Source organism: Microvirga aerilata (genome assembly GCF_016743775.1).
Lineage (GTDB): Bacteria > Pseudomonadota > Alphaproteobacteria > Rhizobiales > Beijerinckiaceae > Microvirga > Microvirga aerilata.
In genome coordinates this window covers 1-42,172 of the sequence record NZ_JAEQMY010000042.1, presented here as the reverse complement: position 1 = coordinate 42,172, position 42,172 = coordinate 1, and the positions used below count along the sequence as shown (strand labels likewise).

Annotated in this window: 34 protein-coding genes; 20 read left to right on the top strand and 14 right to left on the bottom strand. The window is 63.2% G+C overall.

The window, feature by feature from the left end:
* Nucleotides 1-18 precede the first annotated feature (18 nt).
* Together JKG68_RS21305 and JKG68_RS21300 are read right to left on the bottom strand one after the other, a co-directional pair.
* Nucleotides 19-2,661, bottom strand: coding sequence for a cellulose binding domain-containing protein (locus JKG68_RS21305; protein ID WP_202063369.1), 2,643 nt, complete (start codon nucleotides 2,659-2,661; stop codon nucleotides 19-21).
* A gap of 219 nt (nucleotides 2,662-2,880) precedes the next feature.
* Nucleotides 2,881-3,222 carry a hypothetical protein gene (locus tag JKG68_RS21300; RefSeq protein WP_202063368.1) on the bottom strand — a complete coding sequence of 114 codons (342 nt, stop codon included), beginning with the start codon at nucleotides 3,220-3,222 and terminating at the stop codon, nucleotides 2,881-2,883.
* A 413-nt stretch (nucleotides 3,223-3,635) separates the two neighbouring features.
* Here JKG68_RS21300 and JKG68_RS21295 point away from each other — a divergent pair, with 413 nt between their 5' ends.
* Complete coding sequence (locus JKG68_RS21295) at nucleotides 3,636-5,279, top strand: Na/Pi cotransporter family protein (protein ID WP_202063367.1); 1,644 nt, start codon at nucleotides 3,636-3,638, stop codon at nucleotides 5,277-5,279.
* Between the two features lie 3 nt (nucleotides 5,280-5,282).
* Here JKG68_RS21295 and JKG68_RS21290 read toward each other — a convergent pair whose 3' ends face one another.
* Nucleotides 5,283-5,489, bottom strand: coding sequence for a hypothetical protein (locus JKG68_RS21290; protein WP_202063366.1), 207 nt, complete (start codon nucleotides 5,487-5,489; stop codon nucleotides 5,283-5,285).
* Nucleotides 5,490-5,621: 132 nt separating this feature from the next.
* Here JKG68_RS21290 and gcvA point away from each other — a divergent pair, with 132 nt between their 5' ends.
* Nucleotides 5,622-6,560 (top strand): transcriptional regulator GcvA, encoded by a 939-nt coding sequence (gene gcvA / locus JKG68_RS21285; RefSeq protein ID WP_202063365.1) that lies wholly within the window; start codon nucleotides 5,622-5,624, stop codon nucleotides 6,558-6,560.
* 21 nt (nucleotides 6,561-6,581) lie between these two features.
* Here the strand turns inward: gcvA and mdoH are convergent, their stop codons facing one another.
* Nucleotides 6,582-8,723 (bottom strand): glucans biosynthesis glucosyltransferase MdoH, encoded by a 2,142-nt coding sequence (mdoH, locus tag JKG68_RS21280; protein ID WP_202063371.1) that lies wholly within the window; start codon nucleotides 8,721-8,723, stop codon nucleotides 6,582-6,584.
* Between the two features lie 29 nt (nucleotides 8,724-8,752).
* Complete coding sequence (locus JKG68_RS21275; protein WP_312890900.1) at nucleotides 8,753-10,324, bottom strand: OpgD/OpgG family glucan biosynthesis protein; 1,572 nt, start codon at nucleotides 10,322-10,324, stop codon at nucleotides 8,753-8,755.
* A 183-nt stretch (nucleotides 10,325-10,507) separates the two neighbouring features.
* Between JKG68_RS21275 and glmU the strand changes: the two genes are divergently transcribed.
* From glmU to JKG68_RS21260, 3 genes are all read left to right on the top strand, one after another.
* Nucleotides 10,508-11,884 (top strand): bifunctional UDP-N-acetylglucosamine diphosphorylase/glucosamine-1-phosphate N-acetyltransferase GlmU, encoded by a 1,377-nt coding sequence (glmU, locus tag JKG68_RS21270; protein WP_202063364.1) that lies wholly within the window; start codon nucleotides 10,508-10,510, stop codon nucleotides 11,882-11,884.
* Nucleotides 11,885-11,992: 108 nt separating this feature from the next.
* Complete coding sequence (gene glmS / locus JKG68_RS21265; protein WP_202063363.1) at nucleotides 11,993-13,819, top strand: glutamine--fructose-6-phosphate transaminase (isomerizing); 1,827 nt, start codon at nucleotides 11,993-11,995, stop codon at nucleotides 13,817-13,819.
* 19 nt (nucleotides 13,820-13,838) lie between these two features.
* Complete coding sequence (locus tag JKG68_RS21260) at nucleotides 13,839-14,414, top strand: GNAT family N-acetyltransferase (protein ID WP_202063362.1); 576 nt, start codon at nucleotides 13,839-13,841, stop codon at nucleotides 14,412-14,414.
* Here JKG68_RS21260 and recG read toward each other — a convergent pair.
* Nucleotides 14,366-16,483 (bottom strand): ATP-dependent DNA helicase RecG, encoded by a 2,118-nt coding sequence (gene recG / locus JKG68_RS21255; RefSeq protein WP_202063361.1) that lies wholly within the window; start codon nucleotides 16,481-16,483, stop codon nucleotides 14,366-14,368. The two genes, JKG68_RS21260 and recG, sit on opposite strands and share 49 nt — an antisense overlap.
* Before the next feature lie 191 nt (nucleotides 16,484-16,674).
* Here recG and JKG68_RS21250 point away from each other — a divergent pair, with 191 nt between their 5' ends.
* From JKG68_RS21250 to JKG68_RS21240, 3 genes are all read left to right on the top strand, one after another.
* Entirely contained in the window at nucleotides 16,675-16,971 is a 297-nt protein-coding gene (locus tag JKG68_RS21250) for a succinate dehydrogenase assembly factor 2 (RefSeq protein WP_202063360.1), read from the top strand.
* Between the two features lie 444 nt (nucleotides 16,972-17,415).
* Entirely contained in the window at nucleotides 17,416-20,955 is a 3,540-nt protein-coding gene (mfd, locus tag JKG68_RS21245; RefSeq protein ID WP_246515688.1) for a transcription-repair coupling factor, read from the top strand.
* Nucleotides 20,955-21,830, top strand: coding sequence for a serine hydrolase domain-containing protein (locus tag JKG68_RS21240; protein WP_202063359.1), 876 nt, complete (start codon nucleotides 20,955-20,957; stop codon nucleotides 21,828-21,830). Before mfd ends, JKG68_RS21240 begins: the two co-directional genes overlap by 1 nt.
* Here JKG68_RS21240 and JKG68_RS21235 read toward each other — a convergent pair.
* Both JKG68_RS21235 and JKG68_RS21230 read right to left on the bottom strand, forming a co-directional pair.
* A complete protein-coding gene (locus tag JKG68_RS21235) occupies nucleotides 21,827-22,171 on the bottom strand; it encodes a response regulator (RefSeq protein WP_202063358.1) in 345 nt (114 codons plus the stop codon). The two genes, JKG68_RS21240 and JKG68_RS21235, sit on opposite strands and share 4 nt — an antisense overlap.
* 128 nt (nucleotides 22,172-22,299) lie before the next feature.
* Complete coding sequence (locus JKG68_RS21230) at nucleotides 22,300-24,114, bottom strand: extracellular solute-binding protein (RefSeq protein ID WP_202063357.1); 1,815 nt, start codon at nucleotides 24,112-24,114, stop codon at nucleotides 22,300-22,302.
* Nucleotides 24,115-24,331: 217 nt separating this feature from the next.
* On the opposite strand from JKG68_RS21230, the gene JKG68_RS21225 reads away from it, so the two are divergent.
* Nucleotides 24,332-25,162: an invasion associated locus B family protein gene (locus JKG68_RS21225; RefSeq protein ID WP_202063356.1), complete on the top strand. Its 831-nt coding sequence runs from the start codon at nucleotides 24,332-24,334 to the stop codon at nucleotides 25,160-25,162.
* A gap of 79 nt (nucleotides 25,163-25,241) precedes the next feature.
* Here the strand turns inward: JKG68_RS21225 and hspQ are convergent, their stop codons facing one another.
* On the bottom strand, nucleotides 25,242-25,571 hold the full coding sequence (hspQ, locus tag JKG68_RS21220; RefSeq protein ID WP_202063355.1) for a heat shock protein HspQ: 330 nt from the start codon (nucleotides 25,569-25,571) through the stop codon (nucleotides 25,242-25,244).
* Nucleotides 25,572-25,781: 210 nt separating this feature from the next.
* Here hspQ and JKG68_RS21215 point away from each other — a divergent pair, with 210 nt between their 5' ends.
* The gene (locus JKG68_RS21215; protein ID WP_202063354.1) at nucleotides 25,782-26,753 is read left to right on the top strand and encodes an AEC family transporter; all 972 of its coding nucleotides are present in this window, start codon (nucleotides 25,782-25,784) and stop codon (nucleotides 26,751-26,753) included.
* A gap of 136 nt (nucleotides 26,754-26,889) precedes the next feature.
* On the opposite strand, the gene JKG68_RS21210 is transcribed toward JKG68_RS21215, so the two are convergent.
* Nucleotides 26,890-28,098, bottom strand: a complete 1,209-nt coding sequence (locus JKG68_RS21210) for a UbiH/UbiF family hydroxylase (protein ID WP_202063353.1) — start codon at nucleotides 28,096-28,098, stop codon at nucleotides 26,890-26,892.
* A gap of 220 nt (nucleotides 28,099-28,318) precedes the next feature.
* Between JKG68_RS21210 and JKG68_RS21205 the strand changes: the two genes are divergently transcribed.
* The 5 genes from JKG68_RS21205 (at nucleotide 28,319) to pncA (ending at nucleotide 33,771) form a co-directional block, all read left to right on the top strand.
* Nucleotides 28,319-29,866, top strand: a complete 1,548-nt coding sequence (locus JKG68_RS21205; protein ID WP_202063352.1) for an ABC transporter ATP-binding protein — start codon at nucleotides 28,319-28,321, stop codon at nucleotides 29,864-29,866.
* On the top strand, nucleotides 29,856-30,932 hold the full coding sequence (locus JKG68_RS21200; protein ID WP_202063351.1) for an ABC transporter permease: 1,077 nt from the start codon (nucleotides 29,856-29,858) through the stop codon (nucleotides 30,930-30,932). The genes JKG68_RS21205 and JKG68_RS21200 overlap by 11 nt, the downstream gene beginning before the upstream one ends.
* Nucleotides 30,929-31,846, top strand: a complete 918-nt coding sequence (locus tag JKG68_RS21195; RefSeq protein ID WP_202063350.1) for an ABC transporter permease — start codon at nucleotides 30,929-30,931, stop codon at nucleotides 31,844-31,846. The genes JKG68_RS21200 and JKG68_RS21195 overlap by 4 nt, the downstream gene beginning before the upstream one ends.
* Nucleotides 31,847-31,948: 102 nt before the next feature.
* On the top strand, nucleotides 31,949-33,031 hold the full coding sequence (locus tag JKG68_RS21190) for a BMP family ABC transporter substrate-binding protein (protein WP_202063349.1): 1,083 nt from the start codon (nucleotides 31,949-31,951) through the stop codon (nucleotides 33,029-33,031).
* 104 nt (nucleotides 33,032-33,135) lie between these two features.
* Complete coding sequence (gene pncA, locus JKG68_RS21185) at nucleotides 33,136-33,771, top strand: bifunctional nicotinamidase/pyrazinamidase (protein ID WP_376773181.1); 636 nt, start codon at nucleotides 33,136-33,138, stop codon at nucleotides 33,769-33,771.
* 181 nt (nucleotides 33,772-33,952) lie between these two features.
* On the opposite strand, the gene rimO is transcribed toward pncA, so the two are convergent.
* The 3 genes from rimO to JKG68_RS21170 form a co-directional block, all read right to left on the bottom strand.
* The gene (gene rimO / locus JKG68_RS21180; protein ID WP_202063347.1) at nucleotides 33,953-35,269 is read right to left on the bottom strand and encodes a 30S ribosomal protein S12 methylthiotransferase RimO; all 1,317 of its coding nucleotides are present in this window, start codon (nucleotides 35,267-35,269) and stop codon (nucleotides 33,953-33,955) included.
* A 280-nt stretch (nucleotides 35,270-35,549) separates the two neighbouring features.
* Nucleotides 35,550-36,047 carry a GAF domain-containing protein gene (locus JKG68_RS21175; RefSeq protein ID WP_202063346.1) on the bottom strand — a complete coding sequence of 166 codons (498 nt, stop codon included), beginning with the start codon at nucleotides 36,045-36,047 and terminating at the stop codon, nucleotides 35,550-35,552.
* Between the two features lie 150 nt (nucleotides 36,048-36,197).
* Nucleotides 36,198-37,244 (bottom strand): endo-1,4-beta-xylanase, encoded by a 1,047-nt coding sequence (locus JKG68_RS21170; protein WP_202063345.1) that lies wholly within the window; start codon nucleotides 37,242-37,244, stop codon nucleotides 36,198-36,200.
* 76 nt (nucleotides 37,245-37,320) lie between these two features.
* Here JKG68_RS21170 and JKG68_RS21165 point away from each other — a divergent pair, with 76 nt between their 5' ends.
* The 3 genes from JKG68_RS21165 to JKG68_RS21155 are packed head-to-tail and all read left to right on the top strand — an operon-like array spanning nucleotide 37,321 to nucleotide 40,113.
* Nucleotides 37,321-39,315, top strand: a complete 1,995-nt coding sequence (locus tag JKG68_RS21165; RefSeq protein WP_202063344.1) for a PP2C family protein-serine/threonine phosphatase — start codon at nucleotides 37,321-37,323, stop codon at nucleotides 39,313-39,315.
* Complete coding sequence (locus JKG68_RS21160) at nucleotides 39,302-39,637, top strand: STAS domain-containing protein (protein ID WP_202063343.1); 336 nt, start codon at nucleotides 39,302-39,304, stop codon at nucleotides 39,635-39,637. The genes JKG68_RS21165 and JKG68_RS21160 overlap by 14 nt, the downstream gene beginning before the upstream one ends.
* A 32-nt stretch (nucleotides 39,638-39,669) precedes the next feature.
* Nucleotides 39,670-40,113: an ATP-binding protein gene (locus tag JKG68_RS21155; RefSeq protein ID WP_202063342.1), complete on the top strand. Its 444-nt coding sequence runs from the start codon at nucleotides 39,670-39,672 to the stop codon at nucleotides 40,111-40,113.
* A 12-nt stretch (nucleotides 40,114-40,125) separates the two neighbouring features.
* On the opposite strand, the gene JKG68_RS21150 is transcribed toward JKG68_RS21155, so the two are convergent.
* Nucleotides 40,126-40,590: a hypothetical protein gene (locus JKG68_RS21150; RefSeq protein ID WP_202063341.1), complete on the bottom strand. Its 465-nt coding sequence runs from the start codon at nucleotides 40,588-40,590 to the stop codon at nucleotides 40,126-40,128.
* Between the two features lie 334 nt (nucleotides 40,591-40,924).
* Between JKG68_RS21150 and JKG68_RS21145 the strand changes: the two genes are divergently transcribed.
* Both JKG68_RS21145 and JKG68_RS21140 read left to right on the top strand, forming a co-directional pair.
* Complete coding sequence (locus JKG68_RS21145) at nucleotides 40,925-41,722, top strand: PIG-L deacetylase family protein (RefSeq protein ID WP_202063340.1); 798 nt, start codon at nucleotides 40,925-40,927, stop codon at nucleotides 41,720-41,722.
* Nucleotides 41,719-42,048 carry an STAS domain-containing protein gene (locus tag JKG68_RS21140; protein WP_202063339.1) on the top strand — a complete coding sequence of 110 codons (330 nt, stop codon included), beginning with the start codon at nucleotides 41,719-41,721 and terminating at the stop codon, nucleotides 42,046-42,048. The genes JKG68_RS21145 and JKG68_RS21140 overlap by 4 nt, the downstream gene beginning before the upstream one ends.
* Nucleotides 42,049-42,172: the final 124 nt, after the last annotated feature.

Sequence of the window (42,172 nt, the reverse complement as noted above, 5' to 3'; positions counted from 1 at the left end):
AACTCGCCATGATCCGGCTCATGACCCGCAGGATCGCAAGGCTTTGTCAAAGCTCATGAATCGCTCGGACCGACTCTTAGAAATTGTCGCAAACACGACGGCATTGCCGTCGCCGGAGCCGTCCGCGTCGTAGGAGAGATCACCCGTCTGCTTGTTGTAGATGATATAATCGTTTTCATCCTTAGCGCCGTCGCCGATGGTGAAGAACGCCTTCTTGAGCTTGCCGGGCTTTGCATCCGAGCCCTTGCCCACTTTCGTGAAGAGGGCGTTTTCCAGCAGGAAGCTATCGTCTGCCACCTTGAAGTCCGTGATTTTGTCCACGTTTGCTTTTGATAGCTTGCTGTCGAAGACAAAGGAATCTTTGCCCTTTTTGCCAGTCAGAACATCTTTGCCTGCTCGGCCAGCAATCTCGTTTGTTCCGTCGTTGCCAATGATGACATTGCCGAGTTTGTTGCCGACCAGATCGATCGCCTTGTTTCCGCTGACTGCAACCAGCTTCGCTGTAGTTCCCGTGAGCGTATAATCGTCGGACGCCGTGATCTGTGGCATCTTGCTCAGCTTCTCATTGATAAAGCTGAGAGCGCCCGCGACTTCCGCATCCAGAGTAGCTTCGCGGCCGATCTTGAGGCCTTTCAGAAGCAGGCTCGCGTCATCGATAACTGCGTTGAATGGGGTGCGCACCGTAAAGCCAACGGTGGTCGTCTGCCCCATTGCAAGGCTGCCGTTCCAGGGAGCGTTCTTCAACTGATATAGAGCGCTGGTGTTGCCACCCTGAAGTTTGGACATTTCGGCGCCCCAGACCGAGGTAATCTCATAAGCGCTGTTGAGGAACAGGCTCCAACCCGCAAGGCTTGCGTCGGCAGTGATCGTCAGAGTGATCTCAAAGCCTCCCCACCAGTTCTTGCCCTGTCCGATGGCGAGGGGGCTGGCGGATACTTCGATGCCATTGACTGGCTCTGCCGATTTGAAAAGATCGCGATACTTACTTCCCAGGTCCAAGCCGAACTTGAAATTGTATTTCCCATGCGAGATATCACGGCCGTCCTCGGCGCCATCGGTGTCGCCGTAGATGATATCCGCGCCGCCCGCGCCATAGAGCTTATCGGAGCCGACACCTCCGATGACGGTGTCTGCGCCCCCATTCCCGTAGCCGAGATCGTCGCCCTTGCCGCCTATCATGACGTCGCTGACATTGCCGCCGTAAAGCTCATCGTAGCCATCATTGCCGTTGAGCTGATTGAAGCCTTCGTTTCCATAAAGGCGATCGTCACCCGCCCGCCCGAGCAGGGTGTCGGCATCATTGCTGCCGAACAGGTCGACCGAGTTGACGGCCCGACCGGCCGGCCTCTTCGCGCTGCCAGCCACTCCCGTCCATGTTGCGGGAAGCGCCGTTGCCACTGGTGCCGTCTCCGTCAGAGCAAGAAGCTCTCGCATGGACAGCGTTACGCCGTCAGCAAAGACGAACGCCTTGCGGTCGCTCTCCCTGAGACCCCCGAAGTCGTTGATGACGATCGCATCGTGTACTTTATCGCCCTTGCCCAGGATCAGCGCGATCTTATCATGACTTTGGGTTTCGATGCGGTTCGTGACCCCACGTACATACGTAGCGCCTATGATTTCCTTCGAGCTGTAGCCGAGCACGACTGTGTCATCGTCAGGCCTAAAGTCCCAGATCAGATCAACACCGTCGCCCTTCTCATAGAAGTACGTATCGTTACCGTCGTTACCATAGAGGTTGTCGCCGATGGTGACCTTCGTAAGCTTTGCTCCGGTCCAAGCGAGGCGTCCATCGTCAGTGCCGCCGATAATGGTGTCATTCCCGGCCTCGCCCTGCATCTCGTCGTTGCCGCGACCGCCATGGATGATGTCGTCACCGTCGCCAGCTTCGATCAGGTCGTCATATTGACCCTGGGACGGTTCGTTGCCGCCGGGAGGAGTTGTCTGGTCGCCTCCACCGGGAGTGGTATCCTCTCTGCCTCCCGGAGGGACCGTCTGACCTCCATCGGCTGCTTTCGGCATAGTGCCGAACAGCTTCAGGCTGTCGTTTCTTTTGCCTTCGGGGCCGACTGCCATCAGTCGAACAGCGAAGAACTCCTCATCGATCAGGTCGAGGGTGAGATCTTTCTCGTGGGAGAGGATGAAGGTGCCGATCCGAACGTCATCCTTGCCGTCCCCAGGGGTACCGAACTCGATGCCGAAATCTGCGGTATGGCTTTCACCTTCGCCATTGATGTTGGCGCTGCCGGTATCGCCAACCTTGACGACTGTGCCGTCCCCTTTTGCTACCTTTACGTCTTTGATGTCGCTGACGATGACCTTGTCGGATCCCTTGTCTCTCACCGTTATGGCATGGTTAGCGACAGTCAGACCGGAGAGCAGGGAACTGTCCGAGACGTTGAAGAACAGGGCGCGAAGATCAGCGAGATTGCTCGGCCCCTTTGTCAGTTCGACAATGAAGAGGAGATCGCCGTTCTTCTCCTCGACCGTAATCAGGACATCGGGGTCTTTGTAATTGAGAGCGAGCTGCACTCTTCTTGAGCCCGCCTGATCCGGGGAACTTGTCGTGCTGCCGCTTGCTTGAGAACTGACCGTGTCAGCAGGTGTCGTATCGCTTGGCTGACTACCTGTATTCTTATAGCTCGTATTCGACGCATCCGACATGACAGCCCCCAAGCACCATTTTTATGTGCCCTTGGGGTATGTCATAGCTGACCTTGGGGATATTAAAATCCTGCGGAGATGAATATTTTGAAATTTAGGTCTTCGGACCCGGATTCCCCAATGGTATTTCGGTAAGTTAGCCCGCAAGCAGTAAGCGGTCACATTTTTGCTACGATACATCGTAAACGATATCTGCAGCCCAGAGCTGCACGTCTGTCTCTATTCCTCGATGCGCCTTCTGCGAGAGGGAGCCGACAGCCTTGATCGGATCTCCCCGACGATGATGTTCAGCTCTCGCTGAAGGCGGTTGAGCCGCGACACCAATTCTCCATCCGGCATCCCTGTTGCGCCGGGATGGCTCCCTCCGTCGGGGTCGGATTGCGCCATGCTGCGCAGCTCTTCGAGGGTTGTCGGCCCAATGTTGGGAACCGTAAGCCACTGAGCATCGGAGATGCTGGCGACCTCGCGGATGGTTGGGCAGCGACCCTGAAACTCGGTCAGGATCGCTCCTCGAACACGTCCGGAACATTTCTCGATTGGAAATGGATCGTCCAAACCCATCTCGCGTCCTCGCACAATTACCTGTGAGATAGTGTCATTCAACGGGACACCCGCCTTAGAACTTAGCCATGTAGGAGACTCCATGGGTAGCGGCTAGACGGTGAAAAGAGCAGACGTCCTTAAGGGGGGTGATAACATGCGTAAGGAGTAGCTAAATCGGCTCAGGATAAGGGTTTGCGGCTTTTAAGCGGCTTTTGAGCGTCTTCCTTGGGTATAGCGGCTTTGAGGCCTTGATTTGGCCCAAACGGAGGAGCGGCGGATGCCTTTCTGGCGTGGATTTGCCAGAGCCAGAAATAGCCTTTTTCGGTGATTTGGCCAGCCGCCCACCATTATTAGCCGGCAACCTTATTGCCGTCGTGCTCATTGGTGAATAATCAAGAGAGCCGCGCCGCATCCGCAACATTGAGGAATGAATGTCCGCAACCTCCGTCCTGATCCACCTTTTCGGTGAGATCGCCCTGCTGCTGTGGGGGATCAACATGGTCAATAGCGGGGTGCAACGCGCTTTCGGCAGCGATCTGCGCTGGATGCTTGGAATTGCCTTGAGAACGCGCCTTCAGGCTTTCCTGGCGGGAGTCGGCGTGACGACGGTGCTTCAGAGCAGCACGGCGACCGCCCTGATGGTGGCCTCCTTCACGGCCGGCGGCGCGGTGGACATCATCCCAGCTCTCGCGGTGATGCTCGGCGCCAATGTGGGCACGACCCTTATCGTGCAGGTTCTGTCCTTCGATGTGTCCCTGATCTTCCCTGGCCTGATCTTTGCCGGCTTCATGGCTTACCGCCGGGGCCGCTCCAGCCGGATCAAGGATCTCGGGCGGGTCACCATCGGTCTCGGCCTGATGCTGCTGTCGCTCCATCTCCTGGGCGAAACCATCCGGCACATCGAATCCTCCGTTGTCCTGAAAGAGCTCCTTGCCGTCGTCTCATCGGATCCGCTGATCCTGGTGATGATATCCGCAGCCTTTGCGTGGCTTGCTCATTCCAGCGTCGCCGCGATGCTCTTCATCATGTCCTTGGCGGGCGCCGGGGTCGTCGACGTTCACGCCGCCATGGTGATGGTGCTGGGTGCCAATCTCGGGAGTTCCCTCAATCCACTGCTGGAAGGAACAGCTGGCGATCCGGTCAAGCTCCGGGTTCCGTTCGGCAATTTTGCCATGCGGGTCGTCGGCGGTCTGGTGGCTTTGCCGCTGATCGACCTGATCTTGCCCGCCATGACCGCGTTCGACCCGAATCCCGCTCGTCTGGCGGCGAATTTCCATACGCTTTTCAACATTGCCGTAGCCGCCGTCTTCATCCTGCCGCTGCCGTGGATCGCAAGGCTTCTGCTCAGGATCTTCCCGGAAAAGCTTCGGGTGTCCGATCCTGGAACGCCGCAATATCTCGACAAGGACGCGCTCGATACGCCCTCCGTCGCCCTGTCGAACGCCGCCCGCGAGGTCCTGCGCATGGTGGACACGGTGGACTCCATGCTCCGCAGCTCCCAGGATCTGTTCCGGCAGGACGATATCAGCCGGGTCGATCAGGTCAGCCGCACGGACGACGTGCTCGACCGGCTCTTCAGCGCGATCCGCCGCTATCTGAGCTCCGTCAACCATGAAGCCCTGAGCGAGGAGGAGGCCAAGCGCCTGTCCGACATTCTCGCCTTCGCCATCAATCTGGAGCATGTGGGCGACATCATCGACAAGAACCTGATGGAGCTTGCGGCCAAGCGCATCAAAAATCACTTGCGCCTTCCGAAGGACAGCCTCGACGACATCACCAGCATGCATGGAAAGCTGCTGGAGCACCTGCAACTCGCAGCGTCCGTCCTGATGTTCCAGGATCTCGGCTCCGCCAGGAGGCTTGTGGCCGAGAAGGAGCGTTTCCGCGATCTGGAGCGTGCCGTCACCCAGAAGCACCTGGAACAGCTCCGATCCGGCCGATCGGCAGGCGATACCGGCACCCTTCAGCTCGATATCGTACGTGACCTGAAGCGCATCGAAGCTCACATCGCATCGACAGGACACTCGCTCCTCGAGAAGAGCGGGGAGCTCAAGCCGAGCCGCCTGACGTCCTGACGATCATGAGCGGTCGTTGTCCGTCAACTGCCGCCAATCCATGTACCGCACGGGATCATCAAGGCCGATGTCGCGCCGCTCGTGCTCCGACAGATGGTTCAGATCTCCGACGATCGGCCTGCGTCGCACCGGGGCCGGCCGGAGCCAGAGCTTGAGACGAAGCCAAGCGCTCTCGACGCCGCGCAGGCGGCGGGGTTCTTCGTATCTCATGACAGCCTACCAGTTTTGTTTCGCCCGCCGGCCTCCACGCCGGCGATCAAGCCCGTACAGGGTGCGCCTGCCGCAGGAGCTTGACAAAGAGAAACCCAATGGGCTGGCATAAGGCAGCCTTATGGATCAGCCATGCCGAAACTCTCCACGAAACTTCCTCCCATGAGCGCCGTCAGGGTCTTCGAGGCCGCGGCCCGGCACCAGAGTTTCACCCGAGCGGCGGAGGAACTCGGAATGACCCAGGCTGCCGTGAGCTACCAGATCAAGATGCTGGAGGATCGCATCGGCGCGCCTTTGTTCGTTCGCTTGCCCCGACAGGTCACGCTGACCGCGAAGGGTCGACAGTTGGCTCCTGCCGTCACGGAGGCGTTCGAGGCGTTGCGAGCGGCCTTCGCAGGTGTGGAGGAGACGGCCCAATCTGTGCTCTCGCTTTCGACCCTCACAACCTTTGCGGCCAATTGGCTGGTGCCCCGCCTGGGCCGCTTTCAGCAGCTACATCCGAACATTGCGGTTCAGATCGATGTATCAGGGCAGGTCGTGGATTTCGGCCAGAGTGAATTCGATCTGGCGATCAGAAGCGGAGAGGGTAATTGGCCCGGTCTGGAGGCGCATCTTCTCTTCCCAAACCTGTTCACGCCGGTTTGCAGTCCCGAGATCATCCGCGGCATCACCCTGAAGGAGCCGTCCGATATCCTGAAATTCCCGATCATCTCGCCGAACGACCCCTGGTGGCGGGATTGGTTCGCTGCGGCAGGCGTGCAGAACTTCGATCCCTCGCAGCGGCCGGACACTTATCTCGGGGCCCAGCAGCAACTAGAAGGCATGGCCGCGATGGCAGGGCAGGGGTTTGCGCTGATAAACCCGTATTTCTTCCCGGGAGACCTCGCCGCAGGCCGTCTCGTCCAACCCTTCGATCTGCTGGCCACCTCCGGGCGGGGCTATTGGCTCGTTTATCCAAAGGCACGCCGGCGCTCCGCCAAGATAGAGGCTTTCCGTGATTGGATCTTAAGCGAAGTGGCGGGAGATGCCGAAAGAACCCCGGTCCTTGCTCAGGCGGAAACCGGGAGCTGAGCCCCGGCCTTCCTCCAAGGGTTACTCGGCCGCCTGAGCCTCGGCGGGTTGGGCCTTGAGATGCACGAGCAGGTCGAGGAGCGCCCTGTCGTGGAGAACCACCATGCGTTCCTTGTTGTGCAGCCAGCTCATGGCATCGTCGATGGTCTCGGCATCGACGAGCTTTGCTTCCGCCAAGGCCCGCTCCGTTTCGATGGTGCCGCGCTTCCGGGGCGCGGCAGGGGGGAGCATCTCGATGTGCCGCTCCCTCAGGTTGGCATCCGCGTAGATCGCCCGCAGGCTGTCCTCTTCGTCGAAGCCGAAGGTGGCGTTACGAGCCTGCAACTCGTTGGCGCGGGTGGCAATGGCCGGCGGCTGGTACTCCTCCGGGGTCCTGAGAAGCCCGAGCCTCTTCAGGGCAAGCCCGGCGCCGAGCTGGCCGCTGAGCCACGACAGGGGTATCGCCAGAAGTAGGCCGATGATCGTGGGCGACATCCAGAGGAACAGGGATGTGGCGATGGTGAAGGCGGAAATACCGGCCAGCGCTCCCAGAACCGTATGGGCCCTATGGCGGCGGACGATATCCTTGAACGGAATCGACCCATCGTCGCGGCGCTGCGGCTGCCAGCCCGTATCGCGCCCCAGCAGGATCTGGAAGACGGAACCCGATTGGATGAGCATCAGGATCGGCGCCAGAAGCGCCGAGAGGATCATCTCGATCGTCGAGGAGATGATCAGGCGTATGCCTCCGCCCGAGGCCCGGCGGTCGCTGCCGCGAATGAGCATCAGCAGGAGGCCGAAGATCTTCGGCGCGAGCAGGATGCTCATGGTCACGGCGAACAGCGTCAGGGCTCGCTCCGGGTCGAACCGGGGCCAGATCGGGTAGAGCCTGAAGTCGCGGGCAAAATATTCAGGCCGGATATAGGTCGTCTGCAGGACGAGGGCGATACCGACGATCAGCTGGAACAGCCAGAACGGCGAGGCCAGATACGACATGATGCCGGTGGCGAAGTGCTGCCGGGTCGGCAGCTTCAGGCCCTTGGCGGTGATCACGCGCATATGCTGCAGGTTGCCCTGGCACCAGCGCCTGTCGCGGGCGGACAGATCGATCAGGGACGGCGGGCTCTCCTCGTAAGAGCCCTGGAGATCCGCCAGCATGTAAACCGACCAGCCCGCGCGGCGCAGCAGCGCCGCCTCGACGAAGTCGTGGCTGAGGATGTGACCGCCGAAGGGGGGCTTGCCCTTCAGATCCGGCAGTCCGCCATGGTCCGCAAAAGCCTTTGTGCGGATGATCGCGTTATGGCCCCAATAATTGCCGTCGCGCCCCATCCAGACCGCAAGCCCCATGGCGATGACCGGGCCGGTCACGCGGGCGGCATATTGCTGGAGGCGGGCGAAGAGCGTGTTGCGGTTGATGATGAGCGGCAGCGACTGGATGATGCCCGCATCGGGATCGGCCTCCATGGCCGCTGCCAGGCGCACGATGCACTCGCCGGTCATGAGGCTGTCGGCATCGAGCACGAGCATGTGCTCGTAATGCCCGCCCCAGCGGGATACGAAATCGGCGATGTTGCCAGCTTTGCGGTGGTGGTTCTTCTGCCGGTGGCGGTAATAGAACCGGGCGTCTGGCCCCAGACGTTCCCGAAGGGCAAGGAAGGCCCGCTCCTCGGCGATCCAGGCATCCGGGTTCGTGGTGTCGGAGAGGATGAAATAATCGAAATGCTCGCCGAGGCCCGTTGCCTGAACCGACTCGTAAATCGCCTCAAGGGCGGCAAACGTGCGGTCCGTCTGCTCGTTGTAGACGGGCATGACGACTGCAGTGCGCTGCTGCAGGGAACCAGGCAGAGGACCCCTGTGGCCAGGCTGCCTGAGCAGGGCCAGGAAGCCCAGAAGGGCACTGGTGAACGCCACTGCGATCCAGGAGAAATTGACGGTGAAGAGCGCAACGAGCACCCACTGCAGCGCCGTGGTGCGGCTGACCGACACCACCTGATACATCTCATAGGTGCCGTAGGCCGTCAGCAGAAGGCCGCCGCCGAACACGAATAGACGAGCAAGCCAAGTTCCCATCCGGGGATGGCGCATGAGCGGCCTGCGCTCCTGGGACTCCGACCAGCGCCTGAGCGACTGGGTTGGCATCTCCAGATGCTTCTCAGGCGGCATAGCGGCTGCCTGCCGCTCCATGGCGGCGACGTTCGGGTTTGTGTCGGGACTTACGGTGTCCAACGATAAAGCCATGTCTCGCTAATCGGTTTCCCGCCTGCCTCTAGGATCAGGCGCATCTCACACGCGTTTTCGTTGCCCGGGTCAAGCTCGAATGCGACGCGTACTGTCTTTCGCTCAGGATATGGCAAAAGTTTGAGGTTCTGGAACGTTCCAGGACCGACGGTCAGGACGGATCTAAGGTCCGCCGGCAGTTTGTCACCCAGCATCTCGCCGGAAAAGTCCACCGTGAACCGCCGCCGCCGCCCTCCGCTGCCCTTGCCCGAGCGCGTTGTCACGACGGTTGCGAGGGGCGGGCGCTCAGGGGAGCTCCATCCCCAATATTGCCGGTAGGCGAGGGTGACCTCGGAGCCTGCCGCCATGGGAGCCCTGGGGCGCCAATAGGTGAGGATGTTGTCGTTGATCTCCGCGTCGGTCGGAATCTCCAGGAGCTGGACGCTGCCCTGGCCCCAATCGCCCAACGGCTCGATCCACAGGCTCGGGCGGCGCTCGAAGCGCTGGTCGTCGTCCTGGAACGCCTCATAGGAGCGCTCCCGCTGGAGCAGGCCGAAACCGCGCGGCGAGTTGTCCACGAAGGCCGAGATCTGAAGGGTCTCGGGGTTGTGCAGCGGACGCCAGAGCCATTCCCCTGAGCCGTTCAGCATCTGAAGCCCGGAGGATTCGTAGACCGCCGGACGAATGTCGTCCGAGTTGAGCAGGTCGTTCGGCCCGTAAAGGTAGGTCGAAGCGATGCCGCCCAAGCCCACATGTTCCAGGTTGACGCGGGGGAAGAGGGTGGTCTCCACATCGACGATGGTCATGTCGCCGGGGCGGAAGGTCATGCGCACCGCGCCCGTGGTCGATTCCGAATCGAGCACGCCGTGAACCGTGATGCTGTTGCTGCCCACCCCAGGACGCTCGAGCCAGAAGGCGCGGAAAACCGGGAACTCCTCGCCGCGGGCTTCGGCCGGCCTCAGCGTCAGCGCCCGCGCGATGGCACCATAGGTCTGCCCGCGGGCAATCGCACGGAAGAAGGTGCCGCCTTGAACGAAGGAAAAATCGAACGGCTTGCCGTCCCCGAGCTGCGCGATCAGCTTGAAGCCGGAATATCCGATATCCGGTATATTGTTGGGCAGGTTGATGCGCCCGTAATCGAATTGGGAGGGAGCATAGGCGATCCGACGGACGGCCCCATCCTCCACGACGAAGAGATCTACCGCATTGCTGAATACGAAGCCGCGATGGAGCGGCTCGACGGAGATCCCGCGCGCTTCCGTGCTCCAGATGGCAGGCTGCGTGTAGCGGATGCCGGCGTATTGGTCCTGGTTCAGGTTGGAGAACACGTCCGGCAGGTCGGAAGGCGGTGCGGCGAAGGGCTTCTTGGAGAGCTGCCGCGCCACATCGACCACGACCGCCGGATCGAACCGCTGATTCTCCCCCATCCTGGCTGAAATGGTGGCCTGGGGCGTTTGAGCCCGGACGACTGGCGCATATGCGAGCCCGGCGACCGAAACGCCGATATAGGCCAGCATATCGCGCCGGCGGGGGTGAGAAGGGGACGAGCCCCTTGGCGAAACCGGCACAGCGATACTCTTGTGTGAACGAGGCTCTTCAGCCAGACAATTGGAATGCCTTATACATATCGTCAATCGTGAGCGTTAAGTAAACGAGGCCGTTGAGGAAAGCGCCTCATTGCTCATGAAATGATTGCCGAATTAACTCTTCTGATCTAGCACCGCCGCAAATCGCCACCGGATTGAAACCTTATGACCTCGACCGACACCTTGATGACGTCCTCAGCCCGAAGCTGCTTGGCCATCGTGCTTGCCGCGGGCGAGGGGACGCGAATGAAATCCGGTAAGCCGAAGGTCCTGCATCAGGTCGCCAACTGTTCCATGCTGGGCCATGTGCTCGCCACCGTTACGGCTGCCGGCGCCACGGGCGCTGCGGTGGTGATCGGGCCGGAACGTGACGATGTAGCCAAGGAGACCCAGAAAAGTCTTCCCCACGCGCGAATCTTCGTTCAGCAGGACCGGCTCGGCACGGCACACGCTGTGCTCAGCGCCCGGGAGGCCCTGGAGGGGAAGCCGGACGACGTGATCATCGCTTTTGCCGACACGCCTCTTGTCTTGCCTGAGACCTTTGCCAAGCTGCGTGCTCCCCTCGCCGAGGGAGCGGCCGTAGTCGCCATGGGATTCGAGGCGAAGGATCCGACCGGCTATGGGCGCCTCGTCATGGCTGGCGATCAGCTTCTCGCCATCCGCGAGCACAAGGATGCCACCGAGGCTGAGCGGGCCATCACCCTGTGCAACGGGGGGCTCATGGCAATCCGCGGGGACGTGGCGCTGGATCTTTTGAGCCGGGTGGATAACGCGAACGCCAAGGGCGAGTACTATCTGACCGATATCGTCGCGATTGCCCGGAAGTTGGGCCATAGGACCGCCGTTGCCGTCGTGCCGGAAGAAGAGGTGCACGGCGTCAACGACCGGGCTCAGCTCGCGGCCGCCGAACGCATGATCCAGGAGCGCCTGCGCCAGGCCGCCATGGCCTCCGGCGTGACCCTCGTGGCGCCCGAGACGGTCTTCTTCAGCCACGACACCCGGCTGGGCCGGGACGTGGTGGTGGAGCCGCACGTGGTGTTCGGTCCCGGCGTTGTCGTTGAGGACGGCGCGGTCATTCACAGCTTCAGCCATCTGGAAGGGACGCGCCTCTCCCCGGGTGCGGGCGTCGGCCCCTTCGCGCGGCTGCGTCCGGGCGCGCTCATCGGCCCAAAGGCCAAGGTCGGGAACTTCGTCGAGATCAAGAACACGGAACTGGGAGCGGGAGCAAAGGTCAGCCACCTGACCTATCTTGGCGATGCCAGCATCGGGGCCGAGGTCAATATCGGCGCGGGCACCATCACCTGCAATTACGACGGCTTCGGCAAATACCGGACAGAGATCGGTGAAGGTGCCTTCATCGGCTCGAACTCCTCCCTGGTCGCGCCGATAACAATCGGGAAGGGGGCTTTCGTCGGCTCCGGTTCGGTGATTACGGAGAACATCCCGGACGACGCCCTGGGTCTCGGCCGTGGTCGCCAGACCATTAAGGAGGGGTGGGCCACGGAATTCAGGGCGAAAGCCCAGGCGGCGAAAAGAAAATAAGCTATTGTCACAATAGGTTACGCAAGTTGATTCCCCTGCGGGGGAGCGCCTCTGTATGAATGGCGTCAAGCGTAGCGATACTCAGGTTGCAAAAGGAAGTCTTTCAGGATGTGCGGAATTGTTGGAATCGTCGGCAAAACACCTGTTGCGACGCAGATCGTGGAAGCGCTGAAGCGGCTCGAGTATCGGGGATACGACTCTGCCGGCGTCGCCACGCTCGAAGAGGGCCGGCTCGACCGCCGTCGTGCCGAGGGGAAGCTGCGCAACCTCGAGACCAAGCTGTCCCAGTCTCCTTTGTCCGGCGTGATCGGCATCGGCCACACCCGCTGGGCCACCCATGGCAAACCCAACGAGATCAATGCCCATCCGCACGCGACGGACAGGCTGGCCGTCGTTCACAACGGCATCATCGAGAACTTCCGGGAATTGAAGACCGGCCTCGAAGCCAAGGGCATCCGGTTCGAGACCGAGACCGATACCGAGGTGGTTGCCCAACTCGTCACCTATGAGATCCGCCAGGGCCGCCTCCCGATCGAAGCCGTTGCCGTGACCCTGCCGCGCCTGCGCGGGGCGTTCGCCCTCGGCTTCCTGTTCTCGGGCGAAGAGGATCTTCTGATCGGGGCGCGTCATGGCGCACCGCTCGCCATCGGCTATGGCGACGGCGAGATGTATCTTGGCTCCGATGCCCTGGCGTTGGCCCCGTTCACGGACGAGATCGCCTATCTCGACGACGGCGATTGGGCGATCCTGACCCACAAGGGTGCCGATATCAGGAATGAGACGGGCCAGCCCGTGCGCCGGACCCGTCACAAGATCCCGGTCGGCTCCTTCATGGCCGACAAGGGCAACTACCGCCATTTCATGGCGAAGGAAATTCACGAGCAGGCGGAGGTCGTGGGGCGCACGCTCGCCCATTACGTGAATTTCTCCTCCGAACGGGTTGAACTTCCAATCGAACTGCCCTTCGACTTCAAGGATCTCAAGCGTCTCTCGATCTCCGCCTGCGGTACGGCCTATCTGGCCGGGCTGATCGCAAAGTACTGGTTCGAGCGTCTTGCCCGCATTCCGGTCGAGATCGATGTAGCGTCCGAGTTCCGCTATCGCGAGGCTCCCCTGGAGCCCGGAAGCCTTGCGCTTTTCGTGTCTCAGTCGGGCGAAACGGCGGACACGCTGGCGTCGCTGCGCTACGCCACCTCCGAGAAGCAGCACACCCTGTCGGTTGTGAACGTGCCCACCTCCACCATGGCGCGGGAAAGCTCCGTCGTAGCGCCGACCCTTGCCGGTGTGGAAGTGGGCGTGGCCTCCACCAAGGCCTTCACCTGCCAGCTCACGGTGCTCCTGTCGCTCGCCATCGCGGCCGGCCGGGCTCGCGGGACCCTCAGCGCCGATGACGAGAAGGAGCTCGTGAACGCCCTGATCGCCGTTCCGGGCCAGATGACCGAAGCGATGAAGCGGGAGCACCAGATCGAGGTTCTGTCCCGCGAACTCTCCAAAGCCAAGGACGTACTCTATCTTGGTCGCGGCACCTCCTATCCGCTGGCGATGGAAGGGGCCCTGAAGCTCAAGGAAATCTCCTACATCCACGCGGAAGGCTACGCGGCGGGCGAGCTGAAGCACGGTCCCATCGCGCTCATCGACGAGACCATGCCGGTCATCGTGATCGCGCCCTACGACAACATCTTCGAGAAGACCGTGTCCAACATGCAGGAAGTGGCGGCCCGCGGTGGGCGCATTATCCTCATCACGGATGAGCGCGGCGCCCTGGAGGCTAGCCTCGACACGATGGCGACCATCGTCATGCCGTCGGTTCACCCGATCGTGGCCCCGCTCATCAATGCAGTCCCGATCCAGCTTCTCGCCTACCACACCGCCGTCTTCATGGGCAAAGACGTGGATCAGCCGCGCAACCTGGCGAAGTCCGTGACGGTGGAGTGAGGGCTTTCTCTCCCCGTCCATGACCCGGACCCTTCCCGTGTCGTCGATCCGCTTGGCTCGCCCAAGCGAACTTGACGCGCTCGCCCCCATCGAGCGCTCCGCCGCATCCCTGTTCCGGGATGCGGGGCTGAGTTGGCTCGCGGATGGCGACACGATGGACGCGTCGATACTGTCGAAGTTCTGCGAGCAGGGCACACTTTGGGTGGCGGTCGACGAGGGGGACAAGCCGGTTGGCTTTCTCGCCGGGCAAGAGCTCGACGGACAGTTCTACATCGCTGAAGTCTCCGTTGCCCTGTCACATCAACGGCAGGGAATAGGGGCCAAACTGGTAGGCGCTGCCGTAGCGCATGCCAAAGCTCTCGGCCTTGAGGCAGTGACGCTGACGACCTATCGGGATCTGGCCTGGAACGGTCCCTTCTATGCCCGGTTGGGCTTCATCGAGATCGATCCGGCCAAGGCCGCACCAGGGCATCTCGAGAGGCTGCGGCAGGAGGCCGAGGCAGGACACGATCAGGCAAGGCGCTGCCTCATGGCTCTGCGTCTCGATCAGCCGGCCCGCAGCAGCTTGATGGCCGAGTCCCGCTCGAACAGGTAGAGCAGCACCCGCAGGGCTTGTCCTCGCTCGCTGGTGAGATCCGGGTCGCGGTCGACGATCAGGCGGGCGTCGTCCCGGGCGGCCCCGAGCAGATCGCCGTCTACCTCCAGGCGGGCGAGCTTGAAGCCGGGGGTGCCGGACTGGCGGGTGCCGAGAACCTCGCCTTCGCCGCGCAGGCGCAGGTCCTCCTCTGCGATCCGGAAGCCGTCCTCGGTCTGGCGCATCATCTCGAGGCGCGCCTGGGCAACCTGCCCCAGGGGGCCTTTGTAGATCAGGAGGCAGGTCGAGGATTTCGAGCCTCGGCCGATGCGCCCGCGCAGCTGGTGGAGCTGGGCGAGGCCGAAGCGCTCCGCGTGCTCGATCACCATGACGGTGGCATTGGGCACGTCGACGCCCACCTCGATTACCGTGGTGGACACCAGAACCTTGGTCTCGCCGCGGGAAAACCGGTCCATGGCGGCGTCCTTGTCCTTGCCGGCGAGCTTGCCGTGGACGAGGCCGACCTGATCCCCGAAGAAGCTCTTGAGGGTCTCAAAACGCTCCTCGGCGGCGGCGAGGTCGATGGATTCGGACTCGCCCACGAGGGGGCACACCCAATAGACCTGATCGCCGTTGGCGATGGCGCGCCCGATGCCGCCGACGACCTCGTCGAGCCGGTCGATGGAGATGAGCTTGGTCGAAATGGGCTTCCGGCCCGCTGGCTTTTCGCTCAGCACCGAGACGTCCATGTCGCCGAAATAGGTGAGCGCCAGGGTGCGGGGGATCGGCGTTGCGGTCATGACCAGAATGTCGACCGCCTCGCCCTTGGAGCCCAGCGCCAGGCGCTGGTGCACGCCGAAGCGGTGCTGCTCGTCCACCACCGCCACCCCGAGATCGTGGAAGGCGACGCCTTCCTGAAACAGGGCGTGAGTGCCCACCGCGATCTGGATGCTGCCGTCGGCGAGCCCGGCCAGGACCGCCTTGCGGGCTGCACCTTTCTCACGTCCGGTGAGGAGGGCGATCGTCAGGCCCGCCTGCTCGGCCATGGGGGCAAGGCGCTCGTAATGCTGCCGCGCCAGGATTTCGGTTGGCGCCATCATGGATGCCTGGCGGCCTGCCTCGATGGCGCTCGCCATGGCGAGCAGCCCGACCACGGTCTTGCCCGAGCCCACATCGCCCTGGAGCAGCCGCAGCATCTTCTTGTCGGACATGAGATCGCGGCGGATATCCGCGACGGCCTGCGCCTGCGAGCCGGTCAACCCGAAGGGCAGGGCGGCTTTCAGGCGCTCCACCAGCCGACCGTCGCCTGCATTCACCCGGCCGGGCAAGCGGCGCATGCGGCTTCGGACGAGGGCGAGCGCCAACTGCGAGGCCAGCAGCTCGTCATAGGCAAGGCGCCGGCGTGGGGCCGATTTGGCGAGCGCGTCCTCGGAGAGCTGCGCCGCGCTGTCGGGCTTGTGCAGGGCAGAGAGAGCCTGACGAAAATCGGGCAGTGCGTTGCGGTCGAGCCATGCGGCGTCCTGCCATTCGGGCAGACCGGGCACTTTTTCGAGAGCTGCGCCGATGAAGCGGCCCACCATGCGCGACGAGAGGCCCTCGGTGAGGCCATAGACGGCCTCCACGGCCGGCAGGCTCTCGATGCCGCGGTCGTCGAGGATCCGGTCCGGGTGCACCATCTGGCGCCGGCCCTCCCACAGCTCGATCTTGCCTGAGACGTAGCGGCGCTCGCCGAGCGGAAGGAGCTTTTCGAGGCGGGGCCTCTGGCCGTTGAAGAAGATCAGCGTGACGTCGCCGGTCTCGTCCTCCACGATGATCCGGTAGGGCGCACGGCGGCCCGGAGGCGGAGGACGGTGCGCCGCGACAGTAACCGAGAGGGTCACCGGCTCGCCGACGGGCGCGTCCGCAATGGCCCCCTTCATCTCCCGGGAGATGCCGCTGCTCGGCAGATGAAACAGAAGATCCGCCACGCGCGTCGGCCTGCCGGGCTCCCCTAGGAGCCGGTCGATCAGGGGGGCGATTTTCGGACCGACGCCGGGCAGAGTGTTGGCCGGGGCGAACAGCGGATCGAGAATGGAAGGACGCAATGACATTCAAATGGGTGGCAACTGAAGGGGAGATGGTTATATAGCCGCTAGAGCATGGGACCCAAAATTGGATTTGCATTTTTGGGGTTAATCCAGTGCTCATTCCTTGATGAGCGCATCGTTGAAAGCGGATCCGAAGGGCCGCGCCAGCGAAAAACGCCCCGAGGCGACGGTATCTCTTGGATCGGAGCATCTTCATGAGCGGAACCACACGCACCAGCGCCGGCCTCGACGTTCGCTGCAGGCAAATCCTCTACCGCTCCTGGCATCGGGGCATGCGGGAGATGGACCTGATCATGGGCCGTTTCGCGGATGCGGAGATCGGCGACCTCTCCGAGGAGGATCTGACCGAGTTCGAGCGTCTGATCGAGGTGACCGACCGGGATCTCCTGGGCTGGATTACGGGCGAGCTTGAGACGCCTTCGAATTACGATACGCCGCTGTTCGGGCGTCTCAAGGCTTTCCATACGCACACGTCGCCGATCCACAGCTGAGACAGGAACGGCCATTGCTCTTTTCCCCTCACCCTTGCGGGGAGGGTCGCAAAGCCGGAGCGCTGGCTTTTATCGCAAGAGTGCGAGGCGGCTACAACTCCCCCTCTTCCGTGTGGGAGAGGGGCAGGGGTGAGGGTGTGACGCCTGACCAGCAAAGCGCTCTCATCTCCGCTGCAACATGGTTCCCCCAGCACCTTTTTCCGGATACCGGCCTTGCCTCACCCTAGCCCTCTCCCACACGGAAGAGGGAGACCAGCGCCTGACCCGGCTACCGCTCACCCGGTCGGACCACCCCCACCCCGGCCGCTACGCGGCACCCCTCCCCGCAAGGGGAGGGAAGAACATCGTCAAATGGGGTGACAATGAACGTCCCCTCGGACTAAACCACGCTTATCTTTTCTCGCTTTCGTCGAACCCCGCCGGAATGCCCGCGTTTGATACCCTATGGCCCCACAATCCACCATGAAGCCAGCCCTGACCCGCGCCCTCGACGCCCTTAAAAAAGGTCAAAGCTTAACCCTGTCCAGCGTACCGGATGGCTTCGATGCGCTTGCGATTGCCGATCTGGCACGCGGCCTGTCGGGAAAGGTGGAGGGCCCGGCGGTTCTGGTGCATGTGGCCCGCGACGGCCAGCGGCAGCAGAACTTCGCCAACAGCCTCGGCTTCATTGCGCCTGAGATAGAGATTTTGACCTTCCCGGCCTGGGACTGCCAGCCCTATGACCGGGTGTCGCCCAACCCTGCGATCACAGCTCAGCGCATGACGACCCTGGCGCGGCTTGCCCGTTCCAAGACCTCCGAGGACAAGCCGCGCATCCTGTCCACCACCGTGAACGCCCTTGTCCAGCGGGTGCCGCCCAGGGCCCGCATTGCGGCGGAGACGTTCTCGGCTGCGCCCGGCAACGTGGTGAACACGACCCAGCTGATCGCCTGGCTGGAAACCAACGGATTTCTGCGCACCGGCACGGTGCGGGACACGGGCGAATATGCGGTGCGCGGCGGCATCATCGATCTCTATCCGGCGGGCCTGCCGAACCCGGTTCGTCTCGACTTCTTCGGCGATGCGCTGGAATCGATCCGCGCCTTCGACCCGGAGAATCAGCGCACCGTCGGCACCCTGCGCTCCCTCGACCTCGTGCCCATGAGCGAGGTTCAGCTCACCACGGAGAGCATCAAGCGCTTCCGGCAGGCCTATGTGGCAGCCTTCGGCGCGCCGACCCGCGACGACCGGCTCTACGAGGCGATCAGCGAAGGCCGGCGCTATCCCGGGCTCGAGCACTGGATGCCGCTGTTCCACGATCATCTCGACACGCTTCTCGATTACCTGCCCGGCATTCCGGTGGTGTTCGACGCGCTGGCCGACGATGCCGCCGCCGAGCGCCTGTCGCAGGTGAAGGACTATTACGATGCCCGGCGCGAGGGCATGGGGCAGAACCAGCCCGGCGTCGCGCCCTATCGCCCGCTGCCGCCGGACGCTTTGTACTTCAAGCCTGAGGAATGGTCGACGCGCACCGACGCACTGCCGCTTGCGCGGCTCACGCCCTTTGCCGTGCCGGAATCCAGCGGGCGCCTCGTCATCGATTGCGAGGCGCGCCAGGGCCGCAACTTCATCGCGGAACGGGCGGATGAGAACGCCAATGTGTTCGAGGCGGTGATCGCCCATATTCGAGACCTGCAGGCCTCCAAAAAGCGCGTGATGCTGGGTGCATGGTCGGAGGGCTCGCGGGAGCGGCTCTGCCACGTGCTGCACGACCACGACCTGCGCCAGACCAAGCCCATCGCCCGCTTCTCCGATGTGCTGGCTTATCCGCGAAACGAGATCCCGGTAGGCGTATGGACCCTGGAATCGGGCTTCGAGACCGCGGATCTCGCGGTCATCAGCGAGCAGGACATCCTCGGCGACCGTCTCGTGCGCCAGAAACGCAAGTCCAAGCGGCCGCAGGATTTTCTCACCGAGGTGGCGGCTCTCACGCCGGGCGACCTGGTGGTGCACGTGGATCACGGCATCGGGCGCTTCGAGGGGCTGAAGACCATCGAGGCTGCGGGCGCGCCGCACGACTGCCTTGAGCTGCATTATGCGGGCGGCGACCGGCTCTTCCTGCCGGTGGAGAATATCGAGCTTCTGACCCGCTACGGGTCGGAGGAGACCGAGGTTCAGCTCGACAAGCTCGGCGGCGGGGCGTGGCAGGCGCGCAAGGCCCGCATGAAGCAGCGCATCCGCGAGATGGCGGGCGCGCTCATGAAGATAGCGGCTGCGCGCATTCTCAAGGATGCCCCGCGCCTGACGCCGCCGGAAGGGCTCTACGACGAGTTCGCCGCCCGCTTCCCCTATGACGAGACGGAGGACCAGCTCAACGCCATCGAGGCGGTGCTGGACGACATGGGCTCCGGCCGTCCCATGGACCGGCTGGTCTGCGGCGACGTGGGCTTCGGCAAGACGGAAGTGGCGCTGCGGGCCGCGTTTGTCGCGGCCATGGGCGGCAAGCAGGTGGCGGTGGTAGTGCCGACGACGCTTCTGTCCCGCCAGCATTACCGCACCTTCTGCGACCGCTTCCGCGGCCTGCCGCTCAACGTGGCCCAGGCCTCCCGGTTCGTGCCCTCGGCCGAGATGAAGAAGACCAAGGAGGGGCTTGCCGACGGATCGGTCGATATCGTCATCGGCACCCATGCGTTGCTTGGAAAGTCCATCAAGTTCAAGGATCTCGGCCTGATCATCGTGGACGAGGAGCAGCATTTCGGCGTCTCCCACAAGGAGCGCCTCAAGGAGCTGCGCGCCGAGGTCCATGTGCTGACGCTCTCGGCGACGCCGATCCCGCGCACCCTGCAGCTGGCGCTGACCGGCGTGCGCGAATTGTCGCTCATCACCACGCCGCCTGTGGACCGGCTTGCGGTTCGCACCTTCATCACGCCGTTCGATCCGCTGCTCATCCGCGAGGCGCTGCTGCGCGAGCGCTACAGGGGCGGACAGGCCTTCTACGTGGTGCCGCGCCTCGACGACCTGGGCGACGTGAAGGCCTTCCTCGACAAGGAGGTGCCGGAGGCGAAGGTTGCCGTCGCTCACGGGCAGATGGCGGCAGGCCAGCTGGAAGACGTGATGACGGCCTTCTACGAGGGCAAGTACGACATCCTGCTCTCCACCACGATCGTGGAGTCTGGCCTCGATATCCCGACCGCCAACACGCTCATCGTCCACCGGGCCGACATGTTCGGCCTGTCGCAGCTCTACCAGCTTCGTGGGCGCGTGGGGCGCTCCAAGACTCGCGCCTATGCGTTGTTCTCGGTGCCCGCCAACAAGCAGCTGACGGTTCAGGCGGAGCGGCGGCTGAAGGTTCTCCAGACCCTCGATACCCTGGGCGCGGGCTTCCAGCTCGCCTCGCACGATCTCGACATCCGCGGCGCGGGCAACCTGCTCGGCGAGGAGCAGTCCGGCCACATCAAGGAAGTCGGCTACGAGCTCTACCAGCAGATGCTGGAAGAGGCGGTGGCGCAACTCAAGGCCGGTATCGAGGAGCCCACAGAAGATCAGTGGTCGCCCACCATCGCGGTCGGCGCGCCGGTGATGATTCCGGAGAACTACATTGCCGATCTGCAGCTTCGGCTCGGTCTCTACCGCCGCCTCTCGACCTTGGAGACGGACCAGGAGATCGACGCCTTCCGGGCCGAGATGGTCGACCGGTTCGGGCCGGTGCCGTCCGAAGTCGATCAGCTTCTCAAGATCATGGCCATCAAGGTGCTGTGCCGCCGGGCCAATGTGGAGAAGGTGGACGGCGGGCCGAAGGGCATCATCATCTCGTTCCGCGACAATTCCTTCGCCAATCCCACGGGCCTCATTTCCTACGTCACCGAGCAGGCCTCCTTCGCGAAGGTCCGCCCCGACATGAAGATCGTGTTCATCCGCGACATCGAGACCCCGGACGAGCGCATCAAGGCCGCCACCACGATCCTGCGCAGCCTCGCACGGATCGCGGAGAAGAAGGCGGCCTGATGGTCGACGCCTGGGCTTTGGTTGAAGACGGTGCCGTGGCACAAGCCTACGATGCCGAACGGCTCGTGCCTTGGTGGAGCTTCACCAAGACCGTTCTCGCGGCAGCGGCCCTGGTTCTCGTCCGCGACGGCGTCCTGAGCCTCGACGAGCCCCTTGAGGACAAGCCCTACACCCTGCGGCACCTTCTCCAGCACCGGTCCGGGCTGGCGAACTACGGCGGGCTCCGCGCCTACCATGAGGCGGTCGAGCGCGGCGACGATCCTTGGCCCGTGGCCGACCTGCTCAATCGCCTCAATGCGGAACGGCTTCGCTACCCGGCAGGCGAGGGGTGGGACTATTCCAATGTCGGCTATCTGGCGGTGGGGCAGCTGATCGAGGCCCTGACCGGGGAAGACCTGAAAGACGCCCTGCGCCGGCTGGTGCTCGCGCCACTGCATATCCCGAGCGCATATCTCGCCCGGGAGCGGGTGGATCTGGAGCCTGCCGCCCTGGGAGCCGCCAAGGGCTATCATCCGGGCTGGGTCTATCATGGGCTGCTCGTCGGCAGCGTTCAGGATGCCGCCTTGTTGCTCGACCGCCTGCTCACAGGCCGCCTGCTGCCGCCTGCGGTGGCGGCCCATATGCTGATGCCCCTTGCGCTTCCGGGACCGGTTTCAGGCAGACCCTGGACCAGGCCCGGCTATGGGCTCGGCATCATGGCGGGGGAGACCACGGGCGGTTTGCGGGTCTCAGGCCACACCGGAGGCGGGCCAGGCAGCACGATTGCGGTCTATCGCACCATGATTGGTGGATCTGCCCGAACGGCCGCATACTTCGCCACGAGCGAAGATCAGTCCAGAACAGAGGAAGGGGCTTTCAGGCTGCTGTCAGTTTAGAGCTCGGGAGCTGCGACGGCTTTCACGCTGAGCTGGTTCTGAAGCATCGTGGCGGCCCCGTTCACGCCACCGGTGATGATGACCGGGGTGCCGCTGCTGGCAAGGTTCTTCCGCAGGCGGGTGGCCAATTCCAGGAAGCGCTTGCGCTCGGCCCAATTCGCGCGTTGCGGCATGTGCAGCACAACGGCGGCGGGGCTCGGGATCAGGGCCAATACGTCGTCCGCGGCCTCGAACGGGGTGGTCACGCTTGCGTATCCCATGCCGGCCAGCTCCGCCGAGAGTGCACTCTCGGGAGCACGCTCGCCGTTATCGACGACGAGAACCTTCGGCATTCCATTCATGGCGATACCCTGCAATTAGACGCGACAGATGAGACAGGAGGTACTCACCTAACGTCGAAGCACGGCATTAGTTTCATCTTCTACATGAATGGAAGCTCAACGGTAAGCTTGTCCCAGGGCCGATTTGGCTAATTCGGCTGCCGCCACCATGTGTCGATATTCGTCCCCATGAGCGGCATCGTGGCAGGCTTCTTCAAGTCGCTGCTGTAGGCAAGCCATTGATCCTTCACATAAAACAACGGAACCACATAGAAGCCTGAGAGAAGGAGTCGATCCAGGACACGCACGGCGGAGACGAAATCCTCCCGGCCTTTCGCCTCCAGGAGCGCGTCGATGGACCGGTCTATCGCCGGGGAGGTAGCTCCGGAATGATTATGGGAACCACCCCTTTTTGCCGCCTCGGAACTCCAGCGATTGCGCTGCTCGTTCCCAGGGGAGGCGGAGGCGGGCCAGATCCATTGCACCATGTCGAAATCGAACCTGGCCAGACGGCGCCAATATTGAACGTCGTCTACAAGGCGCACCCGCGCCCGGATGCCGATGCGGCTCAAGGATTGCGAATAGTTCAGGGCCAGTCGCTCCTGCTGGCGGGAATTGACCAGCAGCTCGAACCCGAAGGGCTCCCTGGTGGCTTTCTTGACCAGAACGTCGTCCTTGAGAACCCAGCCGGCTTGCGAGAGAAGGGCCAATGCGCGGCGCGCCATCTCCCGATCCCGCCCTGACCCATCGCCTGCGGGAGGCACCCACCGACCCTCAAGGATGTCCTCGCGGACGGCACCCGGGAATTCGGCGAGCAGCATCCGCTCCCGCTCGTTCGCCGGGCGGCCGGTGGACGCGAGTTCGGAGCCGGAGAAGTAGCTGTCGGATCGCGTGAGCTGTTCGAAGAAGAGGTTGCGGTTGACCCATTCGAAGTCGAACAGATAGCCCAGCGCCTCCCGAACCCTAGGGTCGCCGAAAAGCGGTTTGCGGGTGTTGAACACGAAGCCGTTCATGCCTTTGGGCAGGCGGCTCGTCACCGTTTCCCGAACGATGCGACCGCTCTTGACCGCAGGAATGTCGTAGCCCGTCGCCCACTGGCCCGGATCGCCCTCGATTCTGAAATCGTAAAGCCCTGCCTTAAAGGCTTCGAACAAGCTGTTGGCGTCGCGATAGAAATCGTAACGAATCTCATCGAAATTGTAGAGCCCGCGGGTAACCGGCAGATCCTCTCCCCAGAAGTCCTTGCGGCGGGTCAGCACGACGCGCTCGCCGGGCCTGACTTCGGTCAGCGCGTAAGGGCCGGAGCCTATGGGTGGAGCCAGCGTCGTCTTGTCGAAGTTGTCCGCGTCCGTGGCGTGAGCCGGAAAGATCGGCATGGTGGTGCCGATGAGCAGGGGCAGTTCCCGGTCGTTGGAGCCGGAGAGGTCGAACCTGATGCGGTGCGGATCCAGGATCTCGACGGACTTCACCTGCCCGAAGCTCGAGCGGTGAAACGGTTTCCCGTGCTTCTTCAGCGCCTCGAAGGTGAAGCGCACATCCTCGGCCGTCAGGGGATGGCCGTCCGAAAAGCGCGCCTTAGGGTCGAGGTTGAAGGTGATGGAACTGCGATCGTCCGGCATCTCCACCGAGCGGGCGATGAGACCATAGATGGTGAACGGCTCGTCGGTGGAGCGCAGCATCAGGCTCTGCAGCACGTAGCGCGGCACCACGTCCGGGGCGACGCCGAGAACGATCAGCGGATTGAGGCTGTCGAAGGTGCCCTGGAGCGCCAGTGTGATTCGTCCGCCCTTCGGGGCTTGCGGATTGGCATAGGGCAGATGCTCGAAACCCGGCTTGAGCGCCGGCTCGCCATGCATCGCGATGCCATGCCGCAGCGTCTGCGCTTCAACCCCGTTCAGGTACCCTAAGCTCGATAGGGCGAGACCGGCGGCAAACAGCCATATCCGTGAAAGCCTGCGGCCCATAACATTCCTGGTGCTAAACGGCATTTGTATGGGGCAATGTTGTAAAGAAATTTACCTCAGGTGACTGGAAACCTACCACACGAAAGGTTAAAGGAGCGCCACACGTCTTGTCTTCGCCACATTGGGCACGGATTTGACCGCATCATTGCAGGTTTAGAACGCGCCGGATCAACCGGCCACTTCAAAAGCCGACCTTTCGACTGAAGAGGATAACAACATGTCATTCGCGACACGCATCGCGAGCCTGGGGGGGACCCGTGGCCTGGCGACTGTTCTGGCCCTTATGGTGAGCGCGCCCGTTCTGGCTCAGACCGCTCCGGCTCAGAGGCCTGCAGCTCCGGCCGCCCAGCCGGCCCGCCCTGCCGCACCGGCCCAGCAGCCCGCTCCAGGCGGCGCTCAGCCGCAACAGAATGCCGGCCCTACGGTCGTGACCGTGAAGGCCGAGCCGTCCCAGCCGGAATGGACCAAGGTCTGCGGCAAGGACCAGAACACCAACACCGAGATCTGCTACACCACCCGCGACTTCGTCTCGGACCAAGGCCAGCCGGTTCTCGCGCTCGCCGTCTATGACGTGAAGGGCCAGCAGCCGCAGAAGGTCGTCCGCTTCGTGATGCCGCTCGGCCTGCTCCTGCAGCCGGGCCTGCGCTTCACGGTCGATCAGGGTCAGGCCGTTCCCGGCCGCTACGTCATGTGCCTGCCCAACGGCTGCTTCGCCGAGGCGCAGGTGAAGGACGACTTCATCGCATCCCTCAAGAAGGGCGCGAACCTGAACGTCAGCGTCCAGAACCAGATGGGCCGCGAGATCACCTTCGCCGTTCCGGCTGCAGGCTTCGGCAAGTCCTTCGACGGTCCTCCGATCGACCCGAAGGTGCTCGAAGAGCAGCAGAAGAAGCTTCAGGAAGAGCTTCAGAAGAAGAGCGAAGAGATGCGCCAGAAGATGCTGAACAGCGGCGCAGGTGCTCCTGGCGCAGGTGCTCCTGGCGCGGCTGCCCCGGGCGTCGCTCCCGGCGCTGCGGCTCCGAGCGCTGCGGCGGCTCCCAAGCCGTAAGCTCTGAAACCATCAGGCAAACGAGAAACGCCGGGTCGATGACCCGGCGTTTTCTTTTCGGCTTAGGTTTGCCGGCACTTCAGTGGGCGAGCATGGGCTTTGCCCTGTAGATGCCGTTCTTTTCCCGGGTGAACATTTCTTCGATCATCGGGTTGCGCAGAGGCTCGCTCGAAGGGTCCGGCAGAAGGTTCTGCTCGGACACATAGGCGATGTATTCGGTTTCCGCATTCTCGGCGAAGAGGTGATAGAAGGGCTGGTCCTTGCGTGGCCGGGCCTCCTCGGGGATCGACAGCCACCATTCTTCCGTGTTGTCGAACTCGGGGTCGACATCGAAAATCAGGCCCCTGAAATCGAACAGTCGATGACGCACCACTTGGCCGATCGCGAATTTGGCTGAACTCGCTTTCATGGTCTTAACTCCTTGATCTGCATATAGAGACGCGGGCCGGATTCTCCAAATCCGCTCCTCGTCACGATCAGGAGAGCAGGGGATCCCGGGCGAGCTTTGCGTTTTTGGACTGGAGGCCTCTCGAAAGGTGGGATTGCCGCAAGGTTCCAACCTTGCCAGAAGGGGTGCCGACACCTTCCGCCTGCCGCACCCTCTCGCCTGGAGCCGCCCATGTCCGACCTGATCGGGCTGTTCAACCTGCTCGCCCCCTTCTTCGGCCTCATCGGCCTCGGCTTCTTCTGCGGCAAGGTGGTCAGGCAGCCCGAGTCCGGCCTCGCCTGGATGCAGTTCTTCCTGATCTATGTGGCTCTGCCTTGCCTGTTCTACCGGCTCATCGCCGACAAGCCGCTGGACGAGCTGGCGAACTGGCCCTTCATCGCGGCAACCACGTTCTCGACCTTCTGCGCCTTCGTGCTCTCCTTCGCGACCGGATGGCGGTATACACGGGAGCTTGCCCAGGCCGTCATGCAGGGCGTCGCCGGGTCCTATTCCAACATCGGCTATATGGGGCCGCCGCTCATTCTTGGAGCCATCGGGGCGGCCGCGAGCGCTCCCGTCGTGCTGATCTTTGTCTTCGACAACCTGTTCCTGTTTTCCGTGGTCCCGCTCCTGATGTCGATGGCGGGCGTTGAAAAGCTCAGCCTGTCCGCCACGGTCCGCAGGATCGCCTGGAGGGTGGTGACCCATCCCTTCAACGTCGCGACGGCAGTCGGCATCGCGGCGAGCTATCTTCACCTTCAGCTGCCGCAGCCCGTCGATCAGGTCGTGACCTGGCTGTCCGGAGCGGCCGCCCCCTGCGCCCTGTTCATTCTCGGCGTGACGGTCGCCTTGCGGCCCTTGCGGAAGGTGCCGGGCGAGGTGCCGGCCCTCGTGTTCATCAAGCTGCTTCTGCACCCCTTCCTGGTCTGGGTGGTGCTGTCCGCCGTCGGCGATTTCGGCCAGACCTGGACCTATGCGGCCATCGTCATGGCAGCCTTGCCGCCTGCCTTGAACATCTTCGTGATCTCCACCCAGTACAATGTCGGCGTGGAGCGCGCCTCCGCCTGCGTGCTGCTCGGAACCCTTGTTTCCATGGTGACCCTGACGGGGGTTCTCTACATCACCACTAAGACCGGCGCGTTGCCCTACGATCTGTTTCCCTGAAGGCAACTGCGCGCTGGTCATCCGCGGCGAGAGCAGCGAAGGAAGGGGATCCACCCACACGCTCAGCGCCATGGATTCCCTTCCCCTCCGCTTCGCTCCGGCCGGGAATGACAAGAGGGGCAGCTACAGCTGTTCCTTAAACTGGCACCGTACCCTGCATCAGCCTGGGCACTCCCACCCGCGGCAGAACGCCCTCGCGCATGACGATGCGCCGCAAGGGGCCGATGTTGCTCAAGGCCAGGAGCCCGGCGCCGCGCAGGAAATCGGCAGGGAGCAGGCCGGTCAGAAGCGTCCGGTTGAGCCCGTCGACGGCTGCAGTGCGCAAGCGGACATCGAGATCGCGGCTTTGCTGGTACCGATTCAGGCTCTCGTCCGACCCTGGCTCCTGGCCGCTGTCGTTCGCATCCACCACCGCATCCCTCAAGGAGGCAACGTCACGGAAGCCCAGGTTGAGCCCTTGCGCTCCGATCGGCGGGAAGACGTGCGCCGCCTCACCCACGAGCGCCAGGTGCCGGGACCAGTAGCGGTTGACCGACAGGCCCGTCATGGGCACGAGCCCCCGGGGGCCCTCGACCCGCATGGCGCCCAGATGCGATCCGGCCTGCCGCTCGATGGCGAGGGCCAGGGCGGCGTCGTCGAGCCGCGACAGGCGCTCGGTTTCCACTTTGCTCGTTACCCACACAAGGCTCGAGCGGCGACCGGGCAGGGGCACAAGGGTAAACGGCCCGTGCCGGGTGTGGAATTCGGTCGAGGTTTCCCGGTGGTCCCGGTCGTGGGCGAGGATCGTCGTGACGGCGGATTGCGGGTAGGACCAGGTTCGGGCATCGACGCCAGCGATCTGGCGCAGCCTGGAATTGCGCCCGTCCGCAGCAACCACGAGGCTCGCCCTGATCCTTGTATCGTCGGCAAGCGTCAGGTGGGCCCCTGCCTCGTCCGCCTCAAACCCGACCGCAAAATCGGGCACGAGATCCAGGTTCTCGCATCCGCGGGCCGCCTCGGCCAGTGTCTCGACGAGGGTGGCGTTCTCGATGTTCCAGCCAAAGGCGTCGAGGCCGATCTCGCCGGCCCTGAAGGAGGCTGGCGGGGGGCGAAACAGGCTGCCGGTGTCGTCGATGATGCGCATGGTTTCGAGCGGCGCGGCCGCTTTGGCAATCTCGGGCCAGACGCCGAGCGCCTCCAGGAAGCGCACGGACCCGTTGAGAAGGGCAACCGTGCGTCCGTCCCGGCGGGTGTCGAGGCCTCCGACCAGAACCGTCTTGAAGCCGTCGCGGGCAAAAGCGAGCGCCGCACTCAATCCCACGGCTCCGGCGCCGACGACGGCGATGCTATAAGTCTTTTCGGTCACGGGCTTCTCTCCGCACCAGATTGTGGACGGCCTTCGGACTCACAATAAACCATGGATTGGCCATTGCCGACCGCTGTGCCCCGTCCCTATGATCGCTCCACAAGACAAAGGCGAACCGGCGCGGCACTTGCCAAGTTCCATACTTGCCAAGTTCCGTGCGGGCCGTCATCCATGGGCCTGTTCCTACCCTGCTTCAACTTTTTAAGTCAGAGTCGCTTGCGTGAAGCCAGACGTATCACCACCGGGGAAACCCCTCGTCGAGCTTAAAGGGATCAGCAAGCGCTATGGCGATCTTCTCGCCAACGATGGGATCGATCTGGCGATCGAGCCTGGCGAGATCCACGCGCTTTTGGGAGAAAATGGCGCCGGCAAGTCGACGCTGGTCAAGATCCTCTATGGGGTCATAGAGCCGAGTGCCGGCGAGATCCGCTGGGAGGGCCGCCCCGTTGCCATCGCGTCACCGGTCGAGGCGCGGGCGCTCGGCCTCGGCATGGTGTTCCAGCATTTCTCGCTGTTCGACGAGCTGACGGTGGCCGAGAACATCGCCGTCGCGCTTTCCGGCGACTGGAACCTGTCCACCGTCCGGGGCAAACTGGGCGAGATCAGCCGAACCTATGGCCTGGCGCTCGATGCGGACAGGGCGGTCTGGACCTTGTCTGCCGGCGAGCGGCAGCGCATCGAGATCGTTCGCTGCCTTCTTCAAAATCCTCGTCTGCTCATCCTCGACGAGCCCACCTCCGTGCTGACGCCCCAGGAGGCGGAGCATCTCTTCACCACCCTGGACCGGCTGTCGGCGGAGGGCTGCTCCATTCTCTACATCTCGCACAAGCTGGAGGAGGTGCGCCGCCTCTGCCGCCGCGCCACGATCCTGAGGGGCGGGCGCGTGGTGGCCACCATCGACCCGCGGGCGAGCAGCGCCCGGGAGATCGCGGCGCTCATGGTTGGCAACGAGGTGGGCAGGGTCCGCACCGATGCGCCGCACCACCCGCAAGGGGAGATGCTCAAGGTCGGGCGCCTGTCCTTCCCCCCTGTGGGGCTGCATGGCCAAGCCCTGAACGGTATCGATCTCGTGGCCCGCGCCGGTGAGGTCGTCGGCATCGCGGGCATCGCGGGCAACGGCCAAAGCGAACTGTTCGCGGCGCTTTCGGGCGAGCGCTTGGCCGACAGGGCGGACGCCATCGTGATCGCCGGCAAAGCCTGCGGGACCATGGGCATCGATGCCCGCCGCCGGCTCGGCGCCGCCTTCGTGCCGGAGGAGCGCCTCGGCCATGCCGCGGCACCAACCCATCGCTTGAGCGAGAACACGCTCATCTCCCATGCGGCGGCCGAAGTCAGCCGCTCGGGCTTCATTCTGGTGAATGCCGCCAGGCGCCTTGCCCGCTCCATCGTCCAGAGCTTCGACGTGCGCACGCCGGAAAGCGATCCGCAGGCGCGCAAGCTCTCCGGCGGCAACCTGCAGAAATTCGTCATCGGCCGCGAGATCATCCGCAAACCGAGGCTGATCATCGTCGATCAGCCCACCTGGGGCGTGGATGCGGGCGCGGCGCGGCTCATCCGTCAGGCGCTTGTGGATCTTTCCCGGGAGGGCAGCGCCGTGTTGGTCGTGAGCCAGGATCTCGACGAGCTGTTCGAGGTGGCGGACCGGATGGCTGTTATTCATCAGGGCACCCTGAGCCCTTTGAAACCTGCCCGTGAGTGGACCAAGGAAGCCATCGGCCTCGAGATGCTAGGCGTCGCACAAGCTCAAGGGGGCGCCCATGCGGTTTGAGCTGACGCCCCGCACCAACGTATCGCCGGTCATGAGGGCGCTTGCGCCGGTTGCGGCCTTCATCGTCTCGTTCCTGATCGCAGGATTCGTGATCTGGCTCATGGGCCGCTCGCCCATCGCCGCCTTCGAGGTCTATGTCACCCAGCCCTTGAGCGATCCCTGGTCGCTGCAGGAGCTTCTCGTCAAGGCGACACCGCTGGCGCTCATCGCCATCGGCCTGTCCTATTGCTTCCGGGCCAACCTATGGAACATCGGTGCTGAGGGCCAGTATGTGATCGGGGCTGTTCTCGGCAGCTGGCTTGCGCTCAGAACCCACGGCACCGAGGCGGGCTTATGGGTGCTGCCGCTCATGCTGCTCTTGGGCATCATCGGCGGGGCTCTTTATGGCCTGATCCCGGCTTTCCTGAAAACCCGCTTCGGCGTCAACGAAATCCTGACCAGCCTCATGCTGGTCTATGTGGCGCAGCTGATCCTCGACTATCTGGTGCGCGGCCCTTGGCGCGATCCGAAGGGTTTCAACTTTCCTCAATCGGTGACCTTCGATCCGTCGGCCACCCTGCCGCCTATCCTGGAGGCGGGCCGGGTCCATTATGGGGCGGTGTTTGCCGCCACTGCCATTGTGCTCACGGCCGTGATCCTGGGGCGGACGCTCTTCGGCTACCGGCTCAAGCTGACGGGCGATGCCCCTCGCGCCGCCCGGTTCGCGGGTTTCAGCTCCAAGGCGACCACGATGTCGGTTTTCGCCATTTCAGGCGGCCTGGCAGGGCTCGCCGGAATCTCGGAGGTCTCGGGCCAGATCGGGCAGCTTCAACCCTCGATCTCGCCCGGCTATGGCTTCACGGCGATCACGGTGGCCTTCCTGGGCAGGCTCAATCCCATCGGCATCCTGGTCGCAGCCCTGGTGGTTGCGCTCACCTTCATCGGCGGCGAGAGCGCGCAGATCATGCTTAAGCTGCCGCTCGATCTCACCCAGGCCTTCCAGGGCATCCTGCTTCTGTGCGTGCTCGCAGCCGATGCCCTGGTGAGCTACCGCATACGTTTCGTCGCACGGGGAGGGGGCAAATGACCACTTTCGAGGCCATCCTGCTCACCATCGTCACCGCCTCGACGCCCCTGCTGATCGCAGCCCTCGGCGAGCTCGTAGCGGAGCGCTCGGGCGTTTTGAACCTCGGCGTCGAGGGCATGATGGCCATGGGCGCCGCCTGCAGCTTCGCCGCCGCCGTGACCTTCGACTCCACCCTGCTCGGGGTTGCGGCCGGCATGCTGGCGGGAGCCCTGATGGCGGCCCTGTTTGCCCTTGTGGTGCTGGGCTTTGCGGCCAATCAGGTGGGCTCGGGGCTTGCCCTCACCATCTTCGGCTTGGGCCTGTCCGGCCTGATCGGAGCGCCGTTCGTGGGTGCAAGGCGCGATCCCGTGGCGCCCGTCGACATCCCAGGCTTGAGCGATATCCCCGTGATCGGCCGCCTGTTTTTTGAGCAGGACCTCTTCGTTTATGCCTCTATCGCGCTGACGATCCTGGTCGCCATCTACCTGACCCGGACCCGCTCGGGCCTGACCCTGCGCTCCATCGGGGAGAACCACACCTCGGCCAACGCCCTTGGCATGCCGGTCTGGCGCGTGCGCTTCTGGGCGATCCTGTTCGGAGGTGCCTGCGCCGGGCTGGCCGGGGCTTACCTCGCCCTTGTCTACACCCGGTTCTGGTCACCCGGCATGACGGCGGGACGCGGCTGGATCGCCCTGGCGCTGGTGGTTTTTGCCGCCTGGCGGCCGGGCTGGCTCCTGGTCGGTGCCTATATCTTCGGGGCGGCGACCGTGCTGCAGCTTCATGCCCAGGCGGCCCAATTCGGCGTGCCGTCCCAGCTGCTCTCGGCGGTGCCCTATCTCGCCACGATCATCGCCCTGCTGCTCCTGTCCCTGCGCCATGGCCGCGCCATCGGAGCGCCCGGTTCCCTGGGCGCGCCATTCGTGCCTGACCGGTAGGCAAAGTGGTGTTAATCTGACCAAAGTGTAGGCAGAGGAATTCTTGCCAGAAGGCTTCAGACCTGCAACGGATGAGTGAAACCTAAACTCGAGGGAACAAGCATGCTTTCAGGTAAAATCTTCGGAGCTCTGGCGGGAGCAGCGGTCGTGGCTCTGGCCGCAACCGGCGCCGTCGCGCAGCCGAAGGACAAAGTCAAAGTCGGCTTCATCTATGTCGGCCCCGTGGGCGACCACGGCTGGAGCTACCAGCACGATGTGGGCCGTCAGGCCATCGAAAAGGCTTTCCCGGGCAAGGTTACGACCACATTCGTCGAGAGCGTCCCCGAGGCCGATTCCGAGCGCGCCATCGAGCAACTCGCCCGTACCGGCCACGACCTGATCTTCACCACCTCCTTCGGCTTCATGGAGCCGACCCTGAAGGTCGCCAAGAAGTACCCGAACATCAAGTTCGAGCACGCCACCGGCTTCAAGCGCGCCCCGAACCTTTCCACCTACGCGGCGAAGTTCCACGAGGGCCGCTACATCATCGGCCAGATCGCCGGCAAGATGACCAAGTCGAACACCATCGGCTATGTGGGCGCCTTCCCGATCCCGGAAGTGGTGGCCGGCATCAACGCCTTCTATCTCGGCGCCCAGTCGGTGAACCCGAACGTCAAGATCAAGATCGTGTTCGCCAACACCTGGTATGACCCGGCCAAGGAAGGCGATGCCGCCAAGGCGCTCCTCGACCAGGGCGTCGACATGCTGGCCCAGCACACGGACAGCCCGGCTCCGATCCAGGCCGCCGAGGCCCGCGGCAAGTTCGGCTTCGGCCAGGCTTCCGACATGGAGCGCTTCGCCCCGAAGGCGCAGCTCACCGCCATCGTCGACAACTGGTCCGACTACTATGTCGCCCGCACCAAGGCCGTTCTCGACGGTACCTGGAAGTCCGAGGACGTTTGGGGCGGTCTCGCCTCCAACATGGTCGTGATGACGCCCTACAAGAACATGCCCGACGACGTGAAGAAGCTGGCGCAAGACACCGAGGCCGCCATTCGGTCCGGCACGCTCAACCCGTTCAAGTGCCCGGTCATCGGCCAGGACGGTAAGGAGATCGAGTGCAAGGGCAAGGGCGCCCTCTCCGACGAGCAGGTTCTCGGCATGAACTTCTACGTGAAGGGCATCGAGGACAAGATCCCGCAATAAGCCAAAGCGCTTCGCAGGAGGTGAGGGCAGTCGAGCGATCGACTGCCCTTTTCGTTTGGGCGGCTATATTCATGACCTGAGAGACGGGTGGAGAAGGAAGGGACATCGTGAAGCCGGGTGATCAGGACCTCCTCATCGTGGTCGACCTTCAGTACGACTTCCTTCCCGGCGGCGCGCTCGCGGTGCCCCACGGAGACGCGGTGATCGCGCCGATCAACCGTCTCGCCAGGGCCTTTCGCCATGTGGTTCTGACGCAGGATTGGCATCCGGCGGGACACGCCTCCTTTGCTTCGAGCCATCCCGGCAAGCAGCCCTTCGACCTGGTTGATCTCCACTACGGGTCGCAGGTGCTCTGGCCCGATCATTGCGTGCAAGGGACCAAAGGTGCCGAGATCTCGGGTGAGTTAAACATCCCGCATGCGCAGCTCGTGATCCGCAAAGGCTACAATGAGGGGATCGACAGCTATTCGGGCTTCAAGGAAGCCGACCGGCAGACCTCGACGGGACTTGAGGGTTATCTGAGGGAGCGCGGATTCCAGCGGGTCTTCTGTGCGGGATTGGCGCTGGACTTCTGCGTGGCCTGGACGGCCATGGATGCAGCTTCCGCCGGATTCGAAACCTACCTCATCGAGGATGCCTCGCGGGCTATCGATACGAACGGGTCGCTTGAGAAGGCCCGGCAGGATTTGGAAGCGGCCGGTGTTCGAACCATTAACAGCGCCCAAATCATAAACCCTTGAACTCTGCTGTCGTGACGGGATCATTCCGTCGATCCAAGATCCAGGAAACACAGACCTCATCCTGAGGAGCCGCTTCAGCGGCTCCTCAGGATGAGGGTGGAGGGACACGCAAGGGTGTGAAAGCGTGGCTCCCCGGGACGAGCCCGGGGTTGTGATGTTGCAGGCTGGTTCGAGAAGGCGATTAAACCACCGTCCCGTGCAGATCGTACTCGTCGGAACTCTCGATATTCACGTTCACGATCTCGCCGGCCTTGAGCGGCTGGCGTGAGGCCACGTAGACCACGCCGTCGATCTCCGGAGCGTCGTACTTCGTGCGGCCGGTGGCCACCGTCGCGCCGGGCTCGTCGATGATGACCGGCAGGGTCTTGCCGACCTTGTTCTTGAGGATCATGGCACTGACCTTCTGCTGGGTCTGCATGAAGCGATGCCAGCGCTCCTCCTTCACCTCGTTCGGCACTGCACCGGCGATGTCGTTGGCGGGGGCGCCCTGCACGGGCTCGTACTGGAAGCAGCCGGCCCGGTCGATCTTCGCGTCCTTCAGCCACTGAACCAGAAGATCCATGTCCTCCTCCGTTTCGCCGGGGAAGCCGACGATGAAGGTGGAGCGGATGGCCAGATCCGGGCAGACCTCACGCCACTTCCGGATCCGCTCCATGGTCTTTTCCTGGTTTCCAGGACGGCGCATGGATTTCAGGACGCGCGGTGAGGCATGCTGGAAGGGAATGTCCAGATAGGGAAGGATCTTGCCCTCGGCCATCAGCGGGATGACCTCGTCCACATGCGGGTAGGGGTACACGTAGTGCATGCGCACCCACATGCCGAGTTCGCCCAGTTCCTTGGAAAGCTCGAAGAAGCGGGCGCGGACCTCCCGGTCCTTCCACAGGCTCGGCTGGTACTTGATGTCGACGCCGTAGGCGCTGGTGTCCTGCGAGATCACCAGAAGCTCCCTGACGCCGGCCCGGGCGAGCTTTTCGGCCTCGCGCAGCACGTCCCCGATGGGACGGCTCACCAGATCGCCGCGCAGCTTCGGGATGATGCAGAAGGAGCAGCGGTTGTTGCAGCCCTCGGAAATCTTCAAATAGGCATAGTGGCGCGGCGTCAGCTTCACGCCCTGGGGCGGCACGAGATCCACGAAGGGGTCGTGAGCGGGCGGGACGGCCTGGTGCACGGCCGAGACCACGGACTCGTAGGCCTGCGGTCCCGTGATCGCCAGCACGTTCGGGAACTGATCGCGGATCTGCTCGGGCTCGGCGCCCATGCAGCCGGTGACGATGACCTTGCCGTTCTCGGCCATGGCCTCGCCGATGGCCTCCAGCGACTCGGCCTTGGCGCTGTCGAGGAAGCCGCAGGTGTTGACGATCACCACGTCGGCCCCGTCATGCTCCTTGGTCAGCTGGTAACCTTGGGCGCGAAGCTGGGTGATGATGCGCTCGGAGTCCACCAGGGCTTTCGGGCAGCCAAGGGACACGAACGAGACTTTAGGCGCGGGAGCATTCATCCGCCAAATCCACTCTTCTGTCGAAACGGACATCTGAAAGGTCGCCCGCCCACGGCCGCATCGGCACGAGGTCTGGGCAAGAAAACATGTTGGTCGGAGGCAGGAAGCTTTGAAGGTCGGGCATTCCTGGATCGATCCAGCGCCTCGCGCAGGCATTCCATCTCGAGAGGAACGTGCGACTTAAGGCGAGTGTGCCTTTACAACACCCGGCTTGCCCTGACAACATCAGGGTTTGTCGCGGCTCCCCTGTCAGGCTCGCCTGCTGATCTGCGGGCGGCCTTCAGGGCCCCTGCAGTTCCCTGGCGGCGATTTTCTGGACGGCCCGCTCGGCAAAGAGCTGAAGCTCGGCCTTGTCGCCGCGGGAGAAAGAGCGAGGCTTCGTGTCGAGCAGGCATAAGGCCCCTAGCCTGATGTTCTTCAGGAAAATCAGAGGAGCGCCCGCATAAAACCGGAGAAAGGGCGCGCCTGTGACGAAAGGATTGTCCCTAAACCGGTCATCGGCCAGGGCGTCGCTCACTACGAAGACCTCATCGCTCAGGATCGTATAGTTGCAGAATGCGGCATTCCGCGGCGTGTCGCCTGTTTCCAGTCCCTGCGCGGCCCTGATCTGCTGCCGGGCCCGGTCCAGGAGGGTGATCGTACACATCGGCACCCCGAAGTGCTGCCGCACCTCCTCGCAGAGACTGTCGAGAACAGGATCCTGCTGCGGATCGAGGGCGCCCGTTTCCAAGAGAACCTTGAGGCGCTCGTCCTCATCGGGGCTAATCGGGAACGACATCGAATACTTTCCTCCAAGGGGACGGTCCGCTCGGACCCCTCGCCGGTGCTTAGCTATATCACGGTCGTGGCTTTGTAAGCCGTCTTCCCCTCAAGGGTAAGTCATTGATTTCGCAAGACTGCAGCGCAGTTAACGCTCCGTCTGCTCCCCCTAATCCGATATAGTCGAATTCCGATGCGCTGCGGCCTTGAGCAATGCGGCCTTGATGGCATGCCAGGCGGGTTTGCGCCGAAGCGCCCGGTCCAGAGGCAGCGGCCGCTGGGGAGAGCCGTCGGGCCTGGGTCTGAAGGCGTTCAGCCAAGTGCGATCGTCGGACAGGCCCCAGGTGGTGACGGCCAGGACGGTGCTTTCCTCGAGCACAAGGTCGAGGTATGCCCTATATGTATCCGCAACCACGCGGTCACGCTCCGCTCTGTCGCGAGGGCAAAGGTGATCCGACACGTCCAGCTCTGTGATCATCACGCTCAAGCCCATCCCGTCGATCTCCCGGAGAAAGGCTCGCAGGTCAGGGTGATGGCGGGGCTGTTCCATTGCTGTGAGGTGCGACTGGATGCCGAGGCAGGCGATGGGGGTTCCCCTTGAGAGCTCCCGCTCGAGGAGGGCGATCATGGCGCGCCGCTTCCTTTCGGCTTCGGGATGAGCGTATTCCAATCCCATCTCGTTCAGCACAAGAGTGGCGTTCGGATCGAGGGCCGCAGCCTCCTGGAAGGCGATGCCGATGTAGTCGGGTCCCATGGCGTTGAGAAAGCGCGTGCCGCGCAAGCCGTCATCCCGACCGTGGGCAGGTTCCAACACCTCGTTCACCACATCCCAGGAATGGAGCTGCCCCGCATAACGGGCTGTTATGACCCGTAGGTGCTGCATCGCGGCCTCGGCAAAAACCTTGTCGGAGCTTTCACGATGAGACGCCGGAATGGACTCATGCCACCACAATGTGTGGCCGTGAAAAGCGAGGCCATTGTCCCTGGCGAAGGCGACGAGGTCATCGGGCGCCGCATAGTCCGGCTCGTGCGAATGCCGGAAAACGGCATCCCACTTCATCTCGTACTCGGATGTAACTAAATTGCAATGACGGAGAATTGCACGGCTGCGCGGTTGCAGGGTGAGGTCCGAGGTGCCAATAGCGGTCCCGTACAGGGGCGTCTTGTGAGATGCGGCGCTCGACAAGGCGTACTGTTTGAGTCCATCTTGCGTCATTCATCCTTCCTCGCCTAATGGCAGAACAGCCCGAACAGACCTCAACCGAGCACAGCGGCGTCAGATCCCCAGCCCCATGAAGATTCGCCATATCCTGTTGATCCTGACAGCCTTCCTCGGTGCTGCCCTGCTTGTTGCGGTGGCCGTTCAGATCCGTAACGAGATCCTGAAGTATCAGACTGCGCAGCGCATGGTGGCCTCCAACGCCGTTCGCGAGCAGCTTCTGCTCGGAACCGACGCCCTCGCGAGCGAGCGAAGCCAAGCTTACGTGCTCCTTATCAGAGAAGCGGGCGAGAGCGACAAGCTCTACAAGCTGAGAGAGGCCCGGCGCCGGGTCGACGCACTGCTGAGCGCGGCCGAGGCCGAGATCGGCAGGACCAAGGCGTCTCTGAGCAATACCAACGGCAGCCTGGCCTCTCTTGTGAGAATCCGTGAGGAGATCGGCACCCTGCGGGGGCAGGTCGATGGCTACCTGGCGCCGGACCAGCCGCTTCGGGGCTTCGAGTTCGCGCCGCGCTGGTTCCAGCAGGCAAGCCGCCTCGTGGAGGAGCTTCAATCGTCACGGATGACCCTTCTCCAGCGCGAGCGGCCCCTGGACCCGGTTCTCAGAACGGAGGCGAATCTGCGGGCCTTTGCGGCCATCCTGAGCGAGAGCATCGCCCGCAATCAGGCGCTCGTCACCCACGCGCTGGTCAGAATGGCTGAGACAGGCAGTCTCGAACTCGATGCAATCAGCCAGAACGCCGGCCGGGCAGGGCTCGCCTGGGAGCTGATCGACGGTCAATTGGCCGTTCCATTGAGCGAAAAGGTCGAGAAGGCCGTTTCCTCGACACATGAGGATTACAGCACGACCTTCGCACCGCTCCAGCGTTCGTTGCTGGCGGCATTCATCGGGCGGGTGCCTCCCGCTTTGAGCCCCGACCAGTGGTATGACATGACCGAGCGATCGCTCCGCAGCGTCGCGCTCATGCAGCAGGAGCTGCTGACCAGCTCGCGGGAGCGGCTCGAGGCGGAGCTTTCGCGCGCGCAACGAACGGTGGCTCTCTGGTCGGCGCTGCTTCTGTTGGGCATTGCGGCCGTGATCACAAGCGCCCTAGTCGTCCGCAGGCGCGTGGTGCAGCCGCTCGAGGGCTTGAGCGATGCGATGCTGAAGCTGGCGGATAACGACCTGACGACACCCCTGCCGCGTCTGACCCGGGCCGACGAGATCGGCGCCATGAACGATGCATTGCGCGTGTTCAAGGCCAATGCGATCCAGCGGCAGAGGGCGCAGAGCGAGAAGCAGCTTCTTCATGCCCGCCTCCGGGATGCCTACCGGCAGCTCCGCAAGGATCTCGAGGCGGCCGCCGTCATTCAGAGCACCATGCTGCCTGCCGCCGCGACCCTGGGGGATGTGCGGTACCGGGGCCTGTTCCGCCCATCGAGCCTGATCGCCGGGGATACCTACAACGTCGTTCGGCGCACCGACGGCGGGATCGGTTTCTTCCAGGTGGATGTGGCAGGCCATGGGGCGCCGGCTGCCCTCGTGTCGGTGGCGTGCCATCATACCCTGTCCCAGGCCATCCTTACCCGGACGCAAGGAACCCACCTCGAGGAGATCGCCGCCCAGATCAATGAGGACTGGCCGGAGGACCTGCCGTATTTCACCATGATCCTCGGAGAGATCGATCCCCGCGGCCAGCGTGCGAGCATCGTTCAGGCCGGCCATCCGTCGCCGTTGGTCATTCGCCGGGGTGGAACCGTGGAACTGATCGGCGATGGCGGATTTCCCGTTGGGATGATCTCCTCCGCATCCTATGAGAGGCTGGAATTCGACTTCGGTCCCGGCGACCGGCTTCTGATCTTCTCCGATGGGCTGGTGGAAGCGGAAAACCAGGAAGGCGAACAGTTCTCGGAAGCGCGCTTGCGCCAGCTGGTCGGCGAGAACGCGACCGGGACCACGCCGGCCGTCCTCGAGACGCTCGACGGGGTATTGCGGAAGTGGCGCGGCTCTGAAACCCTGGATGACGACTTGAGCGTTCTCATGCTGGAGCGCTTACCCGAAAGGACCCAAGCCGATGCTGTCCACTGATCTACGTAATAACGTCCTCGTCGTCCGGGTCGCTGAAAAGCGCATCGACGCCAGCAAAGCGCCGGCTTTCAAGGACGAGATGACGAAGTGCATCGACAGCGGGCAGAATCAGATCGTTCTGGATCTCAGCAGCGTCGATTTCATCGACAGTTCCGGGCTGGGTGCGCTCGTCTCCTGCCTCAAGCGCCTCGGGCCCAGGGGGGGCCTGGCGGTTGCGGGCGCGACGGGGGCCGTCAGCCGACTGTTTACGCTGACCCGGATGGATCGCGTGTTCGCGCTCCACGCCACCGTCGATTCCGCGGTCGAGCAGCTGTCGGCCTGACCGGCTTCAGCCAGGGAGCAGAAAGAAACAGGATGGTTTCCTCCATCAGCCTCTCGATAGACAGCGACCTGGACAAGGTCTCCCTTCTCGCGCGCGCCGTTCGTGCCCTGTGCGAGGATTTCCTGAGCCCGGATGATCAGGATGCCGTTGAGCTCAGCCTTGTGGAGGCTATCAACAACGTCATCAAGCACGGCTACCAGGGCAAGCCCGGCAAGGATGTTCAGGTTGCCGTCGGGCTTCAATCGGACCAGGTGGTGATCGACATCATCGATCATGCTTCTCCCATGGAGCCTCAGCTGCTGGAGCAGCCTGCTGCGGATCCCTTCTCCTTCGACGAGACGGAGCTTGCAGATATCCCGGAGAGCGGAATGGGCCTGGCGCTCATCCGCATGAACATGGACGAGGTTCAGTATCTCTCCAGCGAGACCGAAAATCGCCTGCGCATGGTGAAACGCATCGAACGCCCGCTCCCTTAGGATCCCTGCCTTCTAGGGAGCCCCGCTCAGCTTTGCGATCCGCTCCTGAAGCGACGGGAAGGCGAGGGCCGCCGCTCCCAGTGCGGAGGCGACAGCCGGATTCCGGTCTCCAGGCTGCCCCTCGATCTCGTCGAGGATCCTTTGCGCACCCGATAGCCCCTCATCGGGCTTTCGAATCCCAAGCTGAACGGCGGACGACAAGGACGTGAGCAGAGCTGCCCGGTGCGCCTCGTTGCCGGGATCGGCCGCGTAGGCTTGCTCGGCACGGGTGAGGTTTGCCCTGACTGCGGCCTCGATGGATGGAGAAACCGTCGCCGGAGCGTTTCTCTGCCGGGCAAGTTCCGTGGTGACGCGGCTCTGGATGCGCTCCTCGGTATCCAACGCCTCGAGATAGATGATGACCCCTGTCGAAAGAGCGAGCGCCACGATGAAGGTGATCTGTCCGCGCGCCTTGAGGAGGCCTTCTCTAAAAGTCAACGTTGCAACTCCGAACCACGTGCAAATCACGAATAGGACTCATCCCCTGGGAACGGGGAAAGGGTGCGGAGATTAGGGGCCTGCAGCTGAACAATGCAAGAGAGACCCTTGGATTAGCTCAAGAAATCACCAAGCAATCAAGGCCAAGCTCGATTTTGAAACAAACTAACCTTGCGCGGCATTAATTCACAGACAGGTTGATCTGCGGAAAAGGTGCTCGTAATCGAGTGGGGTAAGGTTTGCTGATTTGCGGTGAAATCCGGCCTGCGACTTGGAAGAGCCAGCCGAGCATATGCTGCAGGACCCTGCCCATAAGGCAGTTGAAGAGGATACGGTGAGTGCTTTGAGGTCGGGACCGGCTCTTTTCGTTCAGCCGCATTATGACGATATTCCGCTCTCCTGTGGCGGCACGGTTGCCTTGATGGCCGCACGGGGAGACGAGCCGCACATGGTGACGGTGTTTGCCGGAGAGCTGGTCGACGAGATGGTCGGCGAGTTTGCGGCATGGAAGCATGAACGGTGGAAGGTCACCGATGCCGAGCACGTTCTCTCCGTGCGGCGCACCGAGGACGCTGAGGCCGCTCAAGCGCTCGGATCCGCCGTTCGCTGGCTTGGATTGCCGGATGCCATCTACCGGGGCGACCGCTATCGGTCCGATCCCGAACTATTCGGAGTTCTGAAAGGCGAAGAGCTGGAGTTGGCGGCCTACCTGGCGGAGGAGATCTGTCAGCTGCCCGAGTGGCGTGACGGCACACGGGTCTTCGTTCCCCTGGGCGTGGGTTCTCACGTGGATTACCAACTCGTGTTCGAGGCCGGGCGCCATCTCGCATCCCGGAATGTTGAGGTCTATGCCTACGAGGACTGCCCCTATGCCATCCATACGCCTGCCGGCGTCGAGGCTCGCCTGTCCGTGCTCGGGGATGCCGTCGGCGAGCCATTGGTTGTTCCCATCGGAGACAGGCTCGAGGACCGCCTTCGGTCGATTGCCTGCTACCGGTCTCAGGTTCCGGTGATCTTTCGCTTCACGACGGATTTCAGAAGCACTGTTGCGGAGTTCGCGTACAGGACAGGCGGCGCCCTCGGACCAGCGGAGCGGTTTTGGCCTGTTCACCCAAGAGGTGACAAAGCATGATGCTATCCTTCGAAGCCCTGGAGCAGGACGTCACCCTCGTTCGGCTGAACGGTCGCCTGGATGCTGCGGTTGCACCCAAGTTCCTGGCGCGCCTTAAAGCATCGATCGAAGAGGGAAAGACCCGCCTTGCTCTCGATCTGGCTGCGGTGCCGTTCATCGACAGCACCGGACTCGGCAGCCTTGTATCCGTTCTCAAGGCTGCGCGACGGGCCGAAGGCGATCTGCGCTTGATCGCGCCGAGCCAGCAGGTGCAGAAGCTCCTGCAGCTGACGACCCTGAACCGGGTTTTCAAAGTTGTGGAGACGCCCGAGAACGCCTGGGCCTGAGGCACGCTCCAGGCCCACGTGAAGGCTCATGGTGCGCGGCGGCCTATCACTACAGTTGCACCTCCTGCGCATGGGTTCATAATCTCCTGATCTGACACAGGAGGCTGCCATGACGGGTGTAGCC

Coding starts and splice junctions, on each gene's coding strand:
- JKG68_RS21305 (WP_202063369.1), bottom strand. CDS start 2,661: ATGTCGGATGCGTCGAATACGAGCTATAAGAATACAGGTAGTCAGCCA.
- JKG68_RS21250 (WP_202063360.1), top strand. CDS start 16,675: ATGAGCGGAACCACACGCACCAGCGCCGGCCTCGACGTTCGCTGCAGG.
- JKG68_RS21175 (WP_202063346.1), bottom strand. CDS start 36,047: ATGTCGTTCCCGATTAGCCCCGATGAGGACGAGCGCCTCAAGGTTCTC.
- mfd (WP_246515688.1), top strand. CDS start 17,416: ATGGCCCCACAATCCACCATGAAGCCAGCCCTGACCCGCGCCCTCGAC.
- glmS (WP_202063363.1), top strand. CDS start 11,993: ATGTGCGGAATTGTTGGAATCGTCGGCAAAACACCTGTTGCGACGCAG.
- JKG68_RS21235 (WP_202063358.1), bottom strand. CDS start 22,171: ATGAATGGAATGCCGAAGGTTCTCGTCGTCGATAACGGCGAGCGTGCT.
- recG (WP_202063361.1), bottom strand. CDS start 16,483: ATGTCATTGCGTCCTTCCATTCTCGATCCGCTGTTCGCCCCGGCCAAC.
- mdoH (WP_202063371.1), bottom strand. CDS start 8,723: ATGGAGCGGCAGGCAGCCGCTATGCCGCCTGAGAAGCATCTGGAGATG.
- JKG68_RS21140 (WP_202063339.1), top strand. CDS start 41,719: ATGATGCTATCCTTCGAAGCCCTGGAGCAGGACGTCACCCTCGTTCGG.
- JKG68_RS21215 (WP_202063354.1), top strand. CDS start 25,782: ATGTCCGACCTGATCGGGCTGTTCAACCTGCTCGCCCCCTTCTTCGGC.
- gcvA (WP_202063365.1), top strand. CDS start 5,622: ATGCCGAAACTCTCCACGAAACTTCCTCCCATGAGCGCCGTCAGGGTC.
- JKG68_RS21165 (WP_202063344.1), top strand. CDS start 37,321: ATGAAGATTCGCCATATCCTGTTGATCCTGACAGCCTTCCTCGGTGCT.
- JKG68_RS21240 (WP_202063359.1), top strand. CDS start 20,955: ATGGTCGACGCCTGGGCTTTGGTTGAAGACGGTGCCGTGGCACAAGCC.
- JKG68_RS21190 (WP_202063349.1), top strand. CDS start 31,949: ATGCTTTCAGGTAAAATCTTCGGAGCTCTGGCGGGAGCAGCGGTCGTG.
- JKG68_RS21260 (WP_202063362.1), top strand. CDS start 13,839: ATGACCCGGACCCTTCCCGTGTCGTCGATCCGCTTGGCTCGCCCAAGC.
- JKG68_RS21300 (WP_202063368.1), bottom strand. CDS start 3,222: ATGGGTTTGGACGATCCATTTCCAATCGAGAAATGTTCCGGACGTGTT.
- JKG68_RS21160 (WP_202063343.1), top strand. CDS start 39,302: ATGCTGTCCACTGATCTACGTAATAACGTCCTCGTCGTCCGGGTCGCT.
- hspQ (WP_202063355.1), bottom strand. CDS start 25,571: ATGAAAGCGAGTTCAGCCAAATTCGCGATCGGCCAAGTGGTGCGTCAT.
- glmU (WP_202063364.1), top strand. CDS start 10,508: ATGACCTCGACCGACACCTTGATGACGTCCTCAGCCCGAAGCTGCTTG.
- JKG68_RS21200 (WP_202063351.1), top strand. CDS start 29,856: ATGCGGTTTGAGCTGACGCCCCGCACCAACGTATCGCCGGTCATGAGG.
- rimO (WP_202063347.1), bottom strand. CDS start 35,269: ATGAATGCTCCCGCGCCTAAAGTCTCGTTCGTGTCCCTTGGCTGCCCG.
- JKG68_RS21195 (WP_202063350.1), top strand. CDS start 30,929: ATGACCACTTTCGAGGCCATCCTGCTCACCATCGTCACCGCCTCGACG.
- JKG68_RS21170 (WP_202063345.1), bottom strand. CDS start 37,244: ATGACGCAAGATGGACTCAAACAGTACGCCTTGTCGAGCGCCGCATCT.
- JKG68_RS21155 (WP_202063342.1), top strand. CDS start 39,670: ATGGTTTCCTCCATCAGCCTCTCGATAGACAGCGACCTGGACAAGGTC.
- JKG68_RS21295 (WP_202063367.1), top strand. CDS start 3,636: ATGTCCGCAACCTCCGTCCTGATCCACCTTTTCGGTGAGATCGCCCTG.
- JKG68_RS21230 (WP_202063357.1), bottom strand. CDS start 24,114: ATGGGCCGCAGGCTTTCACGGATATGGCTGTTTGCCGCCGGTCTCGCC.
- JKG68_RS21290 (WP_202063366.1), bottom strand. CDS start 5,489: ATGAGATACGAAGAACCCCGCCGCCTGCGCGGCGTCGAGAGCGCTTGG.
- JKG68_RS21225 (WP_202063356.1), top strand. CDS start 24,332: ATGTCATTCGCGACACGCATCGCGAGCCTGGGGGGGACCCGTGGCCTG.